Raw genomic sequence first — 57,671 nt, forward strand, 5'->3', positions numbered from 1 at the left:
GCACGTTGTCCACGACCTCTAAACAAGGAGTCCAAACCATGGATAACGTAACCCAAAACACTGTCGTTCGTCAACTACTTTCTTTACTGCCTTTGGATGTACAGGATCGTCTACTCTACGCCGATCGCTATGCGAAGAAGCTTACGATTAGCAAAAGCATCTTGGTGTTCGTTCTTGCTCAGTTCAATAATTGGCAGAGTTATGTCGAGATGGAAGAACAAATCTACGCGCACTCCGAATTACGATCCGTTCTCGATCTACCCTGCATTAGCGCTGCACAACTTTCGCGTAAATTGGCCCAGATTCCAACGGAAATGCTGCATGAACTCTTCCTCCATGGCTTGGTTCATATCCAGAAGCTGACGGCAAATCTGAAGGGCATTTCACCTAGCATTGGGCGCCTAGCTCTTATTGACTCATCCAAGGTGAAATTGCCGCTTGTGCTTGGAGACTGGGCCAGAGTTTCGTCTACGTCCAGCGGTGTCAAACTGCACGTACGTCTCTTGACTGCTTCGCCTGATGTCGTTTATCCCGATGCCGTGATCCCATCGACGTTAAACGTCGGAGATCGAGCGGCTACCGTTGAGCTTGTGACCGAGTCCACCGTGACCTATGTCATGGACCGTGGCTACGATAACTACAAAAACATGGATAACTGGATCCGGCGAGGCATTCGTTTCGTCATGCGTATGCGGGATCGTGCCCTGACCACCGTTGTAGAAGAAAGGCAAGTAACGCCAGATGGCTCCATCACCCGAGATGCGATCGTTAGCGTAGGCGGCGATTTCCGCTCCATGAAAGAACGCATTCGACTCGTGGAGTTTTATGATGAGCAGGGGCGTTTCTACCGTCTGCTAACCTCGCGACTAGACATCACGGCCGAAGAAGTCGCTCATATCTACAAATGCAGATGGTTAATCGAGCTTTTTTTCAAATGGATCAAACAACATCTAAGGCTGAAGAAACTGCATAGCTACAAACCACAAGCGATTTGGAACCAGATTTACCTCACGCTGATCACTTTTATGCTTGCACAGTACATGCAGTTACACTTAGAAACGAAGAAAAGCGTTTGGCGCGTCCTCGAGTTGTTCCGTATTCATATGTTTCATCCTTGGATCCAGTTCCTAAACGCTCTATTCCGAGCGCCTACACGAACATCCACAGGAAAGAAAAGGGGTTCATCAAGAGAAGTACCCCCGTTGCGAACGGAATTAGGCATGTTCAAGAAAAGTAAAGTGACATAGAAAAAAGTAATTAACACAATTATTGGGAGAATGTGACTACAACTAGGTAGGGATTGCGTTTTTGGCTCACTCTCTCAAAAAGAGGCTGTAAAATAATTGATCTACTATGAGAAACATCCAATCGCACTGTTGATGTAACGTTTGTTGCAACCCTCATGGGTGCTACCGACTTAACTCCGCGAAAGCAGCTCCTTCGAGGGAAATAGATCGGTGCCAACGACTTAACTCCGCGCGGAAGCAACTGCTTGCTTAAGTACTCAGTTAATTACTCAGTTAGACAAGGACCTGCTGACAAACAGCTGCAGTAGACAAATTCAAGCGACAAGAGCCGGTCAACAGCTGCAGTAAACAAATTCAAGCGACAAGAGCCGTCCACTCCGCTGTTTAAGCGGAATGGACGGCTCTTGCATTTATCGTATTGGACATTGCATGCTACCCAACAATCAAGGCGTAGACGACGCCAGGGCCGTGCACCCCGATCGTCAGGTCGTTTTCGATGTCGGAGGAGCGGCTTGGCCCCGTGATGAAGTGGACGCCGGCAGGCAGCGCCTCGCGACCTGCCTGATCCAGCCCGATCAGCACCTCGCCCAGCCGCGTCTTAAGACGTTCCGCAGGGATGACGATAAAGAGCACCGTCGGCAGCAGGCTGACAGAACGCCCCTTCTCCTTCGACGACGTGACGACAACGGAGCCCGTATAGGCTACGGCATGGTCCGCCTGCACAACGCCGAAGTCTGCCTCGGCCGCGCGTGCCTTCCAAGGCTGTTGTTCATCGCTGTTCCAAACGGACACCTGCACGTCTGGCAGAGCCTCCTCCAGACCGAGTTCTGCCAATATAGGATCGTCCTGGCGGACGAGAAACTTCGCGCCCATCTCCTCGGCTTTGGCTGCGATGTAGGCGGATACCTCATCCATACTCTGCAGCTTCGCGACATGGCCGCCCACGGACAACCAGTTGTCCGTAAACGCGGCGACTTTCTGTTCGGTCGTCCAGTCCAGCTCTCTCCAGAAGTCGGGAGCGCCTCGGTAAGGATGTTTCGGAGCCGTCGTCAGCCTCGGGTGGCGCAGGCGCTCCGAGATATTATTCATAAATCGCTCCTGCTTTTGCCGCGACTGTTCCGCCAAACGGGCCAGCCATTGCTCGCGAGACTCGCCGCCTTGGTTTCCGCCAGTCCGCCGGGCAGAGTCGCTCCCCGTCTGAGTCACATGTTTACTCATGTCTATGCCTCCCTTGCCGCTCCGCGGCGTAGGTCGCGCCAACGAAAGAGCCGGCCATTGTCCATGCCGCGTCACCCATGACCGTGACCTCCTCCGCCCTTCGACTCGCGTTGTTCCCGCGCCTTCTGCTCCATACGCTCGCGCATGGCCGACGGCATCTCGCGGAGCTCCGCTTTTAGCTCTTGGTCAAGCGTAGCCCACTGGTCGCGGAACGACTTCTTCGGCAGGCTCGGCGTAACGCGGTACGTATTCCAACCTTTCAGAGGGCCAAGCTTCGTACGAATGAAGCCGTCGCGTACGACCAGCTTCTGGCCAAGCTTGCCCATCCGTAAAAGACCGCCCATAACCTTGGAGCTGCTCATCGCCGTGGCGAAGCCTTGCATGCCCATGCCCTCCAGCTTGTTGCCGTTGCCGCTCTCCACCTTGCGGCGGCGCAGGTAGACTAACATGTCGTGCAGTGGAATTTTGACAGGGCATGCCTCGTAGCAAGCGCCGCATAAGCTTGACGCATTTGCGATATCGTCCCATTCGGCGATATTTTTGTTAAGCGACGGCGTCAGCACCGCGCCGATCGGGCCGCTGTACGTACTGCCGTAAGCATGGCCGCCGATATGGCGGTACACCGGACAAGCGTTGAGGCAAGCGCCGCAACGGATGCAGTTCAGCAGCTCCTGGAACTCGGGGTCCCCGAGCTGCAGCGATCTGCCGTTGTCGACGATAATAATATGCATTTCCTCGGGTCCGTCCCCGTCAGCCGTCCGCTTCGGTCCCGTAATGCCGGACATGTACATCGTCAGCTTCTGTCCCGTCGCGGAGCGAGGGAGAAGCGTCGCCATCACCTCGAGATCTTCCCAGGAGGGGATGATCCGCTCCATGCCCATCAGCGTAATTTGCGTTTTCGGCACGGTTGTCACCATACGGGCGTTGCCTTCGTTCTCGAACAGAACCATAGAGCCCGTCTCCGCGATCGCGAAGTTGCAGCCGGTCATGCCGATATCGGCTTCCAGAAACTTCTCGCGCAGCTTTTTGCGCACGAAGCCGGCCAGCGCCGTCGTGTCAGGCGGCAGCTCATAACCAGCCTCCTTGGACAGAAGCTCCGCGATCTGGTAACGGTTTTTATGAATAGCCGGGATGACGATATGCGAAGGCATCTCTCCTGCAAGCTGGATGATATATTCGCCCAAATCCGTTTCGATCGCTTCCACGCCGATGGATTCCAGCGCATGGTTCAGGTGAAGCTCCTCCGAAACCATGGACTTGGACTTCACGACCGATCTCGCGCCGACATGCTCCGCGATATCCAGCGTAAGCTCTACAGCTTCCTGAGCCGTATCGGCAAAATGCACATGCACGCCATTAGCCCTTGCATTTTCGACGAACGTATTTAAATAATAGTCGAGATGAGCGATCGTATGCAGCCGAATCTGCCGGCCGCGCTCCCGCCACTCCTCCCAGTTGCCATGCTCCTCGGACGCCTTTTTCTTGCCGTTCCGCAGCCGCTCCGTCGTGAATCGTACCGCCTTGCGCAGAAATTCGTCGTTCAGCGCCAGCTCGGCTCTCGCCTTGACCGTCGCTCCTGATTTCCCTCCGCTCATGCTCCCTTCACTCCTTCGTACAGCAGCTCGGCCAGATGCATGACGCGCACCGGTTCGCCGCGATAATGCAGATTGCCCGCGATGTTCATCAGGCAAGCCATGTCGAGGCCAACCAGAACCTCGGCTTCCGTCTCCAGCACATGATCGGCTTTCTCCGTCACCATCGCGCCCGAGATATCGGCCATCTTAACGGCAAAGGTGCCGCCGAAGCCGCAGCAGTCTTCCGCGAACGGAAGCGGCACAAGCTCCATGCCCCTGACGTTCTTCATCAGCTGCATCGGCTCGTCCTTCACGCCCAGGATACGGCTGCCATGACAGGATGGATGATAGGTGACTTTGCGCGAAAAGGTTGCCCCGACGTCCGTCACGCCAAGCACCTGCACGAGAAACTGAGTAAACTCGTACGATTTTGCCCGCAGCGCCTCGGCCCGCTTAAGCATAACGGGATCGCTTTCGAACAGCTTCGTATAGTGATGCAGCATGCCCGTGCAGGAGCCGGAAGGCGAGATGACGAAGTCGCTGTCCTCGAACGCGTCGAGAATCGTACGAGCCGACTCGCGCGCTTCCTTCCAGTAGCCGCTATTGTAGGCAGGCTGCCCGCAGCAGGTCTGGACGCGGGGGAATTCCAGCGTAACGCCATAATTCGCCAGCAGCCTGACCATCGCTTCCCCGACTCGCGGGAAGATTGCATCGCTTAAACAAGTAATAAATAGAGATACCTTCATGACTGCACCCACCTGTTAAACCGTCGTAACGGTAATTTGGCGTTCCCGAAGCTCTGCACCCAGCTCCGGGGTCAGCCCGTTATCCGTAATGATTCGATGAATTGCGCCAAGCTCGGCCACATGGGTGAACGCCTGGACGCCGAATTTGCTGGAGTCCGCGAGCAAGACGACTTCGTCGGCCATGCCAACCATGCGATGTTTGATGCGAGCTTGCAGCTCGTTGGACTCGCTGATGCCCCGGTCCAGATGAACGCCCTTGCAGGAAAGAAACGCCCGGTCGACATGATAGGCATCCAGCGAACGCTCCGCCAGCGGTCCGATATAGGACAAGCTGCGGGAAGCAAGGATGCCTCCCGTCGAAATGACCTCAATCCTCTCCTTGCCAGCCAGCTCCATCGCTACCTTGATGGAATTGGTCAGCACCGTCAGCGGAATATCCGGCATGCTCTGAGCCATATACCAAGCCGTGGAGCTGGCATCCAGCAAAATCCGCTCCTTGGGGCGGATCAAGCTCACGGCTTCCTCGGCGATTCGCCGTTTTTCGTCTGCCCGGACAATCTCCCTTTCAAAGTAAGGAATCTCCGGTTGCTGCTCCTTTACGCTCACTGCACCGCCATGGGAGCGGCGCAATCGGCCGGCCTGCTCCAAGCGGTCCAGATCGCGGCGGATCGTCTCCTCCGTCACCTGGCACAGCTCGCTGAGTTCCGTCACGCGAATACTGCCTCTCTCATTAACCAGCTGTACAATTAAGTCGTATCGTTCCGCAACCAGCATAGAATCCCTCTTTCCCGACCATCATCGATCTCGTTATTTTAGCCCGTCAAGCCGGTAGCGGCCAAGAACCTGACATAAGCCTCTTCCCATTGCGGCCCGTCCTTGGGCTCATAGACATCTACAGGGAAAGAATCGCCGACTACGCGCCTCGCTTCCCAAATGTCGCTCAATTCGCCGTTCGTTATCCATTGTACCAGCATATTGCCGATTGCGCTTCCTTCGATTGGTCCCGCCCATACCGGCTTGCCGATCGCGTTCGCCGTCCATTCGCAGAGCAGCGTGTTCTGAATGCCGCCGCCGACCATATGCAGTCCACTATATGTCACGCCGGACAGCTGCCCAGTCTGCTCCAGCGCATAACGGTATTTAAATGCCAGACTCTCCAGGATGGCCCGTACGAAAGCTCCCTCGTTTTCCGGCGCCTTCTGTCCCGTCCGCTCGCAATATTCTCGAATGCGGCCAGGCATATCGCCAGGTGGCAGAAACAGCTCGTCGTCGGAATCAATGAAGCATGCGAACGGCTCAGCAGCCGAAGCCATCGCCACCAGCTCGGGGAACGTATACTTAACGCCTGCTCGCTCCCACTCGCGTCTGCATTCCTGCAGGATCCATAGGCCCATGATGTTTTTGAGCAGCCTGTACGTACCGTATACGCCGCCCTCGTTCGTGAAGTTCAGCTCCAGCGCCTTCGCTCCCATAACAGGCTCGCTTACTTCGGTACCGATCAGCGACCATGTGCCGCAGCTCAGGTAGGCGAACGAGCGATCCCTCGCCGGCACCGCCGCAACGGCGGAGCCCGTGTCATGTTCGGCTACTGCGATTACCGGCACCGGCTCAATGCCCAGCTCCGCGCATACCGATTCGCTTAGCCGACCGACCGGCGTGCCGGGCTGAACGACTGGACCAAACAGCGAACGGTCCGCGCCTACCGCCTTCAGCAGCTCGTCATCCCAATCGCCCGTTACCGGGTTGTACATTTGCGTCGTCGTCGCCAGCGAGAATTCATTGTGCATTTCGTCCGTAAGGAAGTAACGAAGCAGAGCCGGAATCATCAGGAAGTGCTTCGCTTCGCGCAGCAGCGGAGAACCGGCCTTCTTCATGGCCTCAAGCTGATAAAGCGTGTTGAACGTCAGAAACTGAATCCCCGAACGGTCGAAGATTGTCTCCGCCGACAGTTCGCCGATGAGACGCTCCATCACTCCATCGGTCTGTGAATCCCGATAATGGACGGGATTGCCGAGCAACTCGTTGCCGGGGCCGCCCAGAAGGCCGAAGTCAACGCCCCAAGTATCGATGGCGATGCTGCACAGCTTGATGCCGCGATGTTTCGCTTTCAGCAAGCTTTGTTTCAGCTCATGCAGCAAGCGAAGAATGTCCCAATGCAGCCGTCCGCCTGCCTGCACAGGGTCGTTCGGAAAGCGATGCAGCTCTTCGAGAACGATTTTGCCGTCCTCGAGCCGACCCAGCATGGCTCTGCCGCTGCTGGCGCCGAGATCGAAAGCCAGTACATGCTTCTGCATCACCAGCTCGCACCGCCCTTGCCTCTGACGGCAATGTCTTTCCCGTAGCTGGAGGCCAGGTAATCGCCCATGGGATCAACGGACAAACCTTGCTCTTCGCGGTACGACCGCAGCAGCGGAGCAACGTCGAATTCGAATGCGCTGCGCACCGCATGTTCGGCAGCCAGCACGTCGCCGCGGTTTGCTGCCGCTTCGACTTCCTCGTGATTAACAAGCAGCGCTTTCGCGAATTGCGTTTGCACATTAAGCACGGAACGCAGCATGGCTGGAATTTTCGCTTCGATATTATGCGACTGGTCGATCATGTACGCAATATTGTTCACGCAGGATTGGATCGCCTCGTCGCGGTCGCTCGCCGCGCTCAGGATTTGATAGAAGATCAGGAACAGCTCGTATGGATTGACGGTACCTACGATAAGATCGTCATCCGCGTATTTGCGGCTGTTGAAGTGGAAACCTCCGAGACGTTTTTCGTCGATCAGATAAGCGACGATATGCTCGATGTTGGCTCCCTGCAGATGGTGGCCCGTATCTACGAGCACTTCGGCCTGCGGTCCCAGCTTTTGCGCCAAGTTGTACGCCATGCCCCAATCCGCGAGATCCGTATGATAAAACGCCGGCTCGAAACATTTGTATTCGATCAGCATGCGCATGTTCGGCGCAAGCGCTTTATACATTTCGCCCAACGATTCCTGCATCCATGCTTTACGTTTGCGAATGTTGCCTTGTCCCGGGTAGTTCGTGCCGTCCGCGAACCACAGGCTGATATCGCGCGAACCCGTCTCCTTTGCGATGTCGACGCATTCCAGCAGATGATCCGTCGCCTTGCGGCGAATGGCGGCATCCGCGTTTGTCACGCTGCCCAGCATGTAATCATCTTCCTGGAACAGGTTCGGATTGATCGCGCCGATCGCGAGACCCAAACTCTCCGCGTGGCTTCTCAGCTTGCCGTAATCTTCCACTTTGTCCCAAGGAATATGGATCGCTACGGACGGCGCTAGGCCAGTCAGCTTGTGCACCTGAGCCGCATCCTCGAACTTCTCGAACGGATTGCGCGGCACGCCTTCCTTCTGGAACACCTTGAAGCGCGTACCGGAATCGCCATAGCCCCAGGACGGAGTTTCGATGCTAAGTCCTTTCAGTTTCGCTTTCACTTCGTTTAAATTAATGCCTCTTGCCCCTTGCTGCTCCTCGAACAGCGAATACGCGCGATCTGTCATGTTACGGCACCCTCTCTATATTTGAATGGTATTATTTCGATTTCAGCGGAAACGCCATTGTCGACATCAGCGCATTCTCCGCTTGCGTGGAATCCAGTCTGCTGTACTGCACAATAACGGGAATATCGCTTTTTACCTCGATCGCATAAGGCACGCCCACCGGAATGCCTGCGCCGTTCTTCTGAAGGGAGGAAGTGCGGATATGCTTCGTGCGCCTCGCCGGCACAACATGCAGCATGTCCTCCATCGGTTCCCTATCCTCGAAAAAGATCGTAAATCTCAGCAGCGCCTCTTCGGAAGACGTATTAAGGACGCAAACGGATTCATGACTGGTCAAGCTGCCCGAGCTGTCCGGCGGAATAAATCCGTCCGGAATGATCCAATGCTTCTCTCCTCTGGCCTGGAACAAATCGATCATCCCTTCTTAGGCGATAGGTCCGCCTGGCGTCCTTTAAACGTGGATGCAGGCGGACCACTTGGGCCCGAATATTATCTAGTAAACGCCGCCGGTACGCCGCCGTCAATCGTCAGCATGCAGCCCGTCGTTTTATCTGCTTTCGACGAAGCGAAGAAGGCAATGCCCTCCGCGATATCGCGCGGATAAATATTAACGAGCAGCGTCGTGCGTTTGCGGTAGTACTCCTCCAGTTGATCCGGCTCGATGCCGTAAGCGGCTGCCCGCTCGTTGCGCCAGCTGCCGTTCCAGATCGCGGAGCCTTGCAGAATCGCGTCCGGCAGAACCGTGTTGACGCGAATGCCGAACTCGCCGCCTTCTGCTGCGATGCAACGGGCAAGATGCGCTTCCAGCGCTTTCGCCGCGCTGTATGCCGATGCGTTTTTGCCTGCGTATACGGAGTTTTTGGAGCCGATAAACACCATGTTGCCGCCAATGCCTTGCGTCTTCATCAATTTGAACGCCTCGCGCGCAACCAGGAAGTAACCAGTTCCAAGCACGTTCATGTTCAGGTTCCATTCCTTCAGGGAAGTCTGGTCGAACGGGCTGGAAGTCGCCAGACCCGCATTGTTGACGATAATGTCAACGCCGCCGTAAGCGATCGCCGTCTCGGCATATGCCGCCGCTACCTGCTCTTCACTCGTCACGTCCATCTTAACTGCGATAGCCCGGTTCTCGCCGTACTTCTCATTAATTTCGCCGGCAACCTTCTGGGCACCTTCCAGGTTCAGGTCAGCCAGTACGACATGGGCGCCTTCGGATACGAGTCTGCGCGCCGTCTCGCTGCCGATGCCGCCGGCTCCGCCCGTAATGAAAGCAACCTTGCGGGAGAATTCCGCTTCTGCAGGAGCAAGCGACAGCTTGTACAGCTCAAGCGGCCAGTACTCTACATTGTAGGACTCGTTCTCGCTAAGGGAAACGAAGTTGCCCAGCGCCGTTGCGCCGCGCATAACTGCGATGGCACGGTGATACAACGCGCCGCTGACTTGGGACATCGCCCAGCTCTTGCCTGTGTTGATCATGCCGATACCAGGAATAAGAATAACGCGCGGAGCCGCTTCGAACATAACGTCGCCTTCATGTTTGTTGCGCTCAAAATATTGCGAGTACTGCTCCTTGTAAGCCGCGATTCCTTCGGCAAGCTTCGCTTTCAAGCCTTCGACATCGTCTGCGTTCGGAGCCCAGTCGATAAAGAGCGGAACGACCTTCGTATGAACAAGATGGTCCGGGCAAGCCGCGCCGACTTGCGACAATGCTGCGGAATCCGAGCCGTTTACGAAGGAAAGCACGTCGTCCGCGTCGTCGAAGGACAAAATCATCTTTTTGACGTCGCTGACGGCGCCGCGAACGGTCGGCATCACTGCCGCGACGATCGACTTGCGAACATCGGCCGGCAGCGATTCGTAACGCGCTCCGCCGAACAGCTTCGCTTCGTTTACGCGCGCCTCGATAAACGCTTCCGCTTCATTGATAATGCGAATGGTTTGCGCGTAAGCAGCCTCGGACGTTTCTCCCCAAGTAACCAGACCGTGTTTCTCCATAATGACAAGCTCGGCGTTAGGATTGTTAAGGACGCCTTCCGCGATCATCTTGGACAGCGTGAAGCCAGGACGTACATAAGGAACCCATACGAAACGGTTGCCGAAAATCTCTTCCGCCAGCTGGCGGCCGTTATCCGCGCAAGCCAGGCTGATAATCGCGTCGGGATGCGTATGGTCAACATGCTTAAAAGGAAGGAACGCATGCAGCAATGTTTCGATGGAAGCACGCGGATGTTTGGCATCGATCATGCAGTTCGCCAGGTAAGCCACCATATCCTCATCGGACATCTCGCCGCGCTCGAACAGCGGACGAATGTCGTCCATGCGCAGACCGGTGAAATTGCCCGCTTTCATCGTAGCCAGGTCGGAACCGCTTCCTTTTACGTACATGACTTCGACGTCGCGTCCGCGGAAGTCCTTCTCCATCGTTTTGGTCGATGTATTGCCTCCGCCGTAGTTGCACACTCTGCGGTCCGTGCCGATCAGGTTGGAGCGGTATACCAGCTCGCTCAATCCCCCGTTAAGCTCTGCTGCTTTCGAAGATTCCCATAATGATTGCACCATGTTTGCTTTTACCTCCAAATGATATTTGATTTTATTTGTTTTTGATTGATTTCAGTATATCATCTTTGTTTTTGTTTGAATACATTTATTTTCGGAGATAAACAAAGATCATTCAAAACAAAAAGACGCCTCCATTTCTCTATCGAGTAGTAGGAGACGTCTGTAGTTCCTATTAAATTTGCAGCCCGTCGCAAGCGACTGTAATCCGGCAAGGGAAATGCTGCGCGGCGAACCATTCCACAAGCTCCGCGTGGGTCGAGGTGAAATGGTTAATATGCGTCAAATAAATATGGGTGCCTTCGTGCAACGTTCCTTGCTCCAGCAATTGGCGAAATAGTCCCATGCAACTGGGAGCATCCAGATGCCCGCCGGGATGCGGTCCGCGTCCGGGGGTTAGACCGAAGGTGCATTCGCTGATCAGAACGTCCAGCTTCGCTTGCTCCAGCGCCCGGAAGGTCTCAGGCAAGTACCAGCCCGTATCCACTCCGTAATAGAGCTTTCTTCCATCTTGCAATCGGAGCAAATAATTGGCGCAATCTTCGCCCATATTGCCTCTGTGATTGCCGCGGAGCGGCGTAACTTCCATGCCGTCCACTATCGCCGTACGGTTAAATTCCAGCTTGTGAAAAGCAATGACGCCCTGCTCCTCCAAGCGAGTAGTCATGCCCTTCATAATAGGTTGGCTTTGGCGATAAAAGTCTACGATGTCGTATGCGCGATCGGTCAAATAAAAATGAAGCGGCTCCTTATGCCTTTCAATCGCCATGTTGCGGACATTCATCATCATATAGTTGAAGTGATCCTCATGCGTATGACTGACCAGCACATGCGCAAGCTCCGTGAAATCGCCGTAATCAATGGCTTGCTGGAAGGAGTCGGCGCCCAGATCAAGCGAAATCCGTTCGTTCACTCGGAAGGTGGAGCGGCGGCGCACCTCGGCGCCGCCTGTTTGCCGGGCGTTCCGGCACACGGAGCAGGAGCAGAACGGGTTAGGGATGCCCTCCGCCGCGCTTGTACCGTAAAATCTCATAATGCTCCCGCCCCCTTACTGATTCCAGCGGTCGTATGCCGCCTGATAAATAGCCAAATATTCATCCAGCTTCATGTTGTTCAAAGTGCTTACGAATTTGTCCCATTCGCCGATCGGTCTTGATCCGGTTACAAATTTGACAACCTGCTCGTCCGTAAACGCTTCGATATCTGTCGCGATCGTACCGAGTTTGATGTTCTCCTCTTCGGTGAAGCTGGGATTCATCAATTTCTCGTCCGGTACGAGGTATGGACGGATAATATCCTTGTTCGCGATCATCTCCGGCAATACGGCCGCGCTCTGATCGACCTTCTGCGTCACGCGCTGCGTAATTTGGCCGCCTTGGAAAATCGTATATTCCGACAAAGCCTCATCGACCGTCAATCCGTTCGGATCGTTGGCGAATTCGTCCTTAAGCTTGTAGAATCCGTCGGCGTCGATCGTATACGTGACATCCTTGATCCCGAGTCTGGCGAGCGCCGTGCCCTCTTCGCTCAAGAAATGGTCGGCCCACCGAAGCGTAGCCTCCGGATTCGGATTTTTGTTCGTAATGACGAAGGAGCCCACTTCGCGTACCTTAGGATTGACTCCAACCCAATAGATGTCTCCCTCGGTTGCGCGCAATACCGGATTCTGCACATAATTGGCGCGGTTATTGCCGAGCCACAGATTATTGTTGCCGCGAGCGACGAAGCCGACCCGATCCTCATCCACCTTGGAAACCACCTTGTTCATATCCTGAGAGAATATTTCCTTGTCGATCAAGCCTTCCGTCCACAGCTTATTGAAGAAAACAATGATTTCCTTGAATTTGTCGTCCGTCGCGATGTAGCGGATCTTGCCTTCCCCGTCCACGTCCATGTAAGGAGCGATGATGCCTGAATTGCCTCCGTAACCCCAGCTTCCGTAGAACGTGCGGATCAGCTCGTTGCCGCTGCTCTTGGTTTCCTTGTATCCTGTGAAAGGCACCTCGTCCGCCTGTTGATTGCCGTTAGGGTCCTTTTCCTTGAATGCTTTCAGCACCTCATAAAATTCGTCCATTGTCGAAGGCATCTCGAGGCCGAGCTCTTCCAGCCACTTCTGGTTGATCCACGAGGAGGATATTCGTCCGTCGGCTTCGCTAATATTCGGAAGGGAATAGATGTGGCCGTCCGCGGCCGTAATCGCCTTCCGAATGCCCTCGTCTTCTTGCATCAATGCGGAGAGATTCGGCGCGTACCCGGCTTCGATCAATTCGTCCAGCGCGATGATCTGCCCAGTGGCCGCGTAAGACGTCAGCAATTGGGAGGACAAATTCGCGCGCATTACAAAATCCGGCAGGTCATTCGAAGCGAACAGCAGATTTCTGCGTTCTTCGAAGGAGTTTTGCGGCACGCTGTCCCATTCGATCTTGACGTTGGACAGCTCCTCGTAATGTTTCATGCCTTTATGTTCGTTCCAGTCCTTTACGAGCTCGTATTTGGATACAAGACCCTTTAACCGCACCGGTTCATTGGCGATCGGGAAGCCGGTCTTGTTGATATTATCCTTCGACTCGGCTGCCGCGCCTTGTCCTGCAGGCTCCGATGGACCATTGTTGTCGTTGGATGCGCAGCCCGTCATGGCGAGCAGTGAAACGACTTGCACGGCCGCTGCGGCCGCAACCCATTTTTTTCTCATGATTACATTCATCTCCCGTATAAGTTTTAGCCTTTCAAAGCGCCGATCATCATGCCTTTAACAAAATACTTTTGCAGAAATGGATATAGCGCGAGCACAGGTATGCTGGACACGATAATAACGGCATATTTGACGCTTTCCGCGACCAGGAATTTGCTGGTGTCCATCTCGATGGAGTCCATCATAATATTATCGGACTGATTCATAACCAGAATCTCTCGTAAAAACAATTGCAAAGGATACAACTCGCGATCTTTCAAATAGATCATCGCTTCAAAATAAGAGTTCCAATGGAAAACGGCGTAAAATAACACCAGCACCGCCATGATCGGCGCGCTCAGCGGCAGCACGATGGTGAAAAACGCACGAATGTTGCCGCAGCCGTCTATATAAGCCGATTCATAGATCTGTTCGTCGATCGTCGTCTCCAGGAAGGTCCGGGCTACGATCATATTGTATACATTAATAGCCGTGGGCAATATAATCGCCCAAATCGAATTGTACAGCCCCAAATTTTTGACAAGCAGATACATGGGCACAAGACCGCCGCTGAAAAACATCGTAATCGTAAAAAAGATCATGCACAATCTTCGGAACGGGAAGTTTTTGCGCGCTAGCGGATAGGCGCCCATCATCGTCAGCGATATATTGACGACCGTTCCGATGATCGTATATATAAGCGTATTGCGATAACCGATCCAGATCTCCGGATTGGCGAATACCCGCTCGTACGCTTCTACATTAAACCCTTGCGGAATCAGCCCTATCTTGCCGGAGATGACCAGCGCAGGATCGCTGAAGGACGCGCTGACCACATAAAGCAACGGATAGAGAATGACTAGGACGAACGCCGCGATGAGAATATAAGTGATGAACAAAAAGATTTTATCGCCCTTAGACTCGCGAATTTTATAGGACACGGCCTGCATGATGATCCCTCCTAGAACAGGCTGCTGCTGCTGTATCGTTTGGCTAACCGGTTGGCTGCCAGCAGCAAAGCAATGTTGATGGCGTTGTTGAACAGTCCGACGGCCGTCGAAAAGCCGTAATCCATGTTGATAAGCCCCATTTTGTAAGCATAGGTCGAAATAACTTCGGATGCTTCCAAATTTAGACTGTTCTGCATCAATAGAATGCGTTCGTAGCTGAGCGACATCATTTTCCCCATCTGCAAGATGAATTGGATGATGATCGTCGGCAGCAGACAAGGCAAGTTGACATGCAGGATCCGCTTTAGACGGCTCGCGCCGTCAATCTGCGCAGACTCGTGCAGCTGAGGGTCCACGCCGGATAGCGCCGCGATGAAAATAATGGAATTCCATCCACAGTTGCGCCATATATCCGTTCCGACATAGACGCCCGAAAAGTACTTCGAATCCGTCAGGAAAGGAATCGGCCCCAGTCCAAAGTAATCCAAAATGTGATTGATGTATCCGCTCTCTCCGCCCAGGAACAAATTGATGATCCCGACGTATACGACCGTCGAAATAAAATAAGGCGCATAAGTGATCGTCTGGAACGTTTTCTTAATGCGCTCCCGTCTCATTTCGTTAAACATTAAAGCCAGGATGATGGGGATCGGAAAACTGATCAGCGTCTTCATTAAATTAATGACGAGCGTATTATTGAGAATTCGGGCGAACTGGAACGAATCAAAAAGCCTCTGAAAATTGTCGACGCCAATCCATGGACTGCCGGTTATGCCGTCTATCGGATTAAAACGCTTAAACGCTAATTGCACGCCATACATAGGGCCATAGCAGAAGACCAGGAAATAGACAATAACCGGAATAATGAAAATTAGATAATCCCAGTTGCTTCGCATTCCGAATCTCCGCTTGCGCATCCCGTCAATGGATACGGGCGCGGCCGCGGATCGAGCACGCATCGGGCAAACCTCCTTACCAAATTCTCGAGTGGAAACCAATCTGGCCAGATTCGGTCCTCAGCTATCCTTAGTCGGAACAGCGTCGTCTCACAAGCTCGATCATAAGAGAAGACAATCGCTACCGCAACGATAGATAATTGCTCCCTCACAGCAAAAATTGATATTTGGCGCGCCTTACGCACCCTGCAATTTTCGCAGCGACCCGTCATTTTTTGCAATTGTCCTCATAATGATTGATTACTCGCAGCAAAGTTCGTATAGTTGTTAATACAAAATTTCAATTATGCATCGGGATGTGAGCAAGATGTTGAGCGCTTTTCGCTCCAAGCTGTTCAGGCAATATCTGCGCAGATATTTATTGATTTTGGGCGTGTCGGGAGCCATGCTCCTCGCCACCAATATTATTTCGTTGACGAATGCCTACGGGCGGTTAACCGACAATGCCCACCGTTTCATGGCACATGCCACGGAGCTGCTGGACAACCGTATTCTCGAGTTGCAGCAATTGACCTTGTTTGTTTCCCGCGACTCCGAGCTTCTGCCATATCGGCTGCAGGAACAATTCGAACAACCCTATTTGATTTCCGGCGAGCTGTCCAAATTAAAGGCGCCTTCCATCGATCTTGATTCGATCGGCCTATTCTATCGGAATACGTTGCACCCCTCGCTCGCGAATACGATCTTTACCGACACGGGCATGTATTCGCCGGAAAGTTATATCAAGCTGATTGCCGACGACAAAATTTCGACGGCCGGCTTCCGCGGCATGCTGGAACAATTGAAAGCGCCGGTACTGCTTTCGTCATTATCGAACGAAAGCAATCAAGGCGATCGCGATCAGGTGCTGCTGTTCCTCGTTCCGCTTGACGGTACGCCATACTCCAGCGGCGTCATGGTTTACAAGCTCAACTATCCGGCCTTGCTGCAAAATTTCAAGCAGATCATCGATAGCAGAAGCAATCTGATCGTATTTGACCGTCAAGGAACCCCCATTGTTTATCTTGCGGACGATCCCAAGCTGGAATATGCGAGTCTGGCAAGGGCTCAGGAGCAAGGAGGTCGGCTTCCCGGCTATCTCCTGCTGCAAGAAACTTCCGCCAAACAAGAATTCCAGGTCGTCAGCGGCATTCGGCACAGCCTATACTATCACGAATATTATGTTTCCCTTGCCATTTCGATCTCTATTATTCTATTATCCATCGTACTTGGGATGGCGCTCAGCTTCCGTTCGGCCCGAAAAAGCTACGAGCCGATTCAGGAGCTGTCAAGCAGCTTTGCCGACTTGGAGCCCGCTAAGCTGAAAGAAGAAGGCGGCAAAGACGAATTAGCCAGGTTATCCGAATACATTCGTCAGATTCGGGACGAAAGCGTAAACATGTCCAATATGATGAACAATCAAGAGGTTCTAAGCCGAAATCAGCTATTGCAGGCTTTGCTTATGGGCAAGCTGAATGTGGATAACACCAGCGAGGCGAATCAGAACGCGCTGAGGAAATATTTTGGCGAAAGCGCGGGCTGCAACGTGCTGGTGTTCCTGTTCGACGAATTTAATGCCAAAGTCGGCAAAGAGCCCCTGAGCGAGCAGTGGCTGTTAAAGTACGTCATCGGCAATGCCTTCGAGAACCTGACTGGCGACCATGGCGTCCATTACGCCCTCGATTTGGCCGTGGACAAAGGCATAGTCGGCATCGTCGCCTGGCATCGGGAGAACGCGGGAGAATGGGAAGAGCGCAGTCGGGCATTCGCAGCCCAAATCGGCGCGTTTATGCAAAGACATTTCTCTTTGTCGCTCTCCTGCTTCGTCGGCGAACTTCAGCCCGCGAGCGAACTTCATCAATCATTCAGCTCCGCCCTGGCGTTGGCCGAATTCCGAATTTTCTCGGGGAAACAAGCGATTATTACCCCAACGGAAATCGATCGTCAGAGAGCAGACCAAACAGAAAACGATAAACGCCATATTTTGAGCTTTGTTGCCGAGCTCAATGCAGCCGTCTCGTCCCGGCAGCCGGACAAGCTGGTAGAGATCATGCGGGAACTGGAAGCTCGCTTCCTGTGGCTCGAGGATCCTACCGCGTTCCGAAGCACCTATTTGCAGATGGTATTCAGCTTGAATCAATTCGTTAATAACATCCCGCTAGCCCATCGCGAAGCGATCAAATACAAGCTGGACGGTCTGGCCGAGGCGGAAGTGGAAACGATAGAAGAAGCCTGCGCCAATCTCATGGACGCGGCGCACTGCATTCAGGACAGCTTGGGCGAGGAATCGGGCGAAGACCGGTTGTATGGTTCCATGCTTGAGTTCGTGGCGACTCATTACATCGACTGTAATTTGAGTTTATCCATGGTGGCGGAGAAGCTGTCGTTGACTCCTTCCTATGTAACGCGTTATTTCAAGACGAAGAATGGACTGCCGCTCATGCAATACGTGTCCAAAGTGCGCATCGACAAAGCGAAGGAGCTCCTGGAGAGCGGCAGCCTCACGATCAAAGAAGTCGTAGAACGGGTAGGGTTCGTAGACGAAAACAACTTTTCCCGCGCGTTCCGCAAACGCGAAGGCGTCTCGCCGACTAAATTCCGGTCGATGCGGCAGATATCCGGAATCGCGACGGCGGGTGCGGCAACTTCGGTTCCCGGCCCTACCAATTCCTACCCGAAACATTGACACTCGGGATCGTTACGGATAAAATAAGTCGCGTCAACTATAACAAAAAACATTACAGTATTTTGAAATTAGACGGATAAAGGAGGTTGCCGCATGAACAGCTTTCAGTTTCACAATCCTACCCGCATCGTGTTCGGCGAAGGCGAAACGCGTCGGGTCGCCGAAATGACCGCTACATATGGCCGAAACGTCCTGCTTGTGTACGGAGGCAACAGCATTAAAGCGAACGGTCTGTACGACCAAACGATCGATCTGCTCAAGCAAGCGGATATCGCAGTGCATGAGCTGGCCGGCATTGAGCCGAACCCTCGCCTGTCCACCGTGAAGAAAGGCATCGACATTTGCCGCCGGGAAGGCGTGGACTTTATATTGGCGGTCGGCGGAGGCAGCGTCATCGACGCGGCCAAGGCGATCGCGGCCGGCGTTCCGTACAACGGCGACGTCTGGGATTTCTTCGTAGGCAAAGCACGAATCCAGGAAGCGCTCCCTCTGGGAACGATTCTGACGCTGGCCGCTACGGGCTCCGAAATGAACGGCAACACCGTTATCTCCCATTGGGATGCCAAGTTAAAGCGCGGCAGCGGCAGCCCCCATATCTATCCCAAGTTTTCGATACTCGATCCCACCGTTACCTACTCCGTGCCTCGCAATCATACGGTGTACGGGTCCATCGACATTATGTCGCATGTGTTTGAGCAATATTTCAGCCTGACCAAGAATACGCCCCTGCAGGAGAGATTGTGCGAATCCATCCTTCAGACCGTCATCGAGAATGTAGAACCGGCGCTGTCCAATCCTAACGACTCGGTGGCACGGGCCAATCTGATGTGGAGCGGCACCTTGGCGCTGAACGGCGGTCTGATCAGCGTCGGCGTGATTACCGATTGGGCGACGCACGGCATCGAGCACGAAGTCAGCGCGATCTACGATATCCCGCATGGCGCGGGTCTCGCGGTCATTTTTCCTAATTGGATGAAATACGTGTACAAAGAACGCGTCGACAGATTTGTCCAATACGCGCAGCGGGTATGGGGCATCCAGCGTGATGACCGCACTGACGATGAGCTTGCGCTTGCGGGCATCGAGGCAACGCGCGCCTTCTTCACTCGCATTGGAGCGGAATCCCGCTTGGCCGACTTCGGCATCGGAGCGGACCAGTTGGACCGAATGGCGGAAGAAGCCGTCCGTTACGGCGAGATCGGCAACTTCAAACGCCTGGGCCAACAAGATGTGCGCAATATTTTGGAAATGTCGCTCTAATCTACTATCGATCGAGGAGGAACTCTAACAATGACAACCGCATTTACGAACAGCGCAACGCTGCATAACGGACTAAAAATGCCTTGGCTCGGCTTGGGCGTATGGAAAGTAAAGGACGATGGCGAGACGGAGCGTACCGTGCAAGCTGCGATCGAAGCAGGCTACCGACATATCGATACGGCTGCGGTCTACGGCAACGAAACAGGCGTCGGCATCGGCGTTCGCAACAGCGGCATCGCGCGCGAAGAGCTCTTTATCACGACGAAAGTATGGAACTCGGAGCAAGGCTATGAGTCTTCGCTTGCCGCTTTCGAACAGAGCTTGGAGAAGCTTGGCATGGACTATGTCGACTTGCTCTTGATCCACTGGCCGGTGAAAGGCAAATACAAGGATACATGGCGGGCGCTGGAATCCATCTACCGCTCCGGCAAAGCCCGTGCGATCGGCGTCAGCAACTTTCATATCCATCATCTGCAGGATCTGATGGAGTCCAGCGAGCTCGTGCCGATGGTCAATCAGGTAGAATACCATCCGCTGCTTACGCAAGAGCCGCTTTTGGCATTCTGCAAGAGCAATCAAATTCAAGTCACGGCCTGGAGCCCGCTGATGCAAGGCAACCTGGATCATGCCGTGCTTGCAGACATCGGCGCCAAATACGGCAAATCTCCCGCTCAGGTCGTGCTCCGTTGGGATCTGCAGACGGGCGTTATTACGATTCCGAAATCTACGAATCCGGAGCGTCTGAAGCAGAACGGCGATATTTTCGACTTCGAGCTGTCCGCAGAGGATATGGCCGCCATCAGCGCGCTGAATCGCAATCAGCGCTTCGGCTCGGATCCGGACAACTTCAACTTCTAAGAGAGAAAGTATGGCGAATCATTTACACTTCTATATGTGGTCAAGGCACGGGGACTCAACGGTCTCCGTGCTTCTTTTTTCCTCAATAAGACCGACACGTACACCTTGCGGCTCTACGCCCCAGACGCCTTGTATCCTGTCTTACTATTGACTCTATCCATGGTCTACCCCATGAGGCTGTCGATTTATTATGGACGGCAGCGCATCGTTGTTTTTCGCCCCCTTTCACTATAATCGATGCATATCCGATTTTTCTTGACAGCTCCAGCCTTCCGGGAGTAATCTAATGCCATAAAATGAGTGATTACTCACTCCTATCCTAGGGGGTTTTGGAATGTCTGCTCCTATCGATCCCGCCATCCGCGTTCGCGGGCTCAGCCGCGCTTTCGGCCATCAAACCGTCCTAAGCGACATTACGCTCGACATCCAATCATCCGAAATATTCGGTTTGCTGGGACCTTCCGGCTCCGGCAAAACGACGCTTGTCAAAATGATCGCCGGCATTGACGAAGGAACCTCAGGCGAAGTCGTCATGCTGGGCACGAAGCTGCCGAATCTCTCGATGATGGAAAGAATCGGCTACATGGCCCAGTCCGACGCACTGTACGCAGAGTTGACGGCCAAGGAGAATCTTGATTTTTTCGCCGCCCTGTTTGGACTAAAAGGCGCGATAAAGAAAACCAGAACCGCGTACGTCATGGAGCTGGTCGGGCTGGGCGAGCACATGAACGGGATCGTAGCCTCGTACTCCGGGGGGATGAAACGAAGATTGTCGCTCGCGATCGCTCTGCTTCACGATCCCAGAATCCTTATTCTCGATGAGCCAACCGTTGGCATAGATCCCTTGCTTCGGAAGTCGATCTGGTCCGAGTTGGAAAAGCTTAGCCGGCAAGGCACGACCATCCTTATCACGACCCATGTCATGGACGAGGCGGAAAAATGCCATCGTCTCGGCCTCATCCGTGAGGGCCGCCTCATCGCGGTCGGCTCACCGGAAGCGTTGAAGCAGGAAACGGGCAGCGCCACGATCGAGGAAGCATTTCTTCAATACGGAGGTGCGGCAAGATGAGAATTCGCGCGTTAACGCTCCGGATTATCCGCCAGTTTTTCCGCGACAAGAGGACGATGGCCTTACTCATCGCAGCGCCCCTACTCGTCCTTTCGCTTATGTATCTTGTCTTTAACGGCGACTCCTATACGCCTAAGATAGGGGTTATCGGCATACCGGACTCGCTCGCAAAACAAGCCGAGGGGCTTGATGCGGATGTCCTCGCGTTCGGCAGTCCGGAGCTGGCGGAGAAGGCGCTCGAGGCGCAGGACATCGACGCCTATGTCTTGTGGGACGGCAGCGCGCCGGCAATCAGGCTGGAGGGCAGCGATCCGGCCCGCAATCGGGCGGTGCTTTCCGTCGCTTCGGCGTGGCTGGGGCTGTCCGGCATGCCTGCGGGCATGGGCGTGCCGGGGGGCATAGGCGCGACAGCAGATACGAACGCGCATTTGAATGATGTCGCAGACACGTCGTCGAAGGCGCACTCGGAAGCTGATAAGGGCACGAGCGCTCAAGCCGTTCCTGTGGAGCCTGCAATCGAATATTTGCACGGCGGACCCGCGATGACGACATTCGACAGTCTGGGCCCCGTTCTTATCGGCGTATTTGCCTTCTTTTTCGTGTTCCTGATCGCTGGTGTTTCGTTCTTAAAGGAAAGAACAAGCGGAACTCTTGAGCGGTTGCTTGCGACGCCTCTGAGAAGATGGGAGATCGTTGCGGGATATATTTCCGGCTTCGGCTTGTTCACGGGCATACAAGCGGTGCTGATCGCCTTGTATTCCGTCCATGTCCTGGGATTGATGATGGACGGCTCCATCTGGTACGTGCTGCTGGTGACGCTGCTCTTATCCGCAACGGCGCTAAGCCTCGGCACCTTTCTGTCGGCGTTCGCCAATACGGAATTCCAGATGATACAATTCATCCCGCTAGTCATCGTGCCTCAAATCTTTTTCTCCGGACTGTTCGATCTCGAAAGCATGTCCCCTTGGCTCAGATGGCTGTCCCATCTCATGCCGCTGACCTACGGCGCCGACGCGCTTAGAGGCGTCATGCTCCGGGGCGAAGGCTGGAGCGGCATCGCGGGAGACGTGCTCGTGCTCGCCGGCTTATCTTTGCTCTTTATGGGAGCCAACGTGCTGGCATTGCGCAAACATCGCAAAATATAGTAACCTGTAGCCAACCTACGGCTAGACAAAAAGGAGCTTACTCGCATGACCGAACGGAATGATCTATGGCTGCAAGATCTGCTTCGACTGGCGGAGGAAGAAGGAGGCGGCGTTAAAACAGAGAAGCAAGCCCGCATTCTCGAAGCCGCGATCGAAATCTTTGCCGAGAAAGGTTACGCCGCCGCATCGACGAGCGAGATCGCATCCAAAGCCGGCGTAGCGGAAGGCACGATTTTCCGCCATTACAAAACCAAAAAGGATCTGCTGCTCTCCATTGCCGGACCCATTGCAGTGAAACTTGCCGCTCCGTTCCTCATGCGCGACTTCGCCAAAATGCTGGAGCAGCCCCACGAACGGGTCGAAGACTTGTTCCGGACCATCGCCAAGGATCGATTCCAGTTCGCGCGACAGCACATGAAGCTGCTCCGCATTCTGATCCATGAGGTCCCCTTCCAGCCCGAGCTGCTGACGCAGGTAAGGGAGCTGTTCGAGAACCACGTATTTCGGCGCATGGAGAAAGCGATACTCCACTTTCAGGCTCATGGGCAACTGATCGACGCCCCTCCATGGCGCGTGCTTCGATCTGCGATCAGCCTGGTCGTCGGCATGATCTTGACCCGCCTCCTCCTATTACCGGACGAGAGCATCGACGAGAACGAAGAAATCGACCGCACGATCGACATCTTGATGTACGGCATCGCAGGCCGGTCGGAATAACCTGATCCTTCGATCTGCCGGTGATGCGCGAAGTGAGCTTCGATTAGCGATACCAGACAGACAAAGACGCCCCGTTCCTAACTGTATCAGCAAGGAACGGGGCGTCTATTTGGTCAACAAGAGCTCGCATTTTTTCGAATCCAGAGTCGTTCCCGTCGCGAGTTATTCGGCGTTATCCGGCTTGACAACGCCTTTCTTCAAAATCAGGTTCGCGTACAAGGCGCTCTCTCCTGTCGCCACGATTGCGTAAGCCCGCTTCGCCCTCTCGTAGAAGGAGAATCGTTCGATCTCTTCAAACGGCTCTTCCAGCCCTTCGCGGGTGCGGATAATTTCGCGGTACTCTTCCCAGATAGGCGTCTCCGTCGCGTCACCCGGCATGACGGCCATTAGTCCGGCAGGTTTTTCAACGTATTGATCCAATGGAAACAATTGCAGCATGGCGTCCAGCAGCGCCGGAATGCCGTGCCCGTCACAACGGATTAGCCGCTGCGCGTGGCTGGCGCCAGGAAAGTTTCCGTCCGCGAGGACGATTTCGTCGCTATGTCCCATTTCCATAAGGACCTTCAACAGCTCGGGCGGCAAAATGGCCGGAATCCCTTTCAGCATAAAAAGCCTCCTCACCGTTTCCCTATCGCCATGTTAAGCCGCAAGGACCGAAGGGCGATTGGCATCGGCATTATTTCATCTTCTGAAGCAGTTGAATCCGGTAGGCTTCGCTTTCAAGCGAAGCTATCTCCTCAAACTCTTCCTTCGTGAGCACCTTCGGCTCGCGAATCGCTTTGGCGATGAGGTAGATTTTGCAGCTTTCCTCGACGACTTCCGTGCGGTAATAAGCTTCGCGCAGGTTGCGTCCGGTCGTCACAAGACCGTGATTGCCCAGCAGCACCGTACTGGCTTGATTAACAACCTCGACGTATGCGTCCGCGAGTTTATCCGTCGTAGGCAAAACGTAAGGCACATATACCGTCTTGCCGACAAGCGCCGCTTGGTCCGGGAACATGATGGGAAGCTCCTGCTCTACCAGCGTAAATGCGATGCAATATGGCGGGTGCGTATGCACGATTGCGCCGATATTCGGATTGGCGCGGTAAGCGTAGAGATGCATCAGCACTTCAGACGATGGACGCAGACCGATGTCGGTTATGTCGCCCGTTTCGATGTCGACTTCTACCCATTGCTCCGGCTCGATTTCGTCGAGCGCAAAACCGCTTGGGGACAAATACATTTTGCCTTCGTGCTTAGCGCTAATATTGCCTCCCGGGCCGACGACCAGCTTGTTCGCTACCGTCTTGCGGGCGTATTTGCACAGTTCCTCGCGAATGGCTGCACTGCTCATGTTGGGTTAACCTCCAGCATAATTATTTTGATGTTGCAAACTCATATACTTTTCTATCGTCAAGGTGAAACGGCTGCCGCCATCCATCGATGGGGCAGCGCGTTCAAATTACTTGTAAAGCGGACCGAAGTTGCTGCACGCGCGGAAGTCCGCGCCCTCGGCATCTGCCGTGCCGAACAGTCCCCATGCGCGTGGACGGAAGACACGATCCTCCGGCACGTTGTGCATATGGACCGGAATGCGAAGCATGGCCGCCAGCGTGATCAGGTCGCCGCCGATATGGCCGTAGCTGATGGAGCCGTGGTTGGCGCCCCAGTTGTCCATGACATCGTAGACGGAGCGGAACGCGCCTTCACCGGTAAGCTTAGGAGCGAACCAAGTCGTCGGCCATGTAGAATCCGTCCGTTTGTCCAGCGTATCGTGCACGTCTTGCGGCAGATCGACGGAGTAGCCTTCCGCGATTTGCAGAACCGGACCGATGCCCTTTACGAGATTGAGCCTTGACATCGTCATCGGCATGCCGCCGCGAGTCAGATAATCGGAGGAATAGCCGCCGCCGCGGAAATATTCCACGGAAGCCGGGCGCCAGGACGTCGCGTCCAGACACTTCTGCGCCTCTTCTTCCGTAATCTCCCAGAACGGCTTCATGACCGGCTGGCCGTCCCTGCTTTGTTCGCCCGTGCCGTCAAGCGTTGCCGGACCGGAGTTGATCAGATGGAGAATGCCGCCTTCCGCAGCTCCTTCGAGCTTATGTCCCGTCACGCGTTCGACGGAGTCGGGACTCCAGTAAGTGCGAACGTCCGCAAAGATCTGCGCCGTATTCGTAAGCAAGTTGCCGAACAACATGACCGCGCCGTTAAGGCTGTCGTTCTCCGTCGCGACGATGTATGGAGCGCGGATGCCGTTCCAGTCGAACGAGGAGTTAAGCATCGCCTCCATAAAGTCTCCGTTCGGGAAGTGGTCCGTCCACTGGCGCTGGCCTTGGAAGCCGGATACGATCGCGTTGTGGCCCATTGCTTCCTCGCCGAAGCCCAGCTCCGCAAGGCGCGGGTTGCCGACCATAAGGTCGCGAGCGATTTGGGTCATTTTGACCACGGTCTCCCAGTCCTTGTCCTTGCTCTCGCGGGATGTCTGGATGCTCTCCGGATTGTTGTCCGGTCCTTCGATGCAATTCTCCTTCACCCATGCCAGCGCCTTTTCGTATTCCTCGCCGTCATAGATGCCTTCTTCCATACGACGGACGAATTCCGACATGTCCACGTATTCGGTGCGAAGGCCGAGATACTCCTGGAAAAACGCGTCGTTGACGATGGAACCCGCGATACCCATGGATACCGAGCCCATGGACAGGTACGACTTGCCGCGCATATAAGCAACCGCTAGACCCGCGCGCGCGAATCCGATCAGCTTGTCCCGGACATCGTCCGGAATGGTCGTGTCGCCAGCATCCTGGACTTGCTCGCCGTAGATGCCGAACGCCGGCAAACCTTTCTGCGCATAACCCGACAATACGGCTGCCAGATAGACCGCGCCTGGACGCTCCGTACCGTTAAAGCCCCATACCGCCTTGGGGATGGACGGATCCATATCCATCGTCTCCGTGCCATAACACCAGCATGGAGTTACGGTGATGGACACGCCTACGCCGGATTTCAAGAATTTGTCGGCGCATGCTGCAGCTTCCGCCACTCCGCCGATGCAAGTATCCGCAATAACGCATTCTACGGGCTCTCCGTTCGGATAACGAAGCGTCTCCGACAACAATTTCGCCGTTGCTTTTGCCATATTCATCGTCTGCTCTTCGAGCGACTCGCGCACGCCTCTGCGTCTGCCGTCAATCGTCGGCCGAATGCCGATCTTGGGGAAGCCCCCTTGGAATCGCAAGTTTGTCTCTGCCATGTTATAACCCTCCAATGGAATAATTTAAAGGTTGTTCACAGTAATAATGTTACCGATAACTCTAAATTAACAGCCAAAGAGGTTGCTGTCAACGCTTTCTTTTTGTATGATAAATCCTATGATATGTCGAAAGGATAGTCATTATGGTAACGATCTATGATATTGCGGAGAAAGCCAATGTCTCGGCGATGACCGTGTCGAGAGTTATCAATAACTCTGGCAGAATTAGCGAAAAAACACGGGCGAAGGTACGGAAAGTGATGGAGGAAATGAACTACGTGCCGAATCAAACGGCGAGGAGTCTCGTGCTGCAGCAAACGAAGCTGCTGTTCCTGCTCATTACGGATATTACGAACCCGTTTTATACGACGCTCGCAAGAGGCGCGGAGGATGCCGCCAAGAAACAAGGCTACCGTCTGCTGTTCGGCAACAGCGACGAGAGCCTGGAAAAGGAAGCCGACTACGTGACGACGATATTGACGACGCGGGTCGACGGCGTGCTGCTCGCGCCGGCCGGCGATCCGTCATTCCCCCATCTGGAGTTGCTGCGCCGCCACGATGTGCCCTTCGTCCTGCTTGACCGGGAGGTGCCCGGCATCGACTGCGACATTGTACTCGGCGACAGCAAGGAAGGCGCCAGGCAACTCGTCTCCCATCTGGCGGAGGCCGGACATGAACGAATCGCCATGGTAAACGGTTCCTCCTCCATCTCCAGTGCGAGACTGCGCCTGCAAGGCTACAAGGAGGGACTGAAGCTAAGCGAGCTGCCTTTCCGAGAGGATCATATATTCGAGACGAGCTTCGGCTCGCTAAACGATCTGTCCGAGATGGAAGCATGGCTGGCCGGCCTCAACCCTCGGCCAACCGCGATTCTTACGGGCAACAACGTGCTTGCCGTAGAGGTCATGCGGCTGCTGCATGGGCAAGGACTCCGCGTCCCGGAGGATATGTCCATCGTCTGCTTCGACGATCTCGGTCCCTATGCCGATGTGGAGCCGTTTCTCACCGTCGCGGCGCAGCAAGCCTACCAGTTCGGCTATATGGGCATGAGCATGCTCATCGAACGTATTCAGGACAAGGAGACCGCCCAGCCGTGGAAAAAAATCGTCCTTCCCGCGGAGCTGCTCGTCCGTCGTTCCGTCAAGCCGCTGCGCTAAGGAGATTAGACTTGTGTCACAGCGACTTCCGGAATTCTGTAGGCGACACCCCTCGCCATTTCCGGAATTGCTTCGTGAAAAACAGAGGGTCGTTAAAGCCGACCGAAGCCGCCACCTGGGCGATCGTCAAATCTCCCGCAAGCAGCTTCTCGGCTTTTTTCATGCGGATTTTATTTAAATATTGCATGGGAGACAGCCCTGTCGTTTCTTTGAACAGCTTCGTCAAATGGGCGCGGTGGTAACCCAGCTTCCTGGCGATTTCCCCAATCGAGATATGTTGGCCGTATTGGTAGGACAGCATCCGAATCGCTTGATCGATCTGCTGCTGTCTGCCTGGTATCGCGTCCTCCGGCAACGGTCGATTCATGGGACGCCCTCCCTCGCTTGGCTGGTGCGACATGATCATCGGCTCGCCGTCGCGGCCGTCTATGCCCGTGACGCCGTTTTCAGGGGCATTCCCTGCCAGAGCGGCGACCCCCATTTCGTGAAGCACCAGCCTCAGACAGCCGGACGCCGCCATGCTGCCCAGCTCGGGCGTTGCTCCGTTGTCCAGACAGTCCCGGATACTGCCGAACAATTCTCGCATCTTACTGGGAGACAACCCTCGGAGCGCCGCTCGTTCAGGCGTTATGCCAATCCGCCCCAACGCCTTCTCGGTCTGCTCGCCCGAGAAGCCGATCCACATATACGTCCACGGCGTCTCCCTGCTCGCTTCGTACTTGACCAATATGTCGGGGAAAATCAGGAACGCGTCCCCCTTCTTCAGCCGATATTTTTGCCCCAGCGTCTCGAACGTCCCTTCTCCCGCTGTCACAACATGAAGGAGAAAATAATCGTGAACCGCAGGCCCGATGTAATGGCCGCCAACGACGTCGGCTTCGCCGCAGAACATTACGACGAAGTCCCCCCGATCTGTCGCGGCGTTTATCGACAGGCTGTATCTATAGTGTTCCACTCTTCAAGTCTCCCTTCGGGTTCCTCCTGCTACTCCTATCGTTATCATACACAACAATACGACATTACTCCATATATTGATCTCTTCTTTCCATATGCAACGGCAGCTTGCCGACCTATACTGTAAGTGGTTACTTCGGCGGTGCGCGCTGCAAACCGCACTTCAAACCTATACGTTCGAGGAGGCTTATTTCTTATGTCCAAGATTACATTTATCGGTGCGGGAAGCACAGTTTTCGCAAAAAATATTTTAGGCGACGTGATGCATACGCCGGCGCTTCAGGGCTTCGAGATTGCCTTGTACGACATCGATGCCGACCGTCTGCGCGATTCCGAAACGATGCTGCAAAACATTAAGTTAACCAGCGGCAGCGCTTGCGAGATCAAAGCTTACTCCGATCGCAAGGAAGCGCTACGCGGCGCCAAATACATTGTTAACGCGATTCAGGTTGGCGGATACGATCCATGTACGATTACCGACTTCGAAATACCTAAAAAATATGGCCTGCGTCAGACGATTGCCGATACAGTCGGCATCGGCGGCATTTTCCGCAACTTGCGCACGATTCCCGTAATGCTCGACTTCGCCAAGGATATTAACGAAGTATGTCCGGACGCGCTGTTCCTGAATTACACGAATCCGATGGCGGTATTGACGAACGTCATGAACACGCACGGCGGCGTTAACACGGTTGGTCTCTGCCATAGCGTGCAAGTATGCGTGCCGCATCTGTTCAAACATCTTGGCATGGAGACGGAAGGCGTGAAGTGGCATATCGCGGGAATCAATCATATGGCCTGGCTGCTGGAAGTAAGCAAAAACGGCGTCGATCTGTATCCCGAGATCAAACGCAGAGCCGCAGAGAAACAAAAGGAAAAACACGACGATATGGTCCGCTTCGAGATGATGCTGAAATTCGGCTATTACATCACGGAGTCGTCCGAGCATAACGCGGAATACCACCCGTACTTCATCAAGCGCAATTATCCCGAGCTGATCGAACGCTTCAACATTCCGCTGGACGAGTATCCGCGCCGCTGCGTGAATCAAATTCAGAACTGGGCGGATATGCGCGATAAGCTCGTTAACGACAAAGGACTGGAGCATTGCCGAAGCCACGAATACGCATCCTACATCCTGGAGGCGATCGAGACCGACGTTCCGTTCCGCATCGGCGGCAATGTCATGAACACGGGTCTCATCACGAATCTGCCTAAGGAAGCCTGCGTCGAGGTGCCGTGTCTGGTCGACCGCAACGGCGTTACGCCAACTTACGTAGGCGATCTGCCGCCGCAGTTGGCCGCTCTTAACCGCACCAACATCAATACGCAGCTGTTGACGATCGAAGCGGCTGTCACCGGCAAGCGCGACCACATCTATCATGCGGCTATGCTGGATCCGCATACGTCCGCCGAGCTGTCGATGGACGACATCGTTTCCCTCTGCGACGAGCTTATCGAAGCTCACGGCAGCTGGCTGCCGAAATACAAGTAAATCTACGTTATTCGATTAGCCGATACACGCACGATTAGACCCTGCATCTCCGCTTGGCAAACAAGCGAAAATGCAGGGTCTTCGCGTGTCGCGGTACCTGCATATCGCAACTTTCTACGGTCCAGGTGGATGTTTCTACGCACTTTCGCCAAGAGGCCGCTTCCCATTTGACAGACCGAAAACGCAATGAGTAAACTGAGGTCACCGTCCAACGAACAAGGGGGAGGCGCAAGCCATGACAGACGCGTTACCTCATAAGATACGATTCAAAATGTTCATCGTCATCGTAGCCAGCATGTTGACCGTCGTGCTGTCCATCAGCACGATCGCCTTCCGGTATATTACGAACCTGCTCACCGAAAAACAGATGAGCCAGATGGAATCCTATGCCGGCCGTCAAAGCGACCAGCTGGAAAGAATTCTGTCCGGCGTAAAGACGCCGCTCGCGGAGCTGGCGGGCAAGCTGGCCGAGACGGACCTATCGGAGGGAGCCGTAACCGACGTGCTGCGAATGTACCAATACTCCATCTATCCATTCTCAAGAGGCATGTTCTTCATCTCGCCGGACAGGTCCATTTACGAATCCGTCCCCGCCACGAGGATACCGGAGCATCTTATCGACGAGCTGTACGCGCAGGCCCATGCCTCTTGGCAGTCCTTGCAGTCGGTAGGGCCTTACGAATCTCCGAACAAGGGACTCGTGCTCACGATTTCCGTGGCGGTCAATCAAGGCACGGAGACGCGGGGCATTTTGGCGGCAGATCTGGATCTTCGGGCGATCAACGAGATGATCGTCGGCATGATCCCGGATCCGTCCATCACGACGCTCGTGTTCAACGCGGATGGACGGCCCCTCATCAGCGCTGTCAAGCTGCGGCAGGACGAATATGCCAGCCTATATCCGCAAATCCGGGAAGGACTGCAGCAAGGCAGCTTCGGCATGATTCCCCTGTTCGCCGAGCACAATGAATATATCGCGTTGTTCAGCGGAATCGGTTCGCAGGATTGGCAGCTCGTCAACTTTGTAAAAAAAGGAGACATACTCGCCCCCGTAGAGCGGCTTCAGCTATACACGCTGTACGTCGGCTTGTTTTTTATCCTCCTGTCGTTCGTCATTGCGTTTTTCCTTGCCCGGTACATCGATAGGCCCATCTCGGGCCTGATGATGCAGATGCGACGCATTCAGAAGGGCAATCTCAAGCTTCGCGTCGACTCCAGCCGGAAGGATGAATTCGGCACTCTAGCCGATTCCTTTAACGTCATGCTGGACCGCATCGAGGAGCTGATCGACGACAAGCTGCTGATCGAGAAGACAAAGAAACATTACGAGCTCCGCGCTCTGCAAGCGCAGATTAATCCCCACTTCCTGTACAATACGTTGAATTCCATCAACGTTCTCGTGGACTTGAAACGAACCGACGAGATCGCGAAGGTGCTTCACGCCTTGGTTCATCTGCTGGACTATTCCATGGGCAAGGGCGAGGAATTGACGCCGCTTGCGGGCGAGCTGCAGGGGCTCCGGCATTACGTCTATCTGCAGCAGATCCGCTACCGGAACAAGTTCGACGTCCGTTACGAGATCGACGAAGATTTGCTTGCCTGCAGACTGCCAAAGCTGACGCTGCAGCCCATTATGGAGAACGCGATCTTCCACGGGATCAAAGAGAATCGCATGGGCGAGCGCGGAGTCATCACGGTGGGCGGAGAAATCGAAAACGCGGGCAACGTGCGCCTGTACGTCAAAGATAACGGCATCGGCATTCCGCCAAAGAAGCTGGCCGTCTTGCTGGATCCCGCGGCGTCTGCGCCTACTCCCTCCAAGCCGTTCCCCCGTTATTCATCGATCGGGCTGCATAACGTGCACGACCGGATCAAGCTGCAATTCGGAGACGCTTACGGTCTGAAGATCGAAAGCGAGGAAGGACAAGGGACATGCGTCGAGATCAGATTCCCGGTCTTGAAAGGAGATGAAAAAACCGATGAACAATGATGTATTCGCGATGGAGAAGGTGCGCCTCGTCGTCGTGGACGACGAGGCGCTTATTCGCGAACGGTTCCGCTACGCGTATCCTCTTGAGGAATACGGATACGAAATCGTCGGCGAAGCGGAAGACGGCGAGGAAGCGCTGGCGCTCTGCCTCCAGACCAACCCGGACATCGTCATTACCGATATCGTTATGCCGAGAATGGACGGCCTGGAGCTGACGGAGAAGCTGCGAACGGCGATGCCGCGCGTCAAGGTCATCATCCTGTCCAGCTTTCAGGAATTCGAATTCGCCCGCAAAGCGGTTTCCTTGGGCGCGCTGGGCTATTTGCTCAAGGTCACCTCCGGTTACCAGGAACTGCTCGCCATATTGGAAAAAGCTCGAAAAGAAATCGAGGGCGATCGGGAATCGATGCTCGCGGCCATTGAGGAGCGCAAACACTTGCTGGACAGCCGGCCGCTTCTCCGCAAGCAGCTCCTCCTGGATATAAAGAACGGGGCCATCGAAGATGCGGGCAAGCTGAACGCGCAATGCGACTTCGTGCGTTGGCACCGGCCCGCGCAGCGCTTCTCGCTCGGCATCGTCAATATCGACCGTTATGACGAATTCTCGCGGACGTTTCATGACAAGGACATCGCGTTGTTCCGGTACGCCCTTATGTCGATGATCGAGGAAATCGCGGACAAATACGGCCCCTGCAACGTCTTTCCCTGGGAGCATAACAACATCGGGCTTTGGATCCAGCATCCGGAAGGCGACGGGGAGCGACTGGATTCCCTTGCCCGGGAAATCAGCCAATCCGTTAGGCAATACCTTCCCTTCAGCGTCTCCATCCGATTAAGCAGCATCCACAAGTTGGGGAGTTCTCCGCAGCAATGGACTCTGGGCTTTAAGGACGCTTATGCGGAATTGGAGGTCCTGCTTACGGCGCAATTCTATGGCAGCCAAGGCGGCATGCATCTCTACTCTACTCCCGCGAGTCCTGACGCCAACGGGGCGAACGAAACGCTCGCGCTCCCCGATCCGGCGCCGCTCCTCGCGGAACTTAGTTATGACGCGCAATTGCCGCGATTAATCCGCGACATCTATGTCGATCCCATGCGCCGCTCGTCGACATCTCCTGATTATGTACGAGACTGGTGCAGGGGGCTGGCCAAGCGTTGGACTGCAGGCGATCCGCAGGCGCAGCAGCGGTTAAAGCAGATTGGAGCAAATGGATTGGAGACGATTCAAGACGTCGAGGAATTTCTGATGGGACTGTTCGCCTGGAAGCGGAGCGACAGAGGCCTTGCTTTCGACCAGCCCGTACAGCGCGCCGAAATTCAGAAAGCGCTGGATTACGTCTCCGTGCATTACCGGAATCCGATCAGCGTCGCCGAGGTCAGCGAACATATCGCGATGAGTCCCAACTACTTCAGCCACTTGTTCAAGGTGCAGACCGGCATCAACTTCTCCGAATACGTAACCCGCTTTCGGATCGAAATGTCCAAGCAGTTGCTGGTCGATACGGAACTGCAGGTGCATGACATCGCGGAGCGGACGGGCATTCCGGATTATAAATATTTTGCGCGGATCTTCCGGCGTCTCGTTGGTATGACGCCAAGTCAATATCGGAAAGAGCAAATGGAAACATCCCTCGAAAAGTGACTAGAGAAGGGGCTGTCAATGCATCTAACGATGACTTGACAGCCCCTCTTCGTTACTTACCGATGCGTGCAGTTCGTATGCCGGCATCCAGCTGGCGCCGGAACCAGTCTTGCTCCGCGTAATCCCGCTCCATTGCCACGCTGCCGGATGGGTCCGTCGCGCTACTTCTGGGAACGTCCGCCAAATAAGCCAGCGCCGCTTCCTCGGAGATAACGCCGCTCGCGCGAAGCTCCCGCATCGCCACGACGACCGCAGCCGCTTCTTCTCCCCCGGATGCCGGCTCCGAAGGCCGCCAGCCGATATCCAGATACGCTTCCCCGGCATAAAAGGAAGGCCGAAGGCGTAGCTCCAGCTCACCTGCTTCTCCCTGCGCCGCGAGTGATATCTCTTGCTCAATTCGTACGCCAAGCAGCGTCGCGGTCAGCACGCGGCGATTATCGCATGCCGGAGATCCGCTTTGAACGTTCTCGTCATCCATAACATAAACCCGCGATGCTTCCAGGTATCCGGTACCGTTCTTATGAACGATCCGAAGGATGGCGCCTCGCCCCTCTTCAGCGGAAGACTCAGACGTTTCCAGCACCCGCGCTTCGTAAAGAACGTTCGCGCCGCTCTCCTCCAGCAACCGGTCGGCAGCCAGCTGAGCTAGGACGGGCTCCAACTCGCCGCCCGCTATTGCTCCTTCCTCAAGCAGGCTACGCATCAACGGGTTCTCGTCCGGTTGTCCGGCTTGCGGCGCCGAAGACGGCATGAAGCAGGTCTGGCGGGACCTCGTCAACTCCGTCAGCAGACTCGCGCTTCTCTCGACCAAGACGACGCTATAGCCCCGTCTGCTCAGTTCGGCCGCGCAGACGACTCCCGCCACCGTTCCGCCGATCACGGCCGCATCGAATCGGCCCAGCGAGGCGTCGCCACCCCCGCGCTCAGGCCCTTCATCGCCTTCGTTCTCCGGCTTCCCGGCCTTCGGCAGCAGCCTTGATGCCGCGCCGCGGACGTAAGCGCGCGGTTCATGGGCCTCGCCGATCACATCCGTTCCGCTACCCGGCTCGCCGCCGCACGCAGTGACGATCGCCTCGGCGCGCAGCTTCAGACTCCACTGCAAGGATTCCAACCGTTCTCCGTGCATCAGATAATCGCTTCCGAGCCTCGGGTCCTCTGACCATGCCTGGAGAGTCGCGGACACTTCCGATTGGTCAGCCTCCGGCAACGACGGCGTGACGACTGACAAATAGTCAAGCAGGAAAGTCGCATATGCGGACGATATGCCATTATGCTGCAACGCGCCGAGCGCTTCCCCCACACCCGCAGGACTTCGGAGCATACGCAAAAGAACGAACGAGGCGATCCAGAACGGCACGCATTTGTGATGATTGCTTAGCTTGTCGGGCGATTTCTCCGCTATGACGCGGAGCAGGTAGGGAACCGCCGCGTCACTGCCAAGCATCGCAAGCACGACCGCGGCGCAAAAGCGAACCTCCCTCGCCCCCGCTTCAAGCTTGTCAGCCAACATGGCGACGGCAAGCTCTCGTTCGTCCCCTCCTAACCGCGATAACAACCAAATCGCCTTCCAGCGTTCTTCCGTTTCCAGATAGGGAACAAGATCGCTCGCTCCATATGAAGCGGCATCCGACTCCCTTAATCCAGCCAACGCGCCGTGGCGGAATGCCAGGTTGCGCCCTGCCGTCCTCTGCAAGTCTTCCACTTCGATCACATGACGAGCCACCAATCGCTTCTGCAGCATGCCAATATCCAGATCACGAGGCAAACAATCCTTTCTGGCGCTCAGCGCGGCCGCAACGCCGGCTGCTTCGCCGACCTTGTGCATGTCTTTCTGCATTCTTACGCCCATCGACACGTCCCTGTCAGCCGACAACGAACGTCCGCCCACCAACAAGCTGCCGATCCCTTGAGGCAGCAGGCTGCCATACGGAATATCGCACCACAGCCCTTTGACAAACAGTCCCAGCACCGCGATCCACAGCTGGCTAAACTCGCTCTCGTTGCCGGTATCGAAACCATGGTTGTCCAGATGGGAGTAGCTTCGGCTGATGATATCTTCTGATGGAACATCTTCAATATAGTCACGAATTGATATCGTCGAGTCTCCCACAATTCGCCCGCCCTCGCGAACGCCGAGCATCGAAGAGATGCCGAAATAGCGATGACCCTGACTGTACCCTTCGCGAATCCATTCCCTGCCTCTCGTGAACGCGCGGCTTACATCCCAGGGATCGTAGGGATCTACCCAGCCCGCGTCCAGATTGTCGTAGCCGATCTGACCGTCTCGGAGCCGTCTTGGAATGAGCGAATAATTATGGTAAACGCCGTCCAAATCCCGTCCATATTGCAGCTTCGCCCCTGCCATTCGAGCCAGACTTCCGTTGCCCGTGCAGTCAATTGTTGTATGCGCTTGGATGCGAAGCGGACCCGAAGGCGCAAGAGCCAGAACGCCAACAACGTCGTTCTTTTCCATCAATACTTGATACACGACGGAATCCAGATACACCTGGACGCCGTGCTCCGAGCACAGGAGAGCCAGCGCAACGCGTTTGGCCTCGGGATGAAACCCCATCGTCCGGCCGCCAAACAGCTTCGCGATCTCCTCGGTTCGCCGGTCGATCAAATCCTGAAGCCCGCCCGGCGAACCATAATAATAGCGGTGGATGCCGCCACGCGTCGCCACGCCTCCCAAGGCGGAGTCGCTTTCGAGCAATACGACCTTCGCGCCTTCTTCTGCCGCGGCGAGCGCCGCCAGACAGCCTGCGGTACCTCCGCCAACGACTAACACCTCGGCTTCCATAACGTTATCCGCTTCCATTTCGATCACCCTTTCCAAGTTGATGCCGTATTTAATGCCCGTTTGTTCAGAGTTAACAACAAGGATGCCTTGTTCCCCGGCAAAGTCCACTCAGCCATCGCATAAGCGCCATTACGATTTCCATAAACCATCTCGCTGATGGCGAGACTGCCGTCGCCCGAGATCTTGCATTCGTAGACGGCATCTCCCAGCAGAACTTGTATTCGATCTGGAGACAGCAATCGCTCCGTCTCCTCCAGACCATTGGTTACTAAAAGAGGTACGCGGACCGCTATCTCCGCAGCCCCCGGATCCTCAAGCTCCATATCAAGCTCCACTCCTGCCGCGGATATGCGGTACGTTTCCTTAATTCCGCCGCAATCCCCGAGTTCGTCGCCACAATATCGAATCGTGAACTCGGCAAGCTCCGGCGTTGCCGCTACTATCGTCACTTCCGCTTGCAAGCCGGTACATGCCGATAAATATCGAACGCTCCCGTCCTGCCGGGGCCAGCCCGGTCCGATCGTCGCGGAAATTCGTTCGAAGCCCGGACTAAGCGCGTAAGCCTCATGGTCCGTCAACGGACTGGATAACGCAAGCTCCGAAGGCAAGCTGGAGCGGTGTATGCGTCCCAGTCCCGTCGCATCGTAATGGAGGTCGGCCGAAGTGTCCACTTCGACGGAGTAACCGCCGGCGCCGGCGAAAACTTTGTGGAACGACTCCGAGGTCTCCCAGACGTAACCTCCCGTCTCCGCCGGGCACGGGGACTCCGCAATGGAATCGTCGCAGAGCCAATAGCCGATCGCCAAGAAGGCGCCCATCGTAATCATGTATTTGTCGTAATAGCCGTATCCTTCCGTGCCGTGCTTGGAAGCGACCGGGAACTTGTTCTTGAGATGGCGCGGCTGTTCCATGCCGAGCCACGGAGCGATCGACTCCGCCGCCATGCGGGCCGAACGTTTGAAAGCGCCAGCCAGTACGTCGTTTCCCTCCCGCTTATATCGGACCGCTTCGTATTCGGCGATTGCGGCGAGCAGCGACTCGTTGAAGAGGAAGCCGTTGCTCCTGCCGCCGTATGCGAATTCCCCTGCAGCCGATTGCATGAACAGCGTCAGCGGTCCCGCCTGCCTCAGCCGTTCGTCCAGCTCTGAAGCGAACGGGCCGTCGTAGCCGAAACCCAGCAGCAGCGCGATATGGGCACGAGTCGTAATATCGTAAAGGATGGGATTTCCGGGATCCCGATACATGCCGTTCCCGTCGAAGCGGGTCAGCTGCTCCGGCCAATGCCGCGCAAAGTAAGCTCCGCTATCCGTTAAACCCTCCCGCTCCCGCATATATTCGCCGACCATGTTGTAGACGTTGATATTGTGCAGATGCGACGGATCCTCTCCTTCGCGCCATACCGAGACGAACGTCCGGTAAGGCTCAGCCCGCTCCAGCAGCGGCGCCCATCGGGTCCTTATCGTCTCCCATTCGGAGAGAACGTCCTTGACGATAAGCGCGGAGAACATGATCTCTTTCATGGCGAAATCGGCTTCATGATTGCCTTCGGAATCCGCGATCTCCTTGCAGCAGCCCACCATCATCTCTTCCCATAACGCGGCTGCATCCCGTTTCCTGCCTCCGTGAATCAGACAAGAAAGGACCGTCAGCATCCTGGAGTAAGAATGCAGATCCATCCGACCGTTTCCGTCCGCCGTCAATCGTTGTTCAATGCGCGCTTGCCCATACCCGTCCCAAGCCAGTTGCATCGTGTCCAGATACAGCTCCCTGCCTTCTTTGCTCCGAATCATGTTGCCATCTCCTCTCTATAAACGTGGAAGGGACTCCATGAGACCAACGCTCATGAAGTCCCTACTCTCGCCTGGCGGTCAACCCTTGATGGAGCCCGCCAAACCTTCGATAAAGTAACGCTGCAGGAACAGGAATACGATGAAGATCGGAATAACCGACATGCAAGCGCCCGCCGCGAGTCCCGTCCAGTCCACGCTGTTCGTGCCGAAGAAATTGTACATGCCTACCCCCAGCGTACGCAGCGAGGGATTGCCCAGCGTAAAGATCAGCGGCACGAAGAACGCGTTCCATGAGCTGATGAAGCTGAAGATTGTCACTGTACCGATGATCGGCTTGGAGAGCGGAAGCATGATGCTGAAGAACATCCGGAAGTAGCCCGCCCCGTCCATTCTTCCCGACTCCTCGATTTCCTTGGGCAAGGAAGCGAAGTACCCCACGAACAAGAGGATCGATACGATCTTGGAAGGACCCGATTCCGCCAAAATAATGCTGAACAGCGTGTTGTTGAAGCCCATGCCCACGATCAGCTCGAACAACGGCAGAATCGTAAACCCTTTGGGCAGGAACATGGATACCACGAGCAAGCCTAGAATCCACTTTTTGCCCGGCACATTGCCTCTTCCCAGCGCGTAACCCGCCATGGACGTAATGATGAGCACCAGAACGACGACCGCCACGGTCACCACGACGGAGTTCGTGAAGTATTGATAAAAGTTCGCGAGATCCCATGCCCGCAGGAAGTTATCGAACGTAGGCTCCTTAGGTATCAGACCGATGCCGCCGAGGAACATCTCGCTTTGCGACTTGAAGGCGGAGGAGACGATCCAGATGAACGGATAACTCCAGATGAGCGTGAAGGCGAGCAGCAGGATTTGGATGGGCAACTGTCTGCCGAATCTAGTAAGCCAAGCCATGGTTTTCGTCATTTCGCCCTCACGCTCCTTTCGTGCCGGATTTGCGCAGCGCTTTGCCGACCCCTGCTTGTATTAGGACGAATACGAGCACGGCCAAGCTGAACAGGATGGAAGCCGCCGACGCGAAGCCGTAGCGGGACGAGCCGCTCTCCGGTTCGAAGGCATAACGGTAAATATACGTTTGCACGACATCCGTAGTCTTAACAGGTCCGCCTTCCGTCATGGTCTGCACCAGATCGAACGGATCCAGACTGTGGATAAAGGTCAGCAGCGTAATGATCAATCCGATCGGCAGCAGCATCGGTATCGTAATACGGAAAAAGCTCTGCACCTTGCCTGCTCCGTCGATCTTGGCCGCTTCGTACAGCTCGGCGGGAATCGTCTGGAGCCCTGCCAGCCAATAGATCATCGGCGTGCCGAACGTCTTCCAGATGGAGACGACCAGCAGCGTCGGAAGCGCCGTCGACATGGAGCCCAGGTAGTTGATCGGTTCCTTGATGAGTCCGATGCCGAGCATGAATTCATTGATCGCCCCGCCCAGCGGATTGAGCAGGATCGAGAAGATAACCCCGATGACCGCGGTGGTGGATACGACGGGCACGAACAGCAGCAGTCTGTACGCGTTTTTCCCCGCAAGCATCGCGTTGTTCAGGATCACTGCCACGATCAGCGCGAGCGGCATCTGAACCAGCACGTGCGAAAGCGCGAATATAAAAGTGTTCTTGAAGGCGTTCCAGTACCCGGGGTCCTCCGCGGCTTCGATAAAGTTGGCGAGTCCGATGAATTCCGTCGGCCAGCCTGTACCATCCCAGTTGAAGAAGGAATAGTACCAGCTTGCCACCATCGGCCATACGGTGAAGGCGAGAAAGAATACGAGCATTGGCGTTATGAACAAATAATGATACCGGTGTTTCTTGATTTCTTGCCAGAGACCCGGCTTTCCGGAACGCGCCGGGCCGGGGCCGGCATTCCCCCCTGCGGGGAGAACGCCGGATTTGACGCCGTATGCCATCTGTACCACTCCTAGCTGTAGCTGCCTATATATTGGACGGCGGCCTTATTCGACGATGTAATTCTCCATCGGATTCCAATTCGGATACGTCATGTCCTCGCGCTTGAACGCGATGCCGCCTTCATTAGCGATTTTGATCTGCTCATCGATGACGACGTTCGCCTTCGCGTCGTATTCCGCGGCAAGCGGCGCGGGATCCGCGTTCTCGATGACCGCCTTCAGGAACACTTCCTGGATTCTCGGCTTCGGCATGGCTTCGCTGATGTTCTTGGAAAACTTGTCGTAATCCTGATTGTTCGTGTTGACGGCCGGCGTCATGCGGATCGTCTCGTCCATAACCTTCACGATTTGCTCCATGTCCTTAGACATCTCGACGCCTTCCATCGCTTCCGGCATCACGACGATTTCTTTCGCATACAGGTAGTTCGCTTTCTGGAACTCAAGCGAGCCAAGGAACTCGAGCACTTTCCAAGCCGCTTCCTTGTTCTGGGACTGCGAGCTCATCGCGTAGCGCGGCTCCGCGATCGTCGGCGTATCGCGGTAACCTTGACGGCCCGCATCCGGGATCGGCGCCGCTGCGATGCCCATGTTGATGCCATCGTTCAGCTTGCGGATTTCCTCGGCTTGCCAAGCGGCTCCGATGAACATGGCAACCTTGCCGGCGGCGAACTGCTGGTGCATCTGTGCCGGCTCCCAGTTCTCCCAGCCCGGCGCAATGATTTTGTTCGCGTTCAGATCGCGAAGAATATCCACGACCGGCGCGGCCGATACGGAGCTGTATTGACCCGTCTTGAGGTTGATGATCGTATTGCCTTCGTAGCCGATGACCCCGCCTTCCAAGCCGGAACCGAGGCCGGAGATCGAAAGACCGAACACGCCCGGCGATTTGCCCATCATGGCGAAGCCGTAAGCCTTGCCTTTGGCTTCCTTCGTGATCGCCGTCGCCATGTCCACGAATTCGCTATGCGTCTTCGGCGGCTCCGTAAAACCGTATTCTTGCAGAATGTCCGCGTTATAGTAGAGCGGTCTAACTTTGTCGAAGCGCGGATCACGCACGGGAAGGCCGATAATCTCGCCGCTCACGCGCACTTGGCTGGTCTTGCTGAACGCGCCGTCCGGGAATCTTTCCATAAACGCTTCGTCGATGTAGCTATCCAGCGGTTCTACCCATTTGTTGTCGTAGACGGTGCGCGCTTGCGGCTGGCCGCCTTCGATAAAGAACAGATCCGGCGATTCGTTGGCCGCGAAGGACAGTTGAAGCGCGTTGTTGTACTGCTCCGTCGGGTTGGCGATCGTCGTCACTTTAATATCCGGATTGGACTCCATAAATTTGGTCATTTGCTCCTTGTAGAACGCTTCGTCTCCCGGTCTCGCGGACAACACGGAGAACTTGAGCTCCACCGTTTTTCCCGGCGTCGGAGCGGCCGTGCTGGACGAACTGTTATTGCTCGGTCCCGCGTTGACGTTTCCGTTGCCATTGCCGGAACAACCGGACAATATTCCCGTAACCGCGAGGGCGACGGCCAGCGATCCCAGAGCCGCGCGATTTGATTTTTTTCTCATGAATGACACTCCCCTATTCTGCTTGATGCTTGAATGACAACCTCTCGCTTTACACTTGTATTGTATCAACCCACGGGTTAGGTTGCGTATCCCATACTGCTACAATCCGGGTGGATAAATCTATCTGGATTTACTTCACGTTGCCGCGCAAGACAAATAAGCCGCAAAAACGGTCCATCGGGACACGTTTTTGCGGCTTATGGGATCCATTCAACAAATAGGTCGGGTCATTCGGAATTGCGGAAGCCTTCCGGTCAAGGTTCCGCGTAGACGCCCCACCCCGCTCCGCCCGGAAGCGGACAACGCTTGGCCTTAAGCTTGGCGGCCACCCGGACGTAACACCCGCAAGCGACGCAAGTCGAACCGCCGGACAGTTTGGGGCATGCTCGGCATACGGCAAGCCTGCTCTCGTACACATCGTCCGGAACGGCATGGAGAGGCGAGCTGAACATCGGCGCCGACAAGATACGGTCGATATCGGCTTCCGTGACGCGATAAGCGGGATCGCAGCCTCTGCAGCCCCCGGATTCGGACTGCCCGGACTGCCGGCGAGCAACCTGTCGATCTTCCGCGGTCATCATGAACCGCTCCTACGATTGAAGCTGCAGTACCGTTACGGACATCGGCGACAGCTTCACGCGGAGCGTCGTTCCTTCCAGGGAAAAGCCGCCAAACGGCGCCGGCTTCACGACGTCCGGCTGCTCGAACGTATTGTGGGCATCCATGGCGCTTGCCGTCAATTCCGTGCCGCTGACCTGCGGAGCGGCATCCGACAAACCGCGTAGATCGATGCTCAGCTCGGCTCCGCTATGTGGATCGACATTGCACAAGCTGATATGGATGCGGCCTTCCGCGTCTCTCGATGCGCTGGCGGACAGCTTGGCGATGGAGTCGCCGCCATGCGAATACGTTTCGTCCGACGACAGCTTCAGCTCCAGACGTTCGGCGTCGTGATGCACCTTGTACATATCGAATACGTGGTACGTCGGTGTCAAGATCATGGCTTCCCCTTCCGTAAGAATAACGGATTGCAGCACGTTGACGACCTGAGCGATGTTCGCCATGCGGACACGATCATTATGTTCATGGAAGATGTGGAAGTTGAGTCCTGCGACGATCGCGTCGCGGATTGAGTTTTGCTGATACAGAAAACCCGGATTCGTGCCCGGTTCTACGTTGTACCAAGTGCCCCATTCGTCGATAACAAGTCCTACCCGCTTATCCGGATCGTAACGATCCATGATCGCGGAGTGGCGAGTAATGAGCTCGTCCATCCGCAGCGTCTTCTTGAGCGTCACGAACCAATCCGCCTCCGTAAAGCCCGTCGCCGCGCCTTTGTCCGCCCAAACGCCCGGCACCGTGTAGTAATGAAGGGAGATGGAGTCCAGATGGCGATGCGCTTCGCGCATGAGAACGTCTGTCCATTCATAATTATCGTCGTTGGGACCGCACGCAATTCTGTGTATCTTGTTGTCTCCATAGTTGCGAACGTAAGTCTGATAACGCTTGTATACGTCCGCGTAATATTGCGGACGCATATTGCCGCCGCAGCCCCAATTCTCATTGCCGACGCCGAAGTAGGTCAGCTTCCACGGCTTCTCCCGGCCGTTCTTCGCACGCAGCTCCGCCATTGGCGATACGCCTTCGAATGTCATGTACTCCACCCACTCGGACATCTCCTGCACCGTGCCGCTGCCTACGTTGCCGCAGATGATGGGCTCGCATTCCAGCAGCTCGCACAACAACATGAACTCATGGGTGCCGAAGTGGTTGTTCTCCACCATGCCGCCCCAATGCGTGTTGATCATGCGCTTGCGCTCCTCGCGGGGGCCGATGCCGTCCTTCCAGTGGTATTCGTCCGCGAAGCAGCCGCCTGGCCAGCGCAACGAAGGGATCTTAATGCCTTTGAGCGCTTCCAGCACGTCGTTCCGGATGCCGCTCGTATTTGGGATCGGAGAGTCCTCGCCCACCCAAATCCCTTCATAGATACATCTGCCCAGATGCTCGGAGAAGTGGGCGTAGAGATTGCGGTCGATCTTGCCTAACGTTTGGTCGGCTTGAATCGTCAATACGTTTTGGTTCGTCATTGCCATGACCTCGCTATTCTAATGAGAGTAGGTTGCTCTAATTGAATTAATATTTTTATAAATCCAATTAGTGTTTATATTAATCCTACTCATAGAATACGCTTGCAGAGCTATTTTAGCAATCCTTTTTTACTTAACCAGCTTAGATAATGTTTGATTTGCGAATCCCAATGCCCCCATGAATGATCTCCGGGCCCTTCGGAGTAGTCCAGTTCATAGGCGGATTCCCGGCATGCTTCCCGGAAGCTCAGGTTTTCCTCGTAAAGGAAATCCTCTGTTCCGCACCATTGGTAAAGCGGCGGCAATGCCGCATCTGCCTTGGCCCCCCGCTTCAATAGCTCCAACAGATCATTGTCCGTTCCCTCCACGGGATCATCTCCGAAGATAAGGCCGAAGGAACGGCGGCGGTTCTCGTCATCCTTGGATTTTCGTATAAAGGCTGCCAAATCGACCGCGCCGGAGAAGCTGCCGGCTGCCGCGAATCGTTCCGGATGGCTTAGCGCCCACTTGAACGCTCCGTACCCCCCCATGGACAGACCCGCGACGAAATTATCCTCCGGCTTATCCGAGAGCGGAAACATCGATCTCGCAAGGAACGGAAGCTCTTCCGTCAGGAAAGTCCAGTAATCGCCCCCATGCACCATGTTCGCGTAATAGCTGCGATGAACGTTCGGCATGACGACGGCAATTCCATGCTCGTCCGCGTATCGTTCGACTGAAGTACGGCGCGTCCAGATCGTGTCGTCGTCGGAGAAGCCGTGGAGCAAATACAGCGTTTTGTATTTCCGCGATTCCGGGTTCATTCCGTTAGCTCTGGAGGGCTGCGGCAGCAGCACCGTCATGGACGTACTTAGTCCCAGCGATTCGGCAATAAAGTGACACTTCAGCAAAGCCATTCGATTATCTTCTCCCTTGACTCATAGTATCGTTACGACTAATATGCTAGCAGAAAACCCGATGTTGCGAAACCTGGAATTGAAGCGCTCTCAGCGCTTATTCCTCCTGCTCGCTTTCATGAGATTTTTTTCATGCAATTCTCATAAAGCCAAAAAAAGCGCTCTGCCAGAACCTTTCCAGCTCTCATTTGGCAAAAAGGCCCTGTTTCAATTATGATATATTGATTTTATGAAAAACGACCTGGAGGGATACACTGACAACATGAGAAACGGAAACCTGCTCAAGCACATCGTCAAAATCGGAACCTGCGGCGCAATTATTTGGTCCGCCGTAACGTTCGGAGCCGGCACAGACTCGGCTCATGCAGCAACTCCTACATCGATAGCGTTAATCGACAGCAGCAAAGATTACATAGGCACGCCATACCTTTATGGCGCGGCCGCGGGCTCAACCTCCGCATTCGACTGCTCCTCATTTACCCAATACATGTTAGGATCCATCGGCGTCTGGCTGCCACGCACATCAACGGCTCAAGCCTACATGGGCGAAAAGGTTGGCAAAGGATTTCTGAGCATGGGCGATCTCGTGTTCTTCAGCACAAATGGAGGCAAATCCATCAGCCATGTCGGCATCTATGCAGGATCCGGCAAGTTCATCCATAGCTCCAGCAGCAAAGGCGTTACCGTAACCGACATGAACTCCAGCTACTGGAAAAATAAATACGTAACTGCACGCCGGGTACTGTAAGCGGAAGTTCAAAAAGCTGTTCCCCTGAAGAACGAATTCGTTCTTCGGCGGAACAGCTTTTTTGGTCCCATTCATCATCGATCAGGTCAGGTCTTCACCTTAATCCACTCTTCGCTTCTGCCTTCTGCGTACAAGCTCCGCCAAGACTTTCCGATTACGCCTTGCAGACCCAACTCCCTGACTTGGCTCTGCAGCGATTCGCTAGTACCTCTTGCAAACACCATTCGCTTAAAGCAGGCATTATCCTCCAGCACGGCAAGCAGCATACGCTTCCGCTTATATAGAGGAAACACTCGCAAATCGATGCCGTTATAATAAAGAATATCGAATACAAAAAAACGGAGCGGCATCATCGATTGCGCTTCGCGAATACGCAGATCGCCCTTTAAACGGTAACGATGCTGGAGCACTTCGAAGTCCGTCTTTCCGGACTCCGGATGCACATAGGCGAGCTGCCCGTCGAAAACGACGTCTGCGGGTTTGCGCAACGGGACGTTATGTAATTCCGGATATTGCCTCGTCACGTCATACCCGTGCCGGCTCAGCAGCTTGACTACGCCTCCGCTCATTGCCAGCTGGAGACGCTGACCATGAATCAACGGCTCGAACAAAAATCCCTCGTCATCAAAAGGTCCGTCCCCTTCGGTGGAGAGCATAGGTTTCATAAACATAGGATGAGTCACCTCGTTCCCATTTTATCATGCATCTATCCATCGAATCCTCGGTAAATTTAGGTTCAATTGACGAATAATTCGTGTAGATGCAACGCATAATATCGGTAGAAAAGGAGGTTGACCATAGATGTCCAACAATAGAAGCAGCAACAATCTACTCGTTCCCCAGGCTCGCGCCGCCCTGGAGCAGATGAAATATGAAATCGCGGGCGAATTGGGAATTCAGCTCCCGCAAGACGGCTATTACGGCAACATGACCGCGCGGGACATGGGCTCCATTGGCGGATACATTACGCGCCGCCTGGTTCAGATGGCTCAGCAGCAGCTTGCAGGCCGCCAATAACCGAAAACGCATTGTCGGAGAGCGCAGCGGCGCTCTCTTTTTGCATTTCGCTTCCATTCGGTTGAGAAAATCGGTAAAATGGGATAGAGTTGTCCTTTGTACATAAATGATGAACGTATTTCATGAAAAGAAAGGAATATCCCAATATGATCATTCAACCAAAAACTCGCGGCTTTATATGCACAACGGCTCATCCGGAGGGCTGCGCCAAGCAAGTTCAGCGGCAAATCGATTACGTGAAAGGCCAGCCTGCTCTGACAGGCCCGCGCAATGTGCTCGTAATCGGCGCTTCCACGGGTTATGGTCTTGCATCGCGCATCGTCTCCGCCTTCGGAGCAGGCGCGAATACGGTCGGCGTTTACTTCGACAAAGCTGCCGAAGGAGCACGCACCGCCTCCGCGGGCTGGTATAACTCCGCCGCATTTGAGCAAGCTGCCGCCGCTGCCGGCACGAGGTCCTACAGCATCGTCGGCGACGCTTTCTCCGACGAGATTAAAGCCAAAACGATCGACCTGATTCGTACGGAGCTTGGCAAGATCGACCTGATCGTGTATAGCGTCGCCTCCCCGCGCCGCACGCATCCCAAGACAGGCGAAACGTTCTCTTCCGTTATCAAGCCGCTTGGCGAGACTTACAGCAACAAAACCGTCAACTTCCATAATGGCGACGTTTCGATCGCTACGATCGAGCCGGCAACGGATGACGAGCTGCGTCAGACTATTGCGGTCATGGGCGGCGAGGACTGGCAGATGTGGATCGACGAGCTCAGTGCAGCCGGCGTTCTCGAGAACGATGTCACGACGGTAGCTTATTCCTATATCGGACCCGAGATTACGCATGCCGTCTACCGCGAAGGAACGATCGGCGCGGCGAAAAACGATCTCGAGACAACGGCTCAGCGGCTAAACAACCAGCTGTCGGCAACCGGCGGACGGGCGTTCGTATCCGTGAACAAGGCGCTCGTAACCCAATCGAGCTCCGCGATTCCGGTCGTGCCGCTGTACATCTCCGCTCTGTACAAAGTCATGAAGGAGAAAGGCCTGCATGAGGGCTGCATCGAACAGATGTATCGTCTGTTCTCCGAGCGGCTGTACGCCTCTAACGGAGTGGCAGTAGACGAAAAAGGCCTTATCCGAGTCGATGACTGGGAGATGAAGCCGGAAATTCAAGCGGAGGTCGCTCAGCTATGGGCTGATCTGACTACAGAGAATGTCTACGAGCTGTCCGATCTGGAAGGGTATCGCCGCGAGTTCTTCCAATTGTTCGGCTTCGAGACGGACGGCATTGATTACGAAGCGGATGTCAATCAGGACGTAAACATCCCGAATTTGCGTTAAGTTTTCCTATATTTCAACAAAACGCTGAGCGTCGGCCGCGGCCGTGCTCAGCGTTTTTGACCACATAAGATTTTTAAAGTTTCCGAGCTTATCGGACATTTGAAATTTAATCCTTGAAGCGGAGGGCAATATGCCGAATATTAAAATTTTTGCCGGATCATCAAACCCCCGGTTAGCAGAAGCCGTGTGCAAGCAGCTTGAGCTGCCGCTCGGCCGCTCCAACATCTCCCGCGCGCAAAGCGGCGAAATTCATGTTTCTTACGAAGAGTCGATTCGCAACTTCGATATCTTTATCGTGCAGTCGCTCTCTCATCCCGTCAACGAGAATCTCGTCGAGCTGCTTGTTATGATCGATGCGGCCAAACGCGCTTCGGCCAAGTCCGTTAACATCGTCATGCCGTATTACGGCTACGCGCGTCAAGAGAGGAAAGCTGCGCCTCGCGAACCGATCTCGGCCAAGATGGTCGCCGATGTTCTGACGACAGCCGGGGCATCCCGGATCATTACTGTCGATCTTCATGCGGATGCTATCCAGGGTTTCTTCAAGATCACGCTCGATCACTTGACCGCGCTCGATTTGATTATCGAATATTTGCGTTCCAAATCCATTCAGAACCCTGTCGTCGTATCGCCCGACGCCGGACGCGCCACGACAGCGGAAAAGCTGGCAGGCTTACTGGATTGCCCGTTCGCGATCATGATCAAAAACCGTCCGGCTCACAACGAGTCCGAAATTACGCATATTATCGGCGAAGTCGAAGGGATGACGCCAATCATCATCGAGGATCTGATCGATACGGGCAGCACCATCATCAACGTCGTCGAGGCGCTTAAGAAACGCGGCGCCGAAGACGCCTTTATTTGCGCAACGCACGGACTATTCTCGGGTGACGCGGTACAAAAACTGAACCATCCCAACATTCAAGAGGTCGTCATCACGGACACCATCAGTCTCGACCAGGAGCATTCCGACAAATTCGTCCTGCTTCCGATGGCTCCGCTGCTTGGAACAGCCATTCGCATCATTACGGAGGGCGGCTCCATCGCGACACTGTTCAAGTCGGAATGAAAAAGAACCGTCAGGGTGCTTTGCCACTGACGGTTCTTTTGGTGCTGGCGCCTACAATGGTTAAAAGCGGCGCCCTTGCTGATGCTTTAGAGGGAAATTCCACCTCTAATCCAGGCCGGATCGCTCAAAGCCAAACCGAAAGCTCGATTTGTCCAGATTAAAGGGCCTTTTCCCCTCAAATTAAGCTATCCTTCTTCAGATCCAGCCAATCCATCTCCGCCTGCGTTAAAACAATTCGTGAACCCTCGTCGCAGGATGTCAGCTCCTGCGTCGTCTGCGCGCCGATCAGGGCGCAGGTCGGGAACGGCTGATTCAGCACATAAGCCAAGGCAATCTGAATGGCACTTGCTCCCTTCTGTTCACCAAGCTTACGCGCCCGCTCCAATCTCTCCCAATTGTCATCGTTGTAAAATACCCGTACCAAATCCGCATTGTCCCTTACTTCCGGCGTGAATCGTCCCGTGAAGAACCCTCTTGCCTGCGAAGACCATGACAACAGCGGGAGACCTTCGCGCTCATGCCATGCGCAGGTTTCCTCGTCCGCCGATACGCAGCCCTTCCAGAACGGCTCGTTCGGTTTCGCAAGGCTAAGGTTCGGACTGCTGAAAGTAAAGCCCCTTAAGCCATTGGCCGAGGCATATTCATTCGCCTCCTGGATTCGCTGCCAAGTCCAGTTGGATACGCCGATCGCGCCTACTTTGCCTGCCTCGATATGTTCGTTAAGCGCGTCCACGATAACCTGCACCGGTATCTCGGGATCGTCGCGGTGCAAGCCGTAGAGATCGATATACCCCGTACGCAGCCGATCCAGACTCACGGAGAGATCATAAGCGATGTCCTTGCGGGTAACGCGCGGTCCGTTCTGATCGTGATGGGCTCCCTTGGTCAAAATGACGATCTTGTCCCTGTTTCCCCTCTCTTCCATATAACGGCCAATTACTTCTTCGCTCTGACCTCCGCAATAAATATGGGCGGAATCCAGCGAGTTGCCGCCGATGGCAAGGAAAGCGTCCAGATTCGTTGCCGCCTTCTCGTAGGAATCGTGATAGAAATAGTCCGTGCCCTTCATCAATTGAGACACCGGTTTGTCGCAGCCTTTAATTTGAATATATTCCATGGTTATTGTCCTCCTGATTAGTTAATGGCTACTCTTGCTCTCTCGCGTGCGGATTGCAAGCAGGCATCAATGACCTTCATATTGCGGACAGCGTCAAGAGCATCATAGCGAAGCGGTTCTTCTCCTTTGACGGCGCGATACAACGCGTCGGCTTGGGCCGTATAGGCGTTGACATGCTCGACCTCCACCAATCGGCGTTCTCCTCCAGCGTTTACATAAAAGTTGCCGCTGCCTGGCTGGGGCGTAACGAATGCGGAAGGAACTTCAATAATGCCTTCAGTACCAAGAATCTCAAGCGGGTTGCGGAACGCCGCCCACATGCCGCAGTCGAACGTCAAGGAAACTCCGCCTTCGAATTCCAGCAGACCGGATGCCATCATATCCACATCATCATGCTCCTGCGAGAAGATCGCCTGAACCGTCGCCGCTTCGGGTTCCTTGCCAAGCAACAGCCGTGCAGCGTTGATCGGGTAACAGCCAACGTCGTAGATAGAGCCGCCGCCCCAATCCTTGCGATAACGGACATTGGCGGAATCTTTGGCGTTGTTGAACGTAAACGCGCTGCGAATGCCCCTGAGCTCGCCAATCTCTCCGGACGCTATGATTTCCCGGAGCTTGTCGTAACGCGGATTCCAACGATACATAAACGCTTCGGACAGTTGAACGCCGGCTTTGGCGCAAGCCTCTGCCATTTCCTCTGCTTCTTTAGCGGTTAATGCCAGTGGTTTCTCGCAAAGGATATGCTTGCCTGCCTCTGCGGCGCGAATCGTCCACTCTCTGTGCAGATGATTAGGCAGCGGAATATAAACGACATCGATGGCAGGATCCGCGAGGAGCTCCTCGTAGCTGGAGTAGGCTTGGCCGATTCCATGCTCTTCTGCCGTGCGCGAAGCCTTATCGGCATCCCGGCTGGCAATAGCCGTCACTTCGTTCCATTTGGAGGCTTGCACGCCTGGAATCACTGCGCGTTTTGCAATCCCGGCACAGCCGAGCACGCCCCATTTTAATTTGGTCGCCGTCATATTTGATTGCTCCTTTGTAGGTGTGATAATACTATATTGTGATTATATGACTACTCGATTAAAATGAAAATGACAATATATTAAAGGTGTTTAGCACGATTTTGTCTTAAAATATGAATTCAAAAGTAAGGAGGTCGGCCTATAAATGCAGCGTCAAAGTCACTTGCTTACGCTTCCCCATAGCCCTTACTTCTGTATGCCCGAATCCGTCGGACATTATGAGGATTTTATGGAACATACCGTTCATCGCAAGGCCGGAGCGCAAAATAACTTCAATATCCATTTTGTCGTGTCGGGCAAAGGTTATGTAGAAATAGACGGGGAGCGACATGCGCTAGTCGCAGGCGACGCCGTCTTGTATTTCCCCCTTCAGGAGCAGACCTATTACACCAGTCAAGACGATCTTTGGAGCTGCCGTTGGGTCCACTTCTACGGCGATGGCCTGCTTGGCGATTTCCTCGTCAATCAGGAGCTGCATCTCAGCCAGCTCTGGTCGCTCCGGGGAACCGAGCAGTGGATTGCCGCGCACGAAGAGCTGCTTGCCGAAGCGGAGCAGCATCGGATGTTGCGCCCTCATCGGCTATCGACGCTTACTTATGCGCTAATCGCGTTATTTGCCGAACAAGCCGTGCCGAGAACAACGATCAAGCCCGTCTCTTCCGGCAACCGCATTCTGGAGCTTCTGCCGTTGATGCAAAAGGAAGCCGTCCAGCCCTTCGAGCTGGAGCGCTGGTCCTCCCTTGTTGGGGTTACTCCCCATTACTTCTGCAAGCTGTTCCGAGCTGTCATGGAGATGACGCCGATGGACTTCATAACGCGCTGCCGACTGCAGACGGCCAAGCAATGGCTGCTGGAACGCCAATCGGCCTCCGTCGGCCAGATCGCGACGGAGGCCGGTTATCCCAGCGCCAGCTATTTCAACAAACGATTTATGGAGCATGAGGGCATGACGCCAACCTCTTATCGCCAGCTCTATAACAATGCGAATAAATAATGGGGCTGGGGCTAGACGGCTACTTGTTCTTGTCTGGCCCCAATATAACTTTGTCGCACACTTTAGATCGGCGACGCCGACTTAAATCCGAAAAAGCAGCCTTCCCGCACACTTTAGATCGGTGACGCCGACTTAAATCCGAAAAAGCTGCCTTCCCGCACACTTTAGATCGGTGACGCCGACTTAAATCCGAGAATGCAGCCTTCTCGCACACTTTAGATCGGCGGCGCCGACTTAAATCCGGCCTAATCCAACATACGTCAAGCCGGCTTCGCGGACTTTGGCCGGGTTCAGCACGTTACGCCCATCCATTACAACCTTGCCGCTCATTTTTTGCCGAAGCTGATTCCAATCGGAATCCACGAGCTCCTTCCAGCCGGTCGCCACGATGAGGGCGTGCGCCCCCGACGCTGCATCGGCAGCTGACTTCGCCCAGACAACGCCTGGCATAGCAGGCGAAACAAGCGGGTCGTATGCCGTAACGGCGCAGCCTCTCGCAGCCAATCGCTTCATAAGCTCAATCGCTTGCGAATACCGCAAATCGTCGGTATTCTCCTTAAACGTAGCTCCGAGCACCGCAACTTTGACTTCCGAGTCCAGACGGCCAAGCGCCTTCTCCAGCTTGCCGATATAATAGTCCGGCTGGGAAGCATTGACGGCGGCGACTTCCCGCAGCAGCCCCAGGCCAATTTTGCGGGAAGCCGCAGCTCCAATCAGCGCGCTGACGTCCTTGGGCAGGCACGAGCCCCCGTACCCGATGCCGGCTTGCAGAAACTTGCCTCCGATCCGCGTATCCTTGCCTATGCCCTCGGCCACCTGCATAATATCGGCGCCGAATACGTCGCAGACGCGCGCCAACTCGTTTACAAAAGAAAGCTTTGTCGCCAGGAACGCGTTGGAACCGTATTTGATCAGCTCGGCCTCCGTCTGTCCCGTCCACACCGTCTCCGCTTCGATCCCGTTATAGATGGCCCGCACTTTCTCGGCCGCATCGACGCTCCTGCTGCCGATAACGATACGATCGGGATTAAGCGTATCGTGGATCGCCGTGCCTTCGCGCAGAAATTCCGGATTGGACACGATATCGAAGAGCGCGCCGGGCACGCCAAGTCCCAGGAGGAACTCCTCCGCCCATACGCCTGTACCCGGCGGCACCGTACTTTTCATAATAATGACCTTATGTGTATGAAGCACGGTGCTTAACGCCAGAAGCACGCTTTTCACGTACACGAGATCTGCACTCCCGTCTACGGCCGAAGGAGTCCCTACTGCAATCATAATCAGCTCATGTTCGTTCATGCTTGCCGCCACGTCGGAGCTGAACGTCAGCCTGCCCTCTTTCCTGTTGCGAACGACCAGGTCGGATAATCCAGGCTCAAAAATCGGGATAATGCCCTGCTCCAAGGCATTAATCTTGGTTTCGTCGCGGTCGACGCATCTGACCTTGTGTCCAAGATCCGATAACACGGCAGCTGTAGTCAAGCCGACATAGCCCGCTCCAATGATACAAATCCTCATGAATACGCATCCTCTCCAGACACCAAAGGTACAATATCATGTGCAGAGAGAAAAGGAATGGAAACGGCGTATCACTAGCTGCATTTACAATAATTTAACCTAGGACCGGGCTCACGGCATGCGTTCGCCTATTCTGAAAGCATCATGACGTTACCGATTCGTTATTTGCCTTCGGCCTAACGGAGGGCTAAAATATAAGAACACGCTGACAGAGGTTGTTCAAAAAGCAAACAGGAGGAGATGCATATGCGCAAGGGAATCCTATCCGTAAAAGCCATGATAACCGCAGGTTTGATGGCAACAGCCTTGCTGTCAGGCTGCGGCAACTCTGCGCAGTCGGAGAAGCCTTCCGCGTCACCTACGACAACCGTCCAGCCATCTCCGGAGAGCTCGCCATCCGAAAGCCCGAGAGCTTCCGCCGAAGGTCCTGCGTCGACATTAAAGCCGAATACGCCGCCTCAGACGGACGATAAAGCCATTCTGGAACAGATTGAATCTATGACGCTGGAGCAGAAGGTCGGGCAGTTGACAATCATCGGTCTGGAAGGCAAATCGATGGACAAGTCGACGGAATCTTTTATCCAGAACTACCATGTTGGAGGGTTCATTCTATTTAAAGACAATATAACAAGCGCGAATCAGACGTTGAAGCTGCTTAATCAGTTGAAAGCTGCCAACGAGGCTGTACCAAACTCTGTGCCTTTGTGGCTCAGCGTCGATCAAGAGGGCGGCAAGGTCAACAGGCTGCCATCCGAGTTCGACAAGACGCCGACCGCGCGCCAGATCGCGAGCAAACAGAATCCGGAATATACGGAAGCGATCGGTTCCTCGCTTGGACTAAAGATCGGTTCGCTCGGTTTTAATATGGACTTTGCGCCCGTGCTTGATATCAATAGCAATCCAGACAATCCCGTCATCGGAGACCGTTCGTTCGGTAACGATGCCGAAACCGTCAGTCTCCATGGCTTGGCCATGATGGAGGGCATCACTTCGCAAGGCGTCGCAGCAGTCGCAAAGCACTTCCCCGGACACGGAGACACTTCCGTTGATTCCCATAAGGGGCTGCCCGTTGTGAACAAAAGCTTGAATGAGCTCAAAAGCTTCGAGCTGCTTCCTTTCGAAGAGGCTATTAAAGAAGATGTGGATGCGATTATGGTCGGCCATCTGCTGATGAAGAAGCTGGATGCGGAAAATCCCGCGTCGATCTCCCCTGCCGTCATCACCGGCTTGCTGAGGGAGCAGCTTGGCTACAATGGCGTCATCATAACCGACGATATGACGATGAAAGGTTTAACCGGCGGCATTAGCGTGGGTAAAGCTGCGGTAGAGGCGATATTGGCGGGAGGGGACATCCTGCTCGTCTGTCATGAATACAAGCTGCAGCAGGAAGCGTTGGACGCCGTCATTGAGTCCGTAAAGGACGGCGTCCTCTCGCAGGATCGATTGGACGAAAGCGTCTATCGCGTATTGAGCCTGAAAGCGAAATACGAGCTGTCGGACGCCGCCATACCCGATGTTGACCCGTCAGCGATCAATGCAGCGGTGGTAGACTCGCTTAAGGCTTTTCAAACGCAATAAATCATGACTCAGCCGCCGATCGCTTTTTCGAAGCGGGTAATATCGATATTTTTGCCAATGACGACCAGCATATCTCCTTCATAGATAAAATCGTCCGCATGCGGAGCTACGACCATCTCATTGTCCTTCCTGCGGATCGCCATAATGTTGCATCCGTACTTTGCTCTTACGTTTAATGTTTTGATCGTTCGCCCGCAGAAGTTATCCGGCGCGATTATTTCGACAAGACTATGCTCAGGCGACAACTCCAGATATTCCACCGTGTTTTTTGAGGTTACCTGATGGGCTACCCGAATGCCTGTGTCCCGCTCGGGATGCACGATCTGATCGGCTCCAAGCCCTTCGAGAACCCGTTGGTGGTAGTCGTTGTTCGCCTTGGCCGTTACATACGGGACGCCCATGTCCTTGAGGATCAACGTCGACAGAATGCTGGCTTGCAAGTCTTCCCCGATTGCCACTATGGCATGGTCCATATTATGGACGCCAAGCTGTCTCATTACCGCCTCGTCCGTCGAATCCGCCTGATACACATGCGCAAGAACAGGAGCGAATTCTTGCACGCGGCGTTCATCCCGATCAATTCCCATCACCTCGTGGCCCAGTGATACCAGCGTCCTAGTGACGCTGCCTCCGAACCTCCCCAGACCGATGACGACAAATTGTTTTTTCATAGTAACGCAGCCTCTTTTCTCTCATTCCTGTAACCCCAACGCTGATATGCACATCAAAAAACCACAGAGGTTAATTCGCTCTGCGGTCGTGAATCATACGAACACGGCTCGGCGTTTTGATGTGTTTGGTTCATTGCTAATGCTACTCCTTTCGAAACCAAATGTAAAAGCCGAAACGAGGATGCCATTATTAGGATTGACCGAAAAAATGCCGTTAGAACGTTTACAATGCGTCCAAGATCAGCCAATCGCGAATTATGAAGTCCTTGGACCGTTTTACGCGTTTTCCGGCCTGGGGCAAACTACTTTTCGAATTTGCCTACGGACTTGATTGTTACTTTCGTTTCGCAGCGTATGTCCATGTTTTGATACACGGCTTTCCAATCCATGTTTTTCCATTCTTTATAACTTAACGAATTCCGTACATGTTTCCCGATTCCGATACTATCTACGCCTAATTTCTGAAGCTCCTTAACCATGCTTTCAGCCTCATTGTTGATGTGAGCGGCTATAGCCTTCTCCAACCGCTCCTTATCCGATTCCATGTTTAATTGCAAATCGCCTAGATATTCCAGAAGAACTCCATGAATTTTAATATTAATATCGGCACGATACAAACGCTCCCCGGGCAACGTTTTGATTTTCACCTTGCTGTTTCCGGCAAGCGAACTAAACATCGCTTTCTCCCCTTTTCTTTCTTGAACGGCAAAGTCGATATTAATCTCCCCGTATTTGAAGGAACCCTTTAAAAACGCGAATATTAAGGAATGATCGCTATCGATGCGCGAAATATAACGGTCTCCATCGAACAAGGCGATGCCGCTAGCTTCGATATGCGTCCCGTGTTGCTTAATGATTGGCGCAACCGGATCAACGCCGTCATCCATATAATCGCGCATAAAGCTATAAAGAGTCGATTCGGGAACCCTGTTGTTCATGACTTCCTTTTCCAGTAAATGATCGATATATGGACCCGTATTCATATGGGAGGGATACTCCTTTTTCAACATTTCATTTGCGGTTCCTTCGACTACTACGATTTTCAGACGCTGCGAAACAGCCGGATCCCGCATGAATCCGTCCAAATACGGCATAATTCCTTTAGATGCAAGCTGCAAGTTGAATAAAGCCGTGCGCATCTGTCCGCTTGCGAGCGATAATTCCGTCTGCTTGGCTAGACGGAATCTGCCTTCTTTCCCCGTACTGGCCACGGTTTGTAGAATCAACGGATGCTGCCTGCCGCTCTCGGCGCTGACAACGGGCAGCCAGACCGTTACGCTGAGCTGGTCTTTCTTTACTTTGTTGCCAGGCGCGGATCCTTCCGCTGATTTGCCTTTGGACAGCCAATCGTACCCTACTGAATAGATAAACCCTTGTTTCTCCAGAATGCGCTGATCCCCGCATCCTGCCAGCACTCCTAATAAGATGACGATCATTACCCCTCGAACGAGTCGATTATGCATGCCCCTGCTCCTTTCTTCGCTGAATCAACAAGATGAGAATCAAGAAAACCGGCAAACCGATCGCAATGATAACTTGGCCGTAACCGAGCCACTTCAGCCAAATCTCTACCTTGCTTAACGTATCGGGAAGCCAGGACACCCCATAGATGACGATGAGCAACGCGGCTGCGAGCAGCTTAGATTCCGCTTTGGGAAACATCCGGTTCAGCGCTTCGGTACTCGCCCAGATATACAAAACGATTGTGATTAACACCGTAAAGAAGAAAAAACCAAAAAACAACGTTTCTATGCGCTCCACGAAGGGCAGTCGAATATACGATAACATATCCAGCATCGGGAAGCGGAAAGCGGTAAGCTGCCCAAGGCTGTAGAAGCCGAATGCCACGAAAGCATACAGGGTATACAAGACGCCGGTCAACAAATTACCCGCATGCACCGCCTTAATAAATCCCTTC

48 protein-coding genes (1 of these 48 cut by a window edge) are annotated in these 57,671 nt (G+C 54.5%); 17 read left to right on the forward strand and 31 right to left on the reverse strand.

Annotated features, from left to right (window positions below; translation table 11 throughout):
- Positions 1-38: 38 nt before the first annotated feature.
- Positions 39-1,247: an IS4 family transposase gene (locus H7F31_RS23880; protein WP_187100809.1), complete on the forward strand. Its 1,209-nt coding sequence runs from the start codon at positions 39-41 to the stop codon at positions 1,245-1,247.
- A gap of 432 nt (positions 1,248-1,679) precedes the next feature.
- Here the strand turns inward: H7F31_RS23880 and H7F31_RS23885 are convergent, their stop codons facing one another.
- The 12 genes from H7F31_RS23885 to H7F31_RS23940 form a co-directional block, all read right to left on the reverse strand.
- Entirely contained in the window at positions 1,680-2,465 is a 786-nt protein-coding gene (locus H7F31_RS23885) for a LutC/YkgG family protein (protein WP_187100810.1), read from the reverse strand.
- Positions 2,466-2,536: 71 nt separating this feature from the next.
- Positions 2,537-4,060: a LutB/LldF family L-lactate oxidation iron-sulfur protein gene (locus H7F31_RS23890; protein WP_187100811.1), complete on the reverse strand. Its 1,524-nt coding sequence runs from the start codon at positions 4,058-4,060 to the stop codon at positions 2,537-2,539.
- The gene (locus H7F31_RS23895; RefSeq protein ID WP_087567251.1) at positions 4,057-4,785 is read right to left on the reverse strand and encodes a (Fe-S)-binding protein; all 729 of its coding nucleotides are present in this window, start codon (positions 4,783-4,785) and stop codon (positions 4,057-4,059) included. The genes H7F31_RS23890 and H7F31_RS23895 overlap by 4 nt, the downstream gene beginning before the upstream one ends.
- 15 nt (positions 4,786-4,800) lie before the next feature.
- A complete protein-coding gene (locus tag H7F31_RS23900) occupies positions 4,801-5,559 on the reverse strand; it encodes a DeoR/GlpR family DNA-binding transcription regulator (RefSeq protein WP_087567252.1) in 759 nt (252 codons plus the stop codon).
- 38 nt (positions 5,560-5,597) lie between these two features.
- Positions 5,598-7,079 carry a rhamnulokinase gene (locus H7F31_RS23905; RefSeq protein ID WP_187105502.1) on the reverse strand — a complete coding sequence of 494 codons (1,482 nt, stop codon included), beginning with the start codon at positions 7,077-7,079 and terminating at the stop codon, positions 5,598-5,600.
- The gene (gene rhaI / locus H7F31_RS23910; protein ID WP_187100812.1) at positions 7,079-8,299 is read right to left on the reverse strand and encodes an L-rhamnose isomerase; all 1,221 of its coding nucleotides are present in this window, start codon (positions 8,297-8,299) and stop codon (positions 7,079-7,081) included. The genes H7F31_RS23905 and rhaI overlap by 1 nt, the downstream gene beginning before the upstream one ends.
- A gap of 31 nt (positions 8,300-8,330) precedes the next feature.
- On the reverse strand, positions 8,331-8,708 hold the full coding sequence (locus H7F31_RS23915) for a sensory rhodopsin transducer (protein WP_256975566.1): 378 nt from the start codon (positions 8,706-8,708) through the stop codon (positions 8,331-8,333).
- Positions 8,709-8,788: 80 nt separating this feature from the next.
- The gene (locus H7F31_RS23920) at positions 8,789-10,858 is read right to left on the reverse strand and encodes a bifunctional aldolase/short-chain dehydrogenase (RefSeq protein ID WP_187100813.1); all 2,070 of its coding nucleotides are present in this window, start codon (positions 10,856-10,858) and stop codon (positions 8,789-8,791) included.
- A 172-nt stretch (positions 10,859-11,030) separates the two neighbouring features.
- On the reverse strand, positions 11,031-11,888 hold the full coding sequence (locus tag H7F31_RS23925) for an MBL fold metallo-hydrolase (RefSeq protein ID WP_187100814.1): 858 nt from the start codon (positions 11,886-11,888) through the stop codon (positions 11,031-11,033).
- A gap of 15 nt (positions 11,889-11,903) precedes the next feature.
- Positions 11,904-13,547, reverse strand: a complete 1,644-nt coding sequence (locus tag H7F31_RS23930; RefSeq protein ID WP_187100815.1) for an extracellular solute-binding protein — start codon at positions 13,545-13,547, stop codon at positions 11,904-11,906.
- 26 nt (positions 13,548-13,573) lie between these two features.
- On the reverse strand, positions 13,574-14,476 hold the full coding sequence (locus tag H7F31_RS23935) for a carbohydrate ABC transporter permease (protein ID WP_187100816.1): 903 nt from the start codon (positions 14,474-14,476) through the stop codon (positions 13,574-13,576).
- 11 nt (positions 14,477-14,487) lie between these two features.
- On the reverse strand, positions 14,488-15,435 hold the full coding sequence (locus tag H7F31_RS23940) for an ABC transporter permease (RefSeq protein WP_187100817.1): 948 nt from the start codon (positions 15,433-15,435) through the stop codon (positions 14,488-14,490).
- Positions 15,436-15,739: 304 nt separating this feature from the next.
- On the opposite strand from H7F31_RS23940, the gene H7F31_RS23945 reads away from it, so the two are divergent.
- The 6 genes from H7F31_RS23945 to H7F31_RS23970 all read left to right on the forward strand — a co-directional run bounded on the left by H7F31_RS23945 (position 15,740) and on the right by H7F31_RS23970 (position 23,146).
- Positions 15,740-18,097, forward strand: a complete 2,358-nt coding sequence (locus tag H7F31_RS23945) for a helix-turn-helix transcriptional regulator (protein WP_187100818.1) — start codon at positions 15,740-15,742, stop codon at positions 18,095-18,097.
- A 93-nt stretch (positions 18,098-18,190) separates the two neighbouring features.
- Complete coding sequence (locus tag H7F31_RS23950; protein WP_187100819.1) at positions 18,191-19,357, forward strand: iron-containing alcohol dehydrogenase; 1,167 nt, start codon at positions 18,191-18,193, stop codon at positions 19,355-19,357.
- A gap of 30 nt (positions 19,358-19,387) precedes the next feature.
- Positions 19,388-20,215, forward strand: coding sequence for an aldo/keto reductase (locus H7F31_RS23955; protein WP_187100820.1), 828 nt, complete (start codon positions 19,388-19,390; stop codon positions 20,213-20,215).
- 334 nt (positions 20,216-20,549) lie between these two features.
- Positions 20,550-21,284 (forward strand): ABC transporter ATP-binding protein, encoded by a 735-nt coding sequence (locus H7F31_RS23960; protein WP_187100821.1) that lies wholly within the window; start codon positions 20,550-20,552, stop codon positions 21,282-21,284.
- Positions 21,281-22,429, forward strand: coding sequence for an ABC transporter permease (locus H7F31_RS23965; protein WP_187100822.1), 1,149 nt, complete (start codon positions 21,281-21,283; stop codon positions 22,427-22,429). The genes H7F31_RS23960 and H7F31_RS23965 overlap by 4 nt, the downstream gene beginning before the upstream one ends.
- Before the next feature lie 45 nt (positions 22,430-22,474).
- Positions 22,475-23,146, forward strand: coding sequence for a TetR/AcrR family transcriptional regulator (locus tag H7F31_RS23970; protein WP_187100823.1), 672 nt, complete (start codon positions 22,475-22,477; stop codon positions 23,144-23,146).
- A 162-nt stretch (positions 23,147-23,308) separates the two neighbouring features.
- On the opposite strand, the gene H7F31_RS23975 is transcribed toward H7F31_RS23970, so the two are convergent.
- The 3 genes from H7F31_RS23975 to H7F31_RS23985 all read right to left on the reverse strand — a co-directional run bounded on the left by H7F31_RS23975 (position 23,309) and on the right by H7F31_RS23985 (position 26,381).
- The gene (locus H7F31_RS23975) at positions 23,309-23,752 is read right to left on the reverse strand and encodes an RbsD/FucU family protein (RefSeq protein WP_187100824.1); all 444 of its coding nucleotides are present in this window, start codon (positions 23,750-23,752) and stop codon (positions 23,309-23,311) included.
- 70 nt (positions 23,753-23,822) lie between these two features.
- Positions 23,823-24,482 carry a class II aldolase/adducin family protein gene (locus tag H7F31_RS23980; protein ID WP_087567267.1) on the reverse strand — a complete coding sequence of 220 codons (660 nt, stop codon included), beginning with the start codon at positions 24,480-24,482 and terminating at the stop codon, positions 23,823-23,825.
- A 108-nt stretch (positions 24,483-24,590) separates the two neighbouring features.
- Positions 24,591-26,381 carry an L-fucose isomerase gene (locus H7F31_RS23985; RefSeq protein WP_087567268.1) on the reverse strand — a complete coding sequence of 597 codons (1,791 nt, stop codon included), beginning with the start codon at positions 26,379-26,381 and terminating at the stop codon, positions 24,591-24,593.
- A 143-nt stretch (positions 26,382-26,524) separates the two neighbouring features.
- Between H7F31_RS23985 and H7F31_RS23990 the strand changes: the two genes are divergently transcribed.
- Entirely contained in the window at positions 26,525-27,538 is a 1,014-nt protein-coding gene (locus tag H7F31_RS23990; RefSeq protein ID WP_187100825.1) for a LacI family DNA-binding transcriptional regulator, read from the forward strand.
- A gap of 16 nt (positions 27,539-27,554) precedes the next feature.
- Here H7F31_RS23990 and H7F31_RS23995 read toward each other — a convergent pair whose 3' ends face one another.
- Positions 27,555-28,493, reverse strand: coding sequence for an AraC family transcriptional regulator (locus H7F31_RS23995; protein WP_187100826.1), 939 nt, complete (start codon positions 28,491-28,493; stop codon positions 27,555-27,557).
- Positions 28,494-28,688: 195 nt separating this feature from the next.
- Here H7F31_RS23995 and H7F31_RS24000 point away from each other — a divergent pair, with 195 nt between their 5' ends.
- The 3 genes from H7F31_RS24000 (at position 28,689) to H7F31_RS24010 (ending at position 33,619) form a co-directional block, all read left to right on the forward strand.
- Positions 28,689-29,987: an alpha-glucosidase/alpha-galactosidase gene (locus H7F31_RS24000; protein ID WP_187100827.1), complete on the forward strand. Its 1,299-nt coding sequence runs from the start codon at positions 28,689-28,691 to the stop codon at positions 29,985-29,987.
- A 235-nt stretch (positions 29,988-30,222) separates the two neighbouring features.
- Positions 30,223-31,977, forward strand: coding sequence for a sensor histidine kinase (locus H7F31_RS24005; RefSeq protein WP_187100828.1), 1,755 nt, complete (start codon positions 30,223-30,225; stop codon positions 31,975-31,977).
- Positions 31,967-33,619: a response regulator transcription factor gene (locus H7F31_RS24010; RefSeq protein WP_187100829.1), complete on the forward strand. Its 1,653-nt coding sequence runs from the start codon at positions 31,967-31,969 to the stop codon at positions 33,617-33,619. Before H7F31_RS24005 ends, H7F31_RS24010 begins: the two co-directional genes overlap by 11 nt.
- Before the next feature lie 52 nt (positions 33,620-33,671).
- On the opposite strand, the gene H7F31_RS24015 is transcribed toward H7F31_RS24010, so the two are convergent.
- The 8 genes from H7F31_RS24015 to H7F31_RS24050 all read right to left on the reverse strand — a co-directional run bounded on the left by H7F31_RS24015 (position 33,672) and on the right by H7F31_RS24050 (position 44,682).
- Positions 33,672-36,437, reverse strand: a complete 2,766-nt coding sequence (locus H7F31_RS24015) for an FAD-dependent oxidoreductase (protein ID WP_187100830.1) — start codon at positions 36,435-36,437, stop codon at positions 33,672-33,674.
- A 5-nt stretch (positions 36,438-36,442) separates the two neighbouring features.
- Positions 36,443-38,209 (reverse strand): hypothetical protein, encoded by a 1,767-nt coding sequence (locus tag H7F31_RS24020; RefSeq protein ID WP_187100831.1) that lies wholly within the window; start codon positions 38,207-38,209, stop codon positions 36,443-36,445.
- A gap of 78 nt (positions 38,210-38,287) precedes the next feature.
- The gene (locus H7F31_RS24025; protein ID WP_222622721.1) at positions 38,288-39,136 is read right to left on the reverse strand and encodes a carbohydrate ABC transporter permease; all 849 of its coding nucleotides are present in this window, start codon (positions 39,134-39,136) and stop codon (positions 38,288-38,290) included.
- 7 nt (positions 39,137-39,143) lie between these two features.
- A complete protein-coding gene (locus tag H7F31_RS24030; protein WP_187100832.1) occupies positions 39,144-40,136 on the reverse strand; it encodes a carbohydrate ABC transporter permease in 993 nt (330 codons plus the stop codon).
- Between the two features lie 45 nt (positions 40,137-40,181).
- The gene (locus H7F31_RS24035) at positions 40,182-41,699 is read right to left on the reverse strand and encodes an ABC transporter substrate-binding protein (protein WP_187100833.1); all 1,518 of its coding nucleotides are present in this window, start codon (positions 41,697-41,699) and stop codon (positions 40,182-40,184) included.
- A 254-nt stretch (positions 41,700-41,953) separates the two neighbouring features.
- Complete coding sequence (locus H7F31_RS24040; RefSeq protein ID WP_315970516.1) at positions 41,954-42,280, reverse strand: DUF6171 family protein; 327 nt, start codon at positions 42,278-42,280, stop codon at positions 41,954-41,956.
- 9 nt (positions 42,281-42,289) lie between these two features.
- Positions 42,290-43,786, reverse strand: coding sequence for an alpha-N-arabinofuranosidase (locus tag H7F31_RS24045; RefSeq protein WP_187100834.1), 1,497 nt, complete (start codon positions 43,784-43,786; stop codon positions 42,290-42,292).
- Positions 43,787-43,896: 110 nt separating this feature from the next.
- A complete protein-coding gene (locus tag H7F31_RS24050) occupies positions 43,897-44,682 on the reverse strand; it encodes an alpha/beta hydrolase (protein ID WP_187100835.1) in 786 nt (261 codons plus the stop codon).
- Positions 44,683-44,944: 262 nt separating this feature from the next.
- Here H7F31_RS24050 and H7F31_RS24055 point away from each other — a divergent pair, with 262 nt between their 5' ends.
- Entirely contained in the window at positions 44,945-45,430 is a 486-nt protein-coding gene (locus H7F31_RS24055; protein ID WP_087567275.1) for a C40 family peptidase, read from the forward strand.
- Positions 45,431-45,516: 86 nt separating this feature from the next.
- Here H7F31_RS24055 and H7F31_RS24060 read toward each other — a convergent pair whose 3' ends face one another.
- The gene (locus tag H7F31_RS24060) at positions 45,517-46,101 is read right to left on the reverse strand and encodes an ATP-dependent DNA ligase (protein WP_187100836.1); all 585 of its coding nucleotides are present in this window, start codon (positions 46,099-46,101) and stop codon (positions 45,517-45,519) included.
- 130 nt (positions 46,102-46,231) lie between these two features.
- Here H7F31_RS24060 and H7F31_RS24065 point away from each other — a divergent pair, with 130 nt between their 5' ends.
- The 3 genes from H7F31_RS24065 (at position 46,232) to H7F31_RS24075 (ending at position 48,853) form a co-directional block, all read left to right on the forward strand.
- Positions 46,232-46,447: an alpha/beta-type small acid-soluble spore protein gene (locus H7F31_RS24065; protein WP_187100837.1), complete on the forward strand. Its 216-nt coding sequence runs from the start codon at positions 46,232-46,234 to the stop codon at positions 46,445-46,447.
- Positions 46,448-46,593: 146 nt separating this feature from the next.
- Positions 46,594-47,784 (forward strand): enoyl-ACP reductase FabV, encoded by a 1,191-nt coding sequence (fabV, locus tag H7F31_RS24070; protein WP_187100838.1) that lies wholly within the window; start codon positions 46,594-46,596, stop codon positions 47,782-47,784.
- Between the two features lie 130 nt (positions 47,785-47,914).
- Positions 47,915-48,853, forward strand: coding sequence for a ribose-phosphate diphosphokinase (locus H7F31_RS24075; protein WP_087567278.1), 939 nt, complete (start codon positions 47,915-47,917; stop codon positions 48,851-48,853).
- Between the two features lie 175 nt (positions 48,854-49,028).
- On the opposite strand, the gene H7F31_RS24080 is transcribed toward H7F31_RS24075, so the two are convergent.
- Both H7F31_RS24080 and H7F31_RS24085 read right to left on the reverse strand, forming a co-directional pair.
- Positions 49,029-49,970, reverse strand: a complete 942-nt coding sequence (locus tag H7F31_RS24080; RefSeq protein ID WP_187100839.1) for an aldo/keto reductase — start codon at positions 49,968-49,970, stop codon at positions 49,029-49,031.
- Positions 49,971-49,987: 17 nt separating this feature from the next.
- Positions 49,988-50,992, reverse strand: coding sequence for a Gfo/Idh/MocA family protein (locus H7F31_RS24085; RefSeq protein WP_187100840.1), 1,005 nt, complete (start codon positions 50,990-50,992; stop codon positions 49,988-49,990).
- Positions 50,993-51,137: 145 nt separating this feature from the next.
- Here H7F31_RS24085 and H7F31_RS24090 point away from each other — a divergent pair, with 145 nt between their 5' ends.
- Complete coding sequence (locus tag H7F31_RS24090; RefSeq protein WP_187100841.1) at positions 51,138-51,986, forward strand: AraC family transcriptional regulator; 849 nt, start codon at positions 51,138-51,140, stop codon at positions 51,984-51,986.
- Between the two features lie 234 nt (positions 51,987-52,220).
- Here H7F31_RS24090 and H7F31_RS24095 read toward each other — a convergent pair whose 3' ends face one another.
- Positions 52,221-53,504 (reverse strand): UDP-glucose dehydrogenase family protein, encoded by a 1,284-nt coding sequence (locus H7F31_RS24095; RefSeq protein WP_187100842.1) that lies wholly within the window; start codon positions 53,502-53,504, stop codon positions 52,221-52,223.
- Positions 53,505-53,750: 246 nt separating this feature from the next.
- Between H7F31_RS24095 and nagZ the strand changes: the two genes are divergently transcribed.
- Entirely contained in the window at positions 53,751-55,082 is a 1,332-nt protein-coding gene (gene nagZ, locus H7F31_RS24100) for a beta-N-acetylhexosaminidase (protein ID WP_187100843.1), read from the forward strand.
- An 8-nt stretch (positions 55,083-55,090) separates the two neighbouring features.
- On the opposite strand, the gene H7F31_RS24105 is transcribed toward nagZ, so the two are convergent.
- The 3 genes from H7F31_RS24105 to H7F31_RS24115 all read right to left on the reverse strand — a co-directional run.
- Positions 55,091-55,753, reverse strand: a complete 663-nt coding sequence (locus H7F31_RS24105; RefSeq protein WP_187100844.1) for a potassium channel family protein — start codon at positions 55,751-55,753, stop codon at positions 55,091-55,093.
- A gap of 302 nt (positions 55,754-56,055) precedes the next feature.
- A complete protein-coding gene (locus tag H7F31_RS24110; RefSeq protein ID WP_187100845.1) occupies positions 56,056-57,216 on the reverse strand; it encodes a Ger(x)C family spore germination protein in 1,161 nt (386 codons plus the stop codon).
- Positions 57,209-57,671, reverse strand: the final stretch of a protein-coding gene (locus H7F31_RS24115; protein WP_187100846.1) for a GerAB/ArcD/ProY family transporter. The gene runs 620 nt beyond the window's last position; 463 of the gene's 1,083 nt are visible here — the last part of the coding sequence; its start codon lies beyond the right edge, outside the window; the stop codon is at positions 57,209-57,211. The genes H7F31_RS24110 and H7F31_RS24115 overlap by 8 nt, the downstream gene beginning before the upstream one ends.

The organism is Paenibacillus sp. PAMC21692 (assembly GCF_014303795.1).
Lineage (GTDB): Bacteria > Bacillota > Bacilli > Paenibacillales > Paenibacillaceae > Pristimantibacillus > Pristimantibacillus agaridevorans.

Excerpts from the sequence above, each read along its gene's own strand:
- H7F31_RS23880 (WP_187100809.1), top strand. The coding sequence starts at position 39 with ATGGATAACGTAACCCAAAACACTGTCGTTCGTCAACTACTTTCTTTA.
- H7F31_RS23885 (WP_187100810.1), bottom strand. The coding sequence starts at position 2,465 with ATGAGTAAACATGTGACTCAGACGGGGAGCGACTCTGCCCGGCGGACT.
- H7F31_RS23890 (WP_187100811.1), bottom strand. The coding sequence starts at position 4,060 with ATGAGCGGAGGGAAATCAGGAGCGACGGTCAAGGCGAGAGCCGAGCTG.
- H7F31_RS23895 (WP_087567251.1), bottom strand. The coding sequence starts at position 4,785 with ATGAAGGTATCTCTATTTATTACTTGTTTAAGCGATGCAATCTTCCCG.
- H7F31_RS23900 (WP_087567252.1), bottom strand. The coding sequence starts at position 5,559 with ATGCTGGTTGCGGAACGATACGACTTAATTGTACAGCTGGTTAATGAG.
- H7F31_RS23905 (WP_187105502.1), bottom strand. The coding sequence starts at position 7,079 with ATGCAGAAGCATGTACTGGCTTTCGATCTCGGCGCCAGCAGCGGCAGA.
- rhaI (WP_187100812.1), bottom strand. The coding sequence starts at position 8,299 with ATGACAGATCGCGCGTATTCGCTGTTCGAGGAGCAGCAAGGGGCAAGA.
- H7F31_RS23920 (WP_187100813.1), bottom strand. The coding sequence starts at position 10,858 with ATGGTGCAATCATTATGGGAATCTTCGAAAGCAGCAGAGCTTAACGGG.
- H7F31_RS23925 (WP_187100814.1), bottom strand. The coding sequence starts at position 11,888 with ATGAGATTTTACGGTACAAGCGCGGCGGAGGGCATCCCTAACCCGTTC.
- H7F31_RS23930 (WP_187100815.1), bottom strand. The coding sequence starts at position 13,547 with ATGAGAAAAAAATGGGTTGCGGCCGCAGCGGCCGTGCAAGTCGTTTCA.
- H7F31_RS23935 (WP_187100816.1), bottom strand. The coding sequence starts at position 14,476 with ATGCAGGCCGTGTCCTATAAAATTCGCGAGTCTAAGGGCGATAAAATC.
- H7F31_RS23940 (WP_187100817.1), bottom strand. The coding sequence starts at position 15,435 with ATGCGTGCTCGATCCGCGGCCGCGCCCGTATCCATTGACGGGATGCGC.
- H7F31_RS23945 (WP_187100818.1), top strand. The coding sequence starts at position 15,740 with ATGTTGAGCGCTTTTCGCTCCAAGCTGTTCAGGCAATATCTGCGCAGA.
- H7F31_RS23950 (WP_187100819.1), top strand. The coding sequence starts at position 18,191 with ATGAACAGCTTTCAGTTTCACAATCCTACCCGCATCGTGTTCGGCGAA.
- H7F31_RS23955 (WP_187100820.1), top strand. The coding sequence starts at position 19,388 with ATGACAACCGCATTTACGAACAGCGCAACGCTGCATAACGGACTAAAA.
- H7F31_RS23960 (WP_187100821.1), top strand. The coding sequence starts at position 20,550 with ATGTCTGCTCCTATCGATCCCGCCATCCGCGTTCGCGGGCTCAGCCGC.
- H7F31_RS23965 (WP_187100822.1), top strand. The coding sequence starts at position 21,281 with ATGAGAATTCGCGCGTTAACGCTCCGGATTATCCGCCAGTTTTTCCGC.
- H7F31_RS23970 (WP_187100823.1), top strand. The coding sequence starts at position 22,475 with ATGACCGAACGGAATGATCTATGGCTGCAAGATCTGCTTCGACTGGCG.
- H7F31_RS23975 (WP_187100824.1), bottom strand. The coding sequence starts at position 23,752 with ATGCTGAAAGGGATTCCGGCCATTTTGCCGCCCGAGCTGTTGAAGGTC.
- H7F31_RS23980 (WP_087567267.1), bottom strand. The coding sequence starts at position 24,482 with ATGAGCAGTGCAGCCATTCGCGAGGAACTGTGCAAATACGCCCGCAAG.
- H7F31_RS23985 (WP_087567268.1), bottom strand. The coding sequence starts at position 26,381 with ATGGCAGAGACAAACTTGCGATTCCAAGGGGGCTTCCCCAAGATCGGC.
- H7F31_RS23990 (WP_187100825.1), top strand. The coding sequence starts at position 26,525 with ATGGTAACGATCTATGATATTGCGGAGAAAGCCAATGTCTCGGCGATG.
- H7F31_RS24000 (WP_187100827.1), top strand. The coding sequence starts at position 28,689 with ATGTCCAAGATTACATTTATCGGTGCGGGAAGCACAGTTTTCGCAAAA.
- H7F31_RS24005 (WP_187100828.1), top strand. The coding sequence starts at position 30,223 with ATGACAGACGCGTTACCTCATAAGATACGATTCAAAATGTTCATCGTC.
- H7F31_RS24010 (WP_187100829.1), top strand. The coding sequence starts at position 31,967 with ATGAACAATGATGTATTCGCGATGGAGAAGGTGCGCCTCGTCGTCGTG.
- H7F31_RS24015 (WP_187100830.1), bottom strand. The coding sequence starts at position 36,437 with ATGGAAGCGGATAACGTTATGGAAGCCGAGGTGTTAGTCGTTGGCGGA.
- H7F31_RS24020 (WP_187100831.1), bottom strand. The coding sequence starts at position 38,209 with ATGATTCGGAGCAAAGAAGGCAGGGAGCTGTATCTGGACACGATGCAA.
- H7F31_RS24025 (WP_222622721.1), bottom strand. The coding sequence starts at position 39,136 with ATGACGAAAACCATGGCTTGGCTTACTAGATTCGGCAGACAGTTGCCC.
- H7F31_RS24030 (WP_187100832.1), bottom strand. The coding sequence starts at position 40,136 with ATGGCATACGGCGTCAAATCCGGCGTTCTCCCCGCAGGGGGGAATGCC.
- H7F31_RS24035 (WP_187100833.1), bottom strand. The coding sequence starts at position 41,699 with ATGAGAAAAAAATCAAATCGCGCGGCTCTGGGATCGCTGGCCGTCGCC.
- H7F31_RS24040 (WP_315970516.1), bottom strand. The coding sequence starts at position 42,280 with ATGATGACCGCGGAAGATCGACAGGTTGCTCGCCGGCAGTCCGGGCAG.
- H7F31_RS24045 (WP_187100834.1), bottom strand. The coding sequence starts at position 43,786 with ATGACGAACCAAAACGTATTGACGATTCAAGCCGACCAAACGTTAGGC.
- H7F31_RS24050 (WP_187100835.1), bottom strand. The coding sequence starts at position 44,682 with ATGGCTTTGCTGAAGTGTCACTTTATTGCCGAATCGCTGGGACTAAGT.
- H7F31_RS24055 (WP_087567275.1), top strand. The coding sequence starts at position 44,945 with ATGAGAAACGGAAACCTGCTCAAGCACATCGTCAAAATCGGAACCTGC.
- H7F31_RS24060 (WP_187100836.1), bottom strand. The coding sequence starts at position 46,101 with ATGTTTATGAAACCTATGCTCTCCACCGAAGGGGACGGACCTTTTGAT.
- H7F31_RS24065 (WP_187100837.1), top strand. The coding sequence starts at position 46,232 with ATGTCCAACAATAGAAGCAGCAACAATCTACTCGTTCCCCAGGCTCGC.
- fabV (WP_187100838.1), top strand. The coding sequence starts at position 46,594 with ATGATCATTCAACCAAAAACTCGCGGCTTTATATGCACAACGGCTCAT.
- H7F31_RS24075 (WP_087567278.1), top strand. The coding sequence starts at position 47,915 with ATGCCGAATATTAAAATTTTTGCCGGATCATCAAACCCCCGGTTAGCA.
- H7F31_RS24080 (WP_187100839.1), bottom strand. The coding sequence starts at position 49,970 with ATGGAATATATTCAAATTAAAGGCTGCGACAAACCGGTGTCTCAATTG.
- H7F31_RS24085 (WP_187100840.1), bottom strand. The coding sequence starts at position 50,992 with ATGACGGCGACCAAATTAAAATGGGGCGTGCTCGGCTGTGCCGGGATT.
- H7F31_RS24090 (WP_187100841.1), top strand. The coding sequence starts at position 51,138 with ATGCAGCGTCAAAGTCACTTGCTTACGCTTCCCCATAGCCCTTACTTC.
- H7F31_RS24095 (WP_187100842.1), bottom strand. The coding sequence starts at position 53,504 with ATGAGGATTTGTATCATTGGAGCGGGCTATGTCGGCTTGACTACAGCT.
- nagZ (WP_187100843.1), top strand. The coding sequence starts at position 53,751 with ATGCGCAAGGGAATCCTATCCGTAAAAGCCATGATAACCGCAGGTTTG.
- H7F31_RS24105 (WP_187100844.1), bottom strand. The coding sequence starts at position 55,753 with ATGAAAAAACAATTTGTCGTCATCGGTCTGGGGAGGTTCGGAGGCAGC.
- H7F31_RS24110 (WP_187100845.1), bottom strand. The coding sequence starts at position 57,216 with ATGCATAATCGACTCGTTCGAGGGGTAATGATCGTCATCTTATTAGGA.